At 71.9% G+C, this 56649-nt stretch carries 48 protein-coding genes and 1 pseudogene; 29 read left to right on the top strand and 20 right to left on the bottom strand.

Features of this window, described 5'->3' with window-relative positions; genetic code table 11:
• Positions 1-80 precede the first annotated feature (80 nt).
• Positions 81-1313 carry a phosphodiester glycosidase family protein gene (locus KDK95_RS14565; protein WP_212518683.1) on the top strand — a complete coding sequence of 411 codons (1233 nt, stop codon included), beginning with the start codon at positions 81-83 and terminating at the stop codon, positions 1311-1313.
• A gap of 66 nt (positions 1314-1379) precedes the next feature.
• Positions 1380-2387 carry a GTP 3',8-cyclase MoaA gene (moaA, locus tag KDK95_RS14560; RefSeq protein ID WP_212518682.1) on the top strand — a complete coding sequence of 336 codons (1008 nt, stop codon included), beginning with the start codon at positions 1380-1382 and terminating at the stop codon, positions 2385-2387.
• A gap of 315 nt (positions 2388-2702) precedes the next feature.
• On the opposite strand, the gene KDK95_RS14555 is transcribed toward moaA, so the two are convergent.
• The gene (locus KDK95_RS14555) at positions 2703-3140 is read right to left on the bottom strand and encodes a DUF3099 domain-containing protein (protein WP_212518681.1); all 438 of its coding nucleotides are present in this window, start codon (positions 3138-3140) and stop codon (positions 2703-2705) included.
• Between the two features lie 174 nt (positions 3141-3314).
• Between KDK95_RS14555 and fabG the strand changes: the two genes are divergently transcribed.
• Both fabG and fabI read left to right on the top strand, forming a co-directional pair.
• Positions 3315-4040: a 3-oxoacyl-[acyl-carrier-protein] reductase gene (gene fabG / locus KDK95_RS14550; protein ID WP_212518680.1), complete on the top strand. Its 726-nt coding sequence runs from the start codon at positions 3315-3317 to the stop codon at positions 4038-4040.
• Positions 4041-4046: 6 nt separating this feature from the next.
• Entirely contained in the window at positions 4047-4814 is a 768-nt protein-coding gene (gene fabI, locus KDK95_RS14545) for an enoyl-ACP reductase FabI (protein WP_212518679.1), read from the top strand.
• 85 nt (positions 4815-4899) lie between these two features.
• Here fabI and KDK95_RS36955 read toward each other — a convergent pair whose 3' ends face one another.
• On the bottom strand, positions 4900-8127 hold the full coding sequence (locus KDK95_RS36955) for a S41 family peptidase (protein WP_372463324.1): 3228 nt from the start codon (positions 8125-8127) through the stop codon (positions 4900-4902).
• The gene (locus tag KDK95_RS37700) at positions 8120-11344 is read right to left on the bottom strand and encodes a S41 family peptidase (protein WP_212518677.1); all 3225 of its coding nucleotides are present in this window, start codon (positions 11342-11344) and stop codon (positions 8120-8122) included. Before KDK95_RS37700 ends, KDK95_RS36955 begins: the two co-directional genes overlap by 8 nt.
• Before the next feature lie 118 nt (positions 11345-11462).
• On the opposite strand from KDK95_RS37700, the gene KDK95_RS14530 reads away from it, so the two are divergent.
• The gene (locus KDK95_RS14530) at positions 11463-13895 is read left to right on the top strand and encodes a Tex family protein (protein ID WP_212518676.1); all 2433 of its coding nucleotides are present in this window, start codon (positions 11463-11465) and stop codon (positions 13893-13895) included.
• 76 nt (positions 13896-13971) lie between these two features.
• Here KDK95_RS14530 and KDK95_RS14525 read toward each other — a convergent pair whose 3' ends face one another.
• The 3 genes from KDK95_RS14525 to KDK95_RS14515 are packed head-to-tail and all read right to left on the bottom strand — an operon-like array spanning position 13972 to position 15398.
• Positions 13972-14493 (bottom strand): Clp protease N-terminal domain-containing protein, encoded by a 522-nt coding sequence (locus KDK95_RS14525; RefSeq protein ID WP_212518675.1) that lies wholly within the window; start codon positions 14491-14493, stop codon positions 13972-13974.
• A gap of 1 nt (position 14494) precedes the next feature.
• Positions 14495-14740 carry a helix-turn-helix domain-containing protein gene (locus KDK95_RS14520; RefSeq protein WP_212518674.1) on the bottom strand — a complete coding sequence of 82 codons (246 nt, stop codon included), beginning with the start codon at positions 14738-14740 and terminating at the stop codon, positions 14495-14497.
• Positions 14741-14771: 31 nt separating this feature from the next.
• Complete coding sequence (locus KDK95_RS14515) at positions 14772-15398, bottom strand: P-loop nucleotide/nucleoside kinase family protein (protein ID WP_249161266.1); 627 nt, start codon at positions 15396-15398, stop codon at positions 14772-14774.
• A 184-nt stretch (positions 15399-15582) separates the two neighbouring features.
• On the opposite strand from KDK95_RS14515, the gene KDK95_RS14510 reads away from it, so the two are divergent.
• From KDK95_RS14510 to KDK95_RS14495, 4 genes are all read left to right on the top strand, one after another.
• Positions 15583-15933 (top strand): hypothetical protein, encoded by a 351-nt coding sequence (locus KDK95_RS14510; protein ID WP_212518672.1) that lies wholly within the window; start codon positions 15583-15585, stop codon positions 15931-15933.
• Positions 15930-16199 (top strand): WXG100-like domain-containing protein, encoded by a 270-nt coding sequence (locus KDK95_RS14505; RefSeq protein ID WP_212518671.1) that lies wholly within the window; start codon positions 15930-15932, stop codon positions 16197-16199. Before KDK95_RS14510 ends, KDK95_RS14505 begins: the two co-directional genes overlap by 4 nt.
• Positions 16200-16310: 111 nt before the next feature.
• Positions 16311-16826 (top strand): mycothiol transferase, encoded by a 516-nt coding sequence (locus KDK95_RS14500; protein ID WP_212518670.1) that lies wholly within the window; start codon positions 16311-16313, stop codon positions 16824-16826.
• 49 nt (positions 16827-16875) lie between these two features.
• Positions 16876-17829, top strand: a complete 954-nt coding sequence (locus KDK95_RS14495; RefSeq protein WP_212518669.1) for an isopenicillin N synthase family dioxygenase — start codon at positions 16876-16878, stop codon at positions 17827-17829.
• Positions 17830-17952: 123 nt separating this feature from the next.
• Here the strand turns inward: KDK95_RS14495 and KDK95_RS14490 are convergent, their stop codons facing one another.
• Positions 17953-19839, bottom strand: a complete 1887-nt coding sequence (locus KDK95_RS14490) for a glycoside hydrolase family 6 protein (RefSeq protein WP_249161250.1) — start codon at positions 19837-19839, stop codon at positions 17953-17955.
• Positions 19840-20139: 300 nt separating this feature from the next.
• Between KDK95_RS14490 and KDK95_RS14480 the strand changes: the two genes are divergently transcribed.
• A complete protein-coding gene (locus KDK95_RS14480) occupies positions 20140-21711 on the top strand; it encodes a cellulose binding domain-containing protein (RefSeq protein WP_249161248.1) in 1572 nt (523 codons plus the stop codon).
• 50 nt (positions 21712-21761) lie between these two features.
• The gene (locus KDK95_RS14475) at positions 21762-22019 is read left to right on the top strand and encodes a hypothetical protein (RefSeq protein ID WP_212518668.1); all 258 of its coding nucleotides are present in this window, start codon (positions 21762-21764) and stop codon (positions 22017-22019) included.
• A 272-nt stretch (positions 22020-22291) separates the two neighbouring features.
• Here the strand turns inward: KDK95_RS14475 and KDK95_RS14470 are convergent, their stop codons facing one another.
• Both KDK95_RS14470 and KDK95_RS14465 read right to left on the bottom strand, forming a co-directional pair.
• Entirely contained in the window at positions 22292-23317 is a 1026-nt protein-coding gene (locus KDK95_RS14470; RefSeq protein WP_212518667.1) for a LacI family DNA-binding transcriptional regulator, read from the bottom strand.
• Positions 23318-23423: 106 nt separating this feature from the next.
• Positions 23424-24680, bottom strand: a complete 1257-nt coding sequence (locus KDK95_RS14465) for a PP2C family protein-serine/threonine phosphatase (RefSeq protein WP_212518666.1) — start codon at positions 24678-24680, stop codon at positions 23424-23426.
• 145 nt (positions 24681-24825) lie between these two features.
• On the opposite strand from KDK95_RS14465, the gene KDK95_RS14460 reads away from it, so the two are divergent.
• On the top strand, positions 24826-25392 hold the full coding sequence (locus KDK95_RS14460; RefSeq protein WP_212518665.1) for a dihydrofolate reductase family protein: 567 nt from the start codon (positions 24826-24828) through the stop codon (positions 25390-25392).
• 31 nt (positions 25393-25423) lie between these two features.
• Here the strand turns inward: KDK95_RS14460 and KDK95_RS14455 are convergent, their stop codons facing one another.
• Together KDK95_RS14455 and KDK95_RS14450 are read right to left on the bottom strand one after the other, a co-directional pair.
• Positions 25424-28630 (bottom strand): hypothetical protein, encoded by a 3207-nt coding sequence (locus KDK95_RS14455; RefSeq protein ID WP_212518664.1) that lies wholly within the window; start codon positions 28628-28630, stop codon positions 25424-25426.
• A gap of 4 nt (positions 28631-28634) precedes the next feature.
• Positions 28635-30614, bottom strand: coding sequence for a hypothetical protein (locus KDK95_RS14450; protein WP_212518663.1), 1980 nt, complete (start codon positions 30612-30614; stop codon positions 28635-28637).
• A 192-nt stretch (positions 30615-30806) separates the two neighbouring features.
• On the opposite strand from KDK95_RS14450, the gene KDK95_RS14445 reads away from it, so the two are divergent.
• Positions 30807-33452 (top strand): penicillin-binding transpeptidase domain-containing protein, encoded by a 2646-nt coding sequence (locus KDK95_RS14445; protein ID WP_212518662.1) that lies wholly within the window; start codon positions 30807-30809, stop codon positions 33450-33452.
• A gap of 89 nt (positions 33453-33541) precedes the next feature.
• On the opposite strand, the gene KDK95_RS14440 is transcribed toward KDK95_RS14445, so the two are convergent.
• Positions 33542-34396 carry a fumarylacetoacetate hydrolase family protein gene (locus KDK95_RS14440; RefSeq protein WP_212518661.1) on the bottom strand — a complete coding sequence of 285 codons (855 nt, stop codon included), beginning with the start codon at positions 34394-34396 and terminating at the stop codon, positions 33542-33544.
• A gap of 106 nt (positions 34397-34502) precedes the next feature.
• Here KDK95_RS14440 and KDK95_RS14435 point away from each other — a divergent pair, with 106 nt between their 5' ends.
• Entirely contained in the window at positions 34503-35306 is an 804-nt protein-coding gene (locus KDK95_RS14435) for a TrmH family RNA methyltransferase (protein WP_212518660.1), read from the top strand.
• Positions 35307-35429: 123 nt separating this feature from the next.
• On the top strand, positions 35430-36338 hold the full coding sequence (locus KDK95_RS14430; protein WP_212518659.1) for a DUF4436 family protein: 909 nt from the start codon (positions 35430-35432) through the stop codon (positions 36336-36338).
• On the opposite strand, the gene KDK95_RS14425 is transcribed toward KDK95_RS14430, so the two are convergent.
• Complete coding sequence (locus KDK95_RS14425) at positions 36304-36885, bottom strand: TetR/AcrR family transcriptional regulator (RefSeq protein ID WP_212518658.1); 582 nt, start codon at positions 36883-36885, stop codon at positions 36304-36306. The two genes, KDK95_RS14430 and KDK95_RS14425, sit on opposite strands and share 35 nt — an antisense overlap.
• 165 nt (positions 36886-37050) lie before the next feature.
• Between KDK95_RS14425 and KDK95_RS14420 the strand changes: the two genes are divergently transcribed.
• Positions 37051-37980, top strand: coding sequence for an NADP-dependent oxidoreductase (locus KDK95_RS14420; protein ID WP_372463325.1), 930 nt, complete (start codon positions 37051-37053; stop codon positions 37978-37980).
• Between the two features lie 140 nt (positions 37981-38120).
• Here KDK95_RS14420 and KDK95_RS14415 read toward each other — a convergent pair whose 3' ends face one another.
• The 3 genes from KDK95_RS14415 to KDK95_RS14405 all read right to left on the bottom strand — a co-directional run bounded on the left by KDK95_RS14415 (position 38121) and on the right by KDK95_RS14405 (position 41048).
• Complete coding sequence (locus tag KDK95_RS14415) at positions 38121-38858, bottom strand: type 1 glutamine amidotransferase (protein ID WP_212518656.1); 738 nt, start codon at positions 38856-38858, stop codon at positions 38121-38123.
• Between the two features lie 5 nt (positions 38859-38863).
• The gene (locus tag KDK95_RS14410; RefSeq protein ID WP_212518655.1) at positions 38864-40135 is read right to left on the bottom strand and encodes a Mur ligase family protein; all 1272 of its coding nucleotides are present in this window, start codon (positions 40133-40135) and stop codon (positions 38864-38866) included.
• 133 nt (positions 40136-40268) lie between these two features.
• On the bottom strand, positions 40269-41048 hold the full coding sequence (locus tag KDK95_RS14405) for a hypothetical protein (protein WP_212518654.1): 780 nt from the start codon (positions 41046-41048) through the stop codon (positions 40269-40271).
• Between the two features lie 388 nt (positions 41049-41436).
• On the opposite strand from KDK95_RS14405, the gene KDK95_RS14400 reads away from it, so the two are divergent.
• Complete coding sequence (locus tag KDK95_RS14400) at positions 41437-43983, top strand: DEAD/DEAH box helicase (RefSeq protein ID WP_212518653.1); 2547 nt, start codon at positions 41437-41439, stop codon at positions 43981-43983.
• Positions 43984-44027: 44 nt separating this feature from the next.
• Here KDK95_RS14400 and KDK95_RS14395 read toward each other — a convergent pair whose 3' ends face one another.
• On the bottom strand, positions 44028-44630 hold the full coding sequence (locus tag KDK95_RS14395) for a Uma2 family endonuclease (RefSeq protein WP_212518652.1): 603 nt from the start codon (positions 44628-44630) through the stop codon (positions 44028-44030).
• A 189-nt stretch (positions 44631-44819) separates the two neighbouring features.
• Here KDK95_RS14395 and KDK95_RS14390 point away from each other — a divergent pair, with 189 nt between their 5' ends.
• The 10 genes and pseudogenes from KDK95_RS14390 to KDK95_RS14345 all read left to right on the top strand — a co-directional run bounded on the left by KDK95_RS14390 (position 44820) and on the right by KDK95_RS14345 (position 52499).
• Positions 44820-45275 (top strand): hypothetical protein, encoded by a 456-nt coding sequence (locus KDK95_RS14390; RefSeq protein WP_212518651.1) that lies wholly within the window; start codon positions 44820-44822, stop codon positions 45273-45275.
• Between the two features lie 154 nt (positions 45276-45429).
• Complete coding sequence (locus KDK95_RS14385) at positions 45430-46068, top strand: ACT domain-containing protein (RefSeq protein WP_212518650.1); 639 nt, start codon at positions 45430-45432, stop codon at positions 46066-46068.
• Between the two features lie 464 nt (positions 46069-46532).
• Positions 46533-47729: an ArsB/NhaD family transporter gene (locus KDK95_RS14380; RefSeq protein ID WP_249161246.1), complete on the top strand. Its 1197-nt coding sequence runs from the start codon at positions 46533-46535 to the stop codon at positions 47727-47729.
• Positions 47730-48197: 468 nt separating this feature from the next.
• Positions 48198-48830, top strand: coding sequence for a riboflavin synthase (locus KDK95_RS14375; RefSeq protein WP_212518648.1), 633 nt, complete (start codon positions 48198-48200; stop codon positions 48828-48830).
• Positions 48827-49501: a nicotinamide riboside transporter PnuC gene (gene pnuC, locus KDK95_RS14370; protein ID WP_212518647.1), complete on the top strand. Its 675-nt coding sequence runs from the start codon at positions 48827-48829 to the stop codon at positions 49499-49501. Before KDK95_RS14375 ends, pnuC begins: the two co-directional genes overlap by 4 nt.
• A pseudogene (gene ribB / locus KDK95_RS14365) lies at positions 49498-50121 on the top strand (3,4-dihydroxy-2-butanone-4-phosphate synthase); the annotation flags it as partial. The gene pnuC and the pseudogene ribB, both read left to right, overlap by 4 nt.
• A gap of 79 nt (positions 50122-50200) precedes the next feature.
• Positions 50201-50695, top strand: coding sequence for a 6,7-dimethyl-8-ribityllumazine synthase (ribH, locus tag KDK95_RS14360; protein ID WP_212518645.1), 495 nt, complete (start codon positions 50201-50203; stop codon positions 50693-50695).
• Positions 50692-50973 carry a phosphoribosyl-ATP diphosphatase gene (locus KDK95_RS14355; RefSeq protein ID WP_212518644.1) on the top strand — a complete coding sequence of 94 codons (282 nt, stop codon included), beginning with the start codon at positions 50692-50694 and terminating at the stop codon, positions 50971-50973. The genes ribH and KDK95_RS14355 overlap by 4 nt, the downstream gene beginning before the upstream one ends.
• A 57-nt stretch (positions 50974-51030) precedes the next feature.
• Positions 51031-51873 carry an ATP phosphoribosyltransferase gene (gene hisG, locus KDK95_RS14350; RefSeq protein WP_212518643.1) on the top strand — a complete coding sequence of 281 codons (843 nt, stop codon included), beginning with the start codon at positions 51031-51033 and terminating at the stop codon, positions 51871-51873.
• Between the two features lie 83 nt (positions 51874-51956).
• Positions 51957-52499 (top strand): PH domain-containing protein, encoded by a 543-nt coding sequence (locus KDK95_RS14345; protein WP_212518642.1) that lies wholly within the window; start codon positions 51957-51959, stop codon positions 52497-52499.
• 6 nt (positions 52500-52505) lie between these two features.
• Here KDK95_RS14345 and KDK95_RS14340 read toward each other — a convergent pair whose 3' ends face one another.
• The 3 genes from KDK95_RS14340 to KDK95_RS14330 form a co-directional block, all read right to left on the bottom strand.
• Positions 52506-53282, bottom strand: coding sequence for a class I SAM-dependent methyltransferase (locus tag KDK95_RS14340; protein WP_212518641.1), 777 nt, complete (start codon positions 53280-53282; stop codon positions 52506-52508).
• Positions 53283-53333: 51 nt separating this feature from the next.
• Positions 53334-53834, bottom strand: a complete 501-nt coding sequence (locus tag KDK95_RS14335) for a hypothetical protein (protein ID WP_212518640.1) — start codon at positions 53832-53834, stop codon at positions 53334-53336.
• 253 nt (positions 53835-54087) lie between these two features.
• The gene (locus tag KDK95_RS14330; protein ID WP_212518639.1) at positions 54088-55089 is read right to left on the bottom strand and encodes a TIGR03557 family F420-dependent LLM class oxidoreductase; all 1002 of its coding nucleotides are present in this window, start codon (positions 55087-55089) and stop codon (positions 54088-54090) included.
• 172 nt (positions 55090-55261) lie between these two features.
• On the opposite strand from KDK95_RS14330, the gene KDK95_RS14325 reads away from it, so the two are divergent.
• Both KDK95_RS14325 and KDK95_RS14320 read left to right on the top strand, forming a co-directional pair.
• Positions 55262-55921: a VOC family protein gene (locus KDK95_RS14325; protein ID WP_212518638.1), complete on the top strand. Its 660-nt coding sequence runs from the start codon at positions 55262-55264 to the stop codon at positions 55919-55921.
• Between the two features lie 66 nt (positions 55922-55987).
• Complete coding sequence (locus tag KDK95_RS14320; protein WP_212518637.1) at positions 55988-56500, top strand: P-loop nucleotide/nucleoside kinase family protein; 513 nt, start codon at positions 55988-55990, stop codon at positions 56498-56500.
• Positions 56501-56649 lie beyond the last annotated feature (149 nt).

Genomic DNA, 56649 nt, shown 5'->3' with positions numbered 1-56649 from the left:
CGCATAGGACAAGCCGCGCGGGGCGGCCCGTGCCGTCTTCCCGCGGAGCGAGCAGTCGTCGAGCCGGGAGATTCAGCCGCATGGCGGATGGGAAGGGCGTGACCCGCAGCGCGGACCGGGACCTGACGGTTCCGGCCCCGCGCGTGAACCGGCGCAAGGGCAAGAGCCCGCGCAAGGCGCACAAGCCGATGACCCGCGGCCGGAAGATCCGCCGCCGAATATTCAGAGCAGTCGCGCTCGTCCTCGTGCTGGTGCTCGGGTACGTCGGCTACACCATCGAGCCGTACCTGACGTACGCCGGCTCCGACACCGTCGCGGCACGCGTCGCCGAGTGGGGCCGCGACCACCACCTCAGCTGGGCCGTGACCTGGCTGGAGAACGAGACCTACAAGGCGCCGCCGACCGGCGGAAAGCTGAGCAACCAGCAGGTCAAGACGCTGCAGGGGGCCACGATCTCACCCGCCCAGGCGGCCCGCGACGAACTGCCGGCCAACATCCCGCCGCTGGCCTCGGGCACCGTCCAGGACGAGGGCGTCTGGCACCCCGCGGTGAGCGACTCCGCGGGCGTGCCGATCCTCGAGTGGGCGGGCCTGCGCCCCGACGCCGAGCACACCTCCGAGCTCGCCTACGTCGCGTGGATGAACCAGAAGGCCATGACCTTCCAGCTGCACCCGGGCTCGCAGCAGCCGGGCGGCACCTTCTCCACGCCGGACGACATCCCGGCCGGCTCCCGCACGAACCTCATCGCGACCTGGAACGGCGGCTTCAAGGTCAACCCGAACGACTCGCTGAGCGGCTACTACCAGGACGGGAAGACGGTCCGCGCCCTGGTGGACGGCAAGGCCTCCGAGGTGTTCTACAAGGACGGCTCGCTCAAGATCGGCGAGTGGGGCCGGGATCTGACGATGACGCCGCAGGTCGTGAGCGTGCGGCAGAATCTGAGCCTGCTGGTGGACAACGGCCAGGTCCAGGCGGCGGGCAACTCCGGCTCCGGCACGAAGTGGGGCGTGACCGTGAACAACGCGTTCTTCGTGCCGCGCTCGGGCGTCGGGATCACCGCGAAGGGCGACATCGTCTACGTCGGCGGCCAGGACCTGTCCGTGGACACGCTCGCCAAGCTGCTCAAGCAGGCCGGCGCGGTCAACGCGATGGAGCTGGACATCAACGCCGACTGGACGTCGTACATGTATTACACCGTCACGGGTACCAGCGCCGGCGACCCGACGCCGACCAAGCTGTGGGATTTCACGCAGCCGGCGGACCGCTACTACCAGCCGAGCAGCCGAGACTTCGTGGCCGTATACAAGCGCTGAACGCCGAAGACCGGCGTTGGACGCCGGGCACGTGATGCGGCTGCCGGCAGGGACTAGGCTGGAGCCATGCTGGTAGATCGCTTCGGACGCACCGCCACCGACCTGCGCGTCTCGGTGACGGACAAATGCGATCTGCGCTGCACGTACTGCATGCCGGCGGAGGGGCTGCCCTGGCTGCCGCGCGAAGAGGTGCTCACCGACGACGAGATCGTCCGCCTGGTGCGCATCGGCGTCGAGCGCCTCGGCATCCGCGAGGTGCGGCTGACCGGCGGCGAGCCGCTGATCCGGCCGGGCCTGCCCGGCCTGATCGGCCGGCTGGCCGAGCTCGCGCCGCGGCCGCGCCTGTCGCTGACCACCAACGGCGTCTCCCTCGCCCGGCTCGCCGAGCCGCTGAAGGCGGCGGGCCTTGACCGGGTCAACGTCTCGCTGGACACCCTCGACCCGCAGCTGTTCCGCACCCTGACCCGCCGGGACCGGCACGACCGGGTGATCGCCGGGATCGACGCCGCGCTTTCCGCCGGCGTCGGCCCGGTGAAGATCAACACGGTGCTGATGCGCGGGGTCAACGACCACGAGGCCGCGGATCTGCTGCGCTGGAGCCTGGAACGCGGCTGCGAGCTGCGCTTCATCGAGCAGATGCCGCTGGACGCGCAGCACGGCTGGGACCGGGAGAAGATGGTCACCGCCGACGAGATCCTCGAGCAGCTCTCCGCCGAGTTCGACCTCGTACCCGAGGGCGCCGAGGCGCGCGGGACCGCTCCGGCCGAGACCTGGCTGGTCGCCGGATACCGGACGCCCGACGGGCGGCCCGCGCGGGTGGGCGTGATCGCCTCGGTCACCCGGCCGTTCTGCGGGGACTGCGACCGGGTCCGGCTGACCGCCGACGGCCAGATGCGCACCTGCCTGTTCGCCCGCGACGAGTCCGATCTGCGCACGGCGCTGCGCGGGGGCGCCGCGGACTCGGAGATCGCCGAGCGGTGGCGGGTCGCCTTCCAGGGCAAGAAGGCCGGCGCCGGGATCGGCGAGCCGGACTTCGTCCAGCCGGTCCGGCCGATGTCCGCGATCGGCGGCTGAGCACGCCGGAAAGGCCGCCTCCGGGCGCGCGGAACGGCGCGGATCGCGGTGAGGGCACGGCGGATCGCATTGAGAGCGCGCACAATCGGGGAAAAGGCGAACGGTCGGCACACGGGGGGGATGCCGACCGTTCGCGGCAGGCGCGGCTGTCGACGGCGGCGCCTGCGGGGCAGCGCCTCGACGGGGGAACGAGGCGTGCGTAAGAAGTATGGCACACTCCGGCGGTAGGTGTGAACTCCAGACCAATATGACTTGCGGTGAACTCACTCGCGTCGGCGCCGGTAGCGTTTCCGCAGGCCAGAACGGGTTTTTCGATCACTCTCGGTGCTGCTGACGCTCCGTCAAGTCATCGTCCGGGTCCTCGTCCGCGGCCCATTCGGCGGACGGTTCTTGATCATCCGCCCCTCCCCGCGCGCCCTCGGATCCGGCGATGCCGCGCTCCGGCCCGGGCAGTTCGCCCTGCCGCGGCCCGCCGATCATCAGGTTGGTCGGCGCCGGATCCTGGGTGGGCGCCCCGTTGGCGCGGATCACCGCGACGTACGGGATGATCGTGGCCACCAGGCCCAGGATCACCCGCTCCATGATGGTGAGTCCGGGCACGAAGACCACGACCAGGATCGCCACCACGCGGAAGCCCATCGTGGCGGCGTACTGCTTCTGCCGGCGGGCGACCTCGTCGAGGTGGCTGCCGTCCGCCGTGGTGATCCCGTAGGCGGGCTGGTGGCGTCGGTGGCGCGAGATGGAGAGCCTCACACCCCCAGCCTAGATCCGCGCGAAGATCCCGTTAAGACCGGGGCGGCGGAGGGGATCAACGACCGCCGCGTTTCTTTGTACGGTCCGCTAGGGCAGGTCGCCGCGCCGAGCCGGTACGGTAAGCCCTGGAAACGACAGCAGGGGATCAGGACCGACGTCAGAGAGGGCCCCACCTTGAGCAGGTCAGTACTCGTCACCGGCGGGAACCGGGGCATCGGCCTCGCCATCGCCGCCGCGTTCGCCGAGCAGGGGGACAAGGTCGCGCTGACCTACCGGTCCGGCGAGCCGCCCGAGCTGAAGGCCGCGGGCGAGGGCTCCGTGCTCGCCGTGAAGTGCGACATCACCTCCGCCGAGGACGTCGAGCGGGCGTTCGCCGAGATCGAGGCCGCGCACGGCCCGGTCGAGATCCTGGTGGCGAACGCCGGGATCACCCGCGACACCCTCGTGCTGCGGATGAGCGAGCAGGACTTCACCGACGTCCTCGACACCAACCTGACCGGCTCCTTCCGGGTCGCCAAGCGCGCCGCCAAGGGCATGCTGCGGCTCAAGCGCGGCCGGCTGATCTTCATCTCCTCGGTGGTCGGCCTGTCCGGCTCGCCGGGGCAGGTGAACTACGCCGCGTCCAAGGCCGGCCTGGTCGGCATGGCCCGCTCGCTCGCGCACGAGCTCGGCTCCCGCTCGATCACCGCGAACGTCGTCGCGCCCGGCTTCGTGGACACCGCGATGACCGCCGAGCTCGGCGAGGACCGCAAGAAGCAGATCCTCGACGCCGTGCCGCTGCGCCGCTACGCGCAGCCGGAGGAGATCGCCGGCGTCGTCAAGTTCCTGGCCTCCGCCGAGGCCGCGTACATCACTGGTGCCGTCGTCCCGGTCGACGGCGGTCTCGGAATGGGGCACTGAATCAGCATGGGTATTCTCGACGGCAAGCGCATCCTGATCACCGGCGTGATCACCGACGCGTCCATCGCCTTCTCGGTCGCGCGGCTCGCCCAGGAGGAGGGCGCGGAGGTCGTGCTCACCGGCTTCGGCCGGCTCAGCCTGGTCAACCGGATCGCGGCCAAGCTGCCCAAGCCGGCCCCGGTCATCGAGCTCGACGTCACGAACCCGGAGCACCTGGCCGCCCTCGAGGCGAACGTCCGCGAGCACGTGGACGGTATCGACGGCGTCGTGCACTCGATCGCCTTCGGCCCGCAGGACGCGCTCGGCGGCAACTTCCTCAACACCCCGGCCGAGTCCGCCAAGACCGCGTTCGAGGTCTCGGCCTTCTCCTACAAGTCCCTCGCGATGGCGGCGCTGCCGCTGTTCGGCGAGCGCGGCGGCTCGATCGTCGGCATGGACTTCGACGCGCAGGTGGCGTGGCCCGGCTACGACTGGATGGGCGTCGCCAAGGCCGCCCTGGAGGCGACCAACCGCTACGTGGCCCGCGACCTCGGCGCCAAGGGCATCCGCAGCAACCTGATCTCGGCCGGCCCGGTCAAGACCATGGCCGCGAACTCGATCCCGGGCTTCGACCGGTTCGAGGGCGTCTGGGACGGCCGCGCGCCGCTCGGCTGGGACCTGACCGACGCGGAGCCGGCGGCCCGCGGCGTGATCGCGCTGCTGTCCGACTGGTTCCCGAAGACGACCGGCGAGGTCATCCACGTCGACGGCGGCCTGCACGCCATCGCCGTCTGACGCGCCGAACCCGAGCGCCGAGCGCCCCCGCCACGCAGCAGCGTGGCGGGGGCGTCCGCTTCGCCGGATCAGACCGGCCAGCCGATCAGACCTCCGGGATCTGCGGCGGGGTTACCGCAGGGTGCTGCTCCAGGGCCTCGAGCGCCAGGCGCACCGCCTCGGCCAGCTGCGGATCGTGGCCCGCGGCGTAGTCGTGCGGGGCGTAGGCGACCTCGACGTCCGGGTCCACGCCGTGGTTCTCGACTGCCCATCCGGCGTTGTCGAACCAGAACGCGTACTTCGGCTGGGTGACGCCGGTGCCGTCGACGAGCGAGTACTTGCCGTCGATGCCGACCACGCCGCCCCAGGTGCGCTGGCCGACGACCGGGCCGAGGCCGTAGCGCTTGAAGGCGTTCGTGCCGATATCGCCGTCGGAGCCGGCGAACTCGTCGGTGATCGCCACCATCGGGCCGCGCGGGGCGTCGGTCGGGTACGAGGTCGGCTCGCTGCGGCGGGAGACGTCCCAGCCGATCACCTTGCGGGTCAGCTTCTCGATGACCAGCTGCGAGGTGTGCCCGCCGCCGTTCTCCCGCAGGTCGAAGACGAGGCCCTCGCGGCTCAGCTCGACGTGCAGGTCGCGGTGGTACTCGGCCCAGCCCTGCGACATCATGTCCGGCACCTGGATGTAGCCGAGCCGTCCGCCGGACAGCTCGTGCACCTTCGCGCGGCGGGACCGGATCAGGTCGTAGTAGCGCAGCCCGTACTCGGTGGACAACGGCACGACCACGACCCTCCGGTCCGCCTCGCCCTCCCGACGAAGGGTCAGCTCGACCGGCTGGTCGGCCTTGCCGACGAGCAGCGCCGCCGGACCGGTCGCCGGATCGACCGCCCGGCCGTCGACGGCGACGACCGCGTCCCCCGCCTTCGCCGAGACGCCGGGCGCCTCGAGCGGGGACCGGCCGAGGGAGACGGAGGTCTCGCTCGGCAGGATCCGGGCGATCCGCCAGACGCCGTCCTCGCCCCGGGCCAGATCCGCACCCAGGTACCCCTGCCTGTGGGCCGGGGAGTGGTCGCCTTCCGGGCCGCGGACGTAGGCGTGCGAGGTGTTGAGTTCGGCGCCGACCTCCCACAGCACGTCGCGCAGGTCGTCGGCCGAGCCGGCGCGTAGCGCGAGCGGCAGGTAGCGGGCGTGGACCGCGTCCCAGTCGACGCCGCCCATGTCCGCGCGCCAGAAGTTGTCGCGCAGCAGCCGCCAGTTCTCGCTGTACATCTGCCGCCACTCGGCGACCGGCTCCACGACCACGCGGATGCGGTCCAGATCGACGGTGATCGCGTCCTCGTCGTCCTTGGCGTCGTGGGCCTTGACGGTCAGCTCGCCGTCCTTGCGGTAGGCGATCCGGGTTCCGTTGCCGGAGACCGCGTAGCCGTCCAGAGCCTCGACGATCGTGGTCAGCTTCCGCTTGGCCAGGCTGTAGGACCGCAGCGCGGGTTTGGGGTGCTCCTCCTCCGCGCCGACCAGGCTCTCGCCGAGCACGCCGGTGCGCGGCACGTCCAGCCAGAGCACCGAGTCCTCGGCCGCCGCGAGGGCGCGGTAGTTGCCCGCCTGCACCGGGAACGGCACGACGCGCGCCGCCAGCCCCTCGAGGTCCAGCCGCACCGGCTCGACGGCGTCCCCGGCCGCGTCCTCGCCCTCCTCGCCGCCCTTCTTGCCGTCCCTGCCCTCGGGTTTGGCCGGGCGGCCGTTGAGCTCGGGGGCGAACGGCGAGGGGGTGTCGGCGGCGAGCGTGACCAGGTACGGCCGGACGCCGGGCAGGAATCCGAGGTCGAACAGCTGCGCGTCGTACACCGGGTCGAAGGTGCGGTTGGACAGGAAGGCGAGGTACTTGCCGTCCTTGGTGAACACGGGGGAGTGGTCGTCGAAACGCTTCGGCGTGACGTCCACGATCTCGCGGTCGGCCAGCCGGGCGAGCCGGATGTGCCGGAACTCCTCGGCCGCCGCCCAGCCCTCGGTCCAGGCCAGCAGCGCGGAGTCGGGGGAGAAGCTCAGGCCGGTGACCTCGGCGACCGTGCTCCGGGAGAGCTCGCTCGCGGCACCGGACTCGACGTCGACCGTGAGGACCCGGCCGTCGTCGCCGGCCACGGCCAGGGTCTTGGCGTCCGGCGACGCCGCGAGCTCCAGCACCCGGCCCAGCTCGCCGCTGAGGATGCGCCGCGGTTCGCCGCCGTTCGCCGGGATGATGTCGAGGCCGTCCTCGCCGTCCGAGTCGGAGACGCAGACGACCGTCGAGGTCCCCGGCAGGATCAGCGGGATCCGCGCGCGCACGCCCGGCTGGTCGAGCACCGCGCGGGCCGGCCCCTGCTCGACCGGCAGCCAGTGCGCCGTGCCGCGCACCTCGGCCGTGACGATGCGGCCCGTCTTGCAGAGCGCGAAATCGCCCAGGGCGGACTTCGCCGACACCGGGAACGGCGCTCGCCCCGACCGCACGCCGCCGAGCTGCACGTTCAGCTTGACCGGTTCCGCGTCGAGCGATTCGAGCAGCCACAGGTCGCCCGCGCACTGGTAGACCACGCGCGTCCCGTCGGTCGTCGCGTGCCGGGCGTAGTACGCGCCGTGGTCCGTGTGACGGCGCACGTCGGTGCCGTCCGGCAGTGCGGAGTAGACCGCCGCCGCGCCTTCGTGGTCCGACATGAAGGTGACGCGCCCGGAAACCCACATCGGGTTCACCAGGTGGTTGCCGACCTCGGTCAGGATGCGCTCGTACGTCGTGCCGTCCGGCGAGTACCAGATCTTGCCGCCGGTGCCGCCGCCGTACCGCTTCCACTTGGCCGGCTCGCGGTAGGTCGAGGTGCCGACCAGCACCGCGCCCTCGGGCGAGATCGAGACGTCGGCGGCGGAGCCGTACGGCAGTTCGCGCGCGGGACCGTCCAGCGGAACCGCGAAGGGCCACGTGTGCATGCCCGCGTGGTGCTGGTGCCAGCCGGTGACGAGCACCTCGGTGTCGGAGAGCCAGCCGCGCACGCCGGAGGTCTCGAAGCCGTCGCTGCCCCAGTGCGTCAGCCGCTTGACGGAGCCGCCGTCCACCTCGACCGCGTAGGCCTCGCGCGCGCCCTCCCGCGCCGCGCTCCAGGCCACGTGGGTGCCCGACGGGTTGAGCCGGGGGCTGACCGGCGGGGTCCGGTCGGCGGTCAGCCGCCAGGCCCGGGCGCCGTCCGCCCGCGCCGCCTCCAGCGGGGCGAGCCAGACGTCGTCTTCGGCGACGAATGTCAGGAGGTTGCCGGACAGGTGTGGGAATCGAAGATAAGGGTTGTCTGCCACGGTGCCGACTCTATTCATGTTCGGTGATTTGCGTCGAGAAGGTTTCCGGCCGGAGCGGGGGCGGCGGCGGAGGAGTTGCGGCCGGGGTGCGCGCCAGCGCGTCGAGCGCCAGCCGGACCGCGGTCTCGAGCTGCGGATCGCGGCCCGCGGCCCAGTCCTGCGGGGCGATCGGCACCTCGACGTCGGGCTCGACGCCGCGGTTCTCCAGCGCCCAGCCCTCGTCGTCGGACCAGAACGCGTACTTCGGCTGGGTCGTCCTGGTCCCGTCGACGAGCACGTACCTGCCGTCGATGCCGACCACGCCGCCCCAGGTGCGGGTGCCGACGACCGGCCCGAGCCCGTAGCGCTTGAAGGCGTGGGTCGCGATGTCGCCGTCGGAGCCCGCGAGCTCGTCGGCGAGCGCGACGATCGCGCCGCGCGGCGCCTCGGCCGGGTAGCTGAGCGGCCTGCCGCGGCGGCCCGCGTCCCAGCCGATGATCTTCCGGGTGAGCTTCTCGACGACGAGCTGCGAGGTGTGGCCGCCGCTGTTGGCCCGCAGGTCGAAGACGAGGCCTTCCCGGGCCAGCTCGACGGGCAGGTCGCGGTGGTACTCGGCCCAGCCGGGCGACATCATGTCGGGCACGTGCACGTAGCCGAGCCGTCCGCCGGACAGCCCGTGCACCCGCGCCCGCCTGGCCCGCACCTCGGTCTGGTATCGCAGGGTTCTTTCATGGTGGGCCGCGGTGACCGCCACCCGCCGGTCGGGCTCGCCGTCCCGGCGCAGCGTCAGCTCGACCGGCTTGCCGGCCTTGCCGACCAGCAGCGTGCCCGGGCCGCGCACCGGGTCCACGGCGCGCCCGTCGACGGCGACGATCGCGTCCCCCGGCCGCGCGGCGACGCCCATCGCCGTCAGCGGCGAGCGCCCTTCGGCGACGGAGTTCTCCCCGGGCAGGATGCGGGTGATCCGCCAGAGGCCCTCCTCGTCGCGCTCCAGATCGGCGCCCAGCCAGCCCAGCGCGAGAGCCGGATCGACCTTCCCGGCGGGCGGGTTGACGTACGCGTGCGAGGTGCCGAGCTCCCCGCCGACCTCCCACAGCAGGTCGCGGAGATCGCTGGCCGAACCGAGGCGCCCGACGAGCGGACGGTAGCGCGCGCCGATCGCGGCCCAGTCCACGCCGCCCATGTCCGCGCGCCAGAAGTTGTCGCGCATCAGACGCCAGTTCTCGTCGTACATCTGGTGCCATTCGGCGACGGGCTCCACGGTCACCCGGATCCGGTCCAGATCGACGGTGATCGGCTCGTCCTCGCCTTTCACCGGACGGACCGTAAGTTCGCCCTTCTTCCGCACGGCGATCCGCTTGCCGTCCGCCGATACCGCGTACGAGTCGACCGATTCGACGAGCGTGGACAGCGTGCGCTTGCGGAACTCGAAGCGTACGAGGTCGGGCTTCGGCTTCTCGCCGTCCTCGGGCAGTGCGTGGTGCTCGCCCAAGACGCCGGTGTGCGGCTCATCCAGCCACGACATGCCGCCCTCGACCGCACGCAGCTTCCGGAACGAGCCCGCGTTCACCGGGAACGGCTCGATCCGCTCCTCGATGCCCGCGAAATCGATCACGACCGGCGCGACGTCGTCGCCGCCCTTCGTCTCCCCGGCCTTCGCCGGTCGCCCGTCCAGCTCCGCGGCGAACGGCGACGGCGTGCCCGCGGCCAGCCCGATCAGGTACGGCCGGACGCCGGGCAGGAAGCCGAGGTCGAAGCCGTGCGCGTCGTACGCCGGGTCGTGGACGCGGTTGGAGAGTAAGGCCAGGTACTTGCCGTCCTGCGTGAACGCGGGGGAGAAGTCGTGGAACCGCCGCGGCGTCACGTCCACGATCTCCCGGTCGGCCAGCCGCGCGAGCCGGATGCGCGAACGGTCGTCGCCGGCCCACGTCCAGGGCGCCGCCCACGCCAGATAGGCCGAGTCCGGGGAGAAGACCAGATCGGCCGGCTCGAAGTGCTCGTCGTTCCGGTCGAGCTCCGTCGCGATGCCGGTCTCGACGTCGATGACCGTCAGCCGGCAGTCGTCGCTGGACACGGCCAGGGTCCTGCCGTCCGGCGACGCCGCGAGCTCCAGCACCCGGCCGAGCCCGCCGCTCAGGATCCGGCGCGCGGGCCCGCCGTCCGCCGGGACGAGGTCGATGCCGTCCTCGCCGTCGGAGTCGGACACGCACACGACGGTGTCGGTCCCCGGGAGCACGATAGGTATTCGAGCACGGACACCGGGCTCGGCGAGCACCGCGCGCGCCGGACCGTGCTCGACCGGAAGCCAGTGCGCCGTACCGCGCACCTCGGCCGCGATCACCCGGCCCGTCGTGCTCAGCGCATAGTGTCCGAGCCCTGATGCCGCGGAGACCGGGAACGGGGAGCGGCCGGACCGTACCCCGCCGAGTCGCACGTCGAGCCGCACAGGGTCGGCGTCGAGCGAATCGAGCAGCCACAGCTCGCCCGCGCGCTCGTACACGATCCGTTCGCCGTCGGTGGTGGCGTGGCGCGGGTAGTAGGTGCCGAGGTCGGTGTGCCGGCGCAGGTCCGAGCCGTCCGGCAGCGCGGAGTAGATCGCGCCCGTGCCCTCGTGGTCCGACAGGAAGACGACACGCCCGGACACCCACATGGGGCCCGCGAGGTGATTGCCGACGTCGCGCAGGATCCGCTCGAACTCGGCACCGTCCGCCGAGTACCAGATCTGCCCGCCGCGTCCGCCCCGGTAGCGCTTCCAGTACGCGGGCTCGCGGTTCGCGATCGGACCGAGCAGCACCGCTCCGTCCGGCCCGATCGACAGGTCCGCGGCCGGCCCGTAGGGCAGCCGCCGGGCCGGTCCGTCCAGCGGCACCGCGTACGCCCAGACCCGCTTCGCGGTCCAGTGCTCGGGCCACCCCGTCACCAGCGCCTCGGTGTCGGAGAGCCACCCGCGCACTCCGTCGCCGCCGGGCACCGTGCCCGTCTTACCCCAGTAGGTCAGTCTGCTGATCGGACCGCCGTCGACGGCGACCGCGTACGCCTCGGGCGCGCCGCCGCGCTGCGAGTTCCACGCGACGTGCGTGCCGGACGGATTCAGCCGCGGATTGCTGACCTGCACCCGGTCGGTGGTGAGCCGCCAGGCGCGCGCGCCCTCGCGCACGGCTTCGTCGATCCGCGCGAGCCAGACGTCGTTCTCGGCGACGAACGTCAGGAGGTTGTGGGCCAGATGCGGGAAACGTAGGTATGAAGAATCAGCCACGGTCGTGACATTACGCAGCCCGCCCGTTCTGAGCCGTCGTTCTCGCCGCGAGCCGATAGGCTTCGAACCGGCCCCCGGGACGGCGGCCGCAGCAGGAGAGACGTTGGAACGAGGAGAGATGTCGGCACCCCAGAGCGCGACCCAGGTCAGCACCGCCACGGCCATCAACCTGCGGATCGCGGAGGAGCTTCAGGCGGCCCCCGGCCAGGTGCGCGCCGCGGTCGACCTGCTCGACGACGGCGCGACGGTGCCGTTCATCGCCCGGTACCGCAAGGAGGTCACCGGAGGTCTGGACGACACGCAGCTGCGCACGCTGGAGGAGCGGCTGCGCTACCTGCGCGAGCTCGAGGAGCGGCGGGCCGCGATCCTGGAGTCGATCGAGTCGCAGGGCAAGCTGACCGACGAGCTGAAGGGGCAGATCCTCGCCGCCGACGCGAAGGCGCGGCTCGAGGACATCTACCTGCCGTACAAGCCGAAGCGGCGCACCAAGGCGCAGATCGCGCGCGAGGCGGGCCTCGAGCCGCTGGCCGACGCGCTGCTCGCCGACCCGAACCTGGACCCGCAGCGGGAGGCCGCCGGGTACGTCGACGCCGACAAGGGCGTCGCGGACGCCGCCGCCGCGCTCGAGGGCGTCCGGGCGATCCTGGTCGAGCGCTTCGGCGAGGACGCCGACCTCGTCGGCGAGCTGCGCGAGCGCATGTGGGAGCGCGGCCGGATGGTCTCGAAGGTGCGCGAGGGCAAGCAGGAGGCGGGCGCGAAGTTCGCCGACTACTTCGACTTCGCCGAGCCGCTCACCAAGATCCCCTCGCACCGCGCCCTGGCGATGTTCCGCGGCGAGAAGGAGGAGGTGCTCGACCTCGTCTTCGACCCGGAGCCGGAGGACGCCGAGCCCGGCGCCCCGGCCGTGAGGTCCGGCTACGAGGTGCGCATCGCCCAGCGCTTCGGCCTCGAGGACCTCGGCCGCCCGGCCGACCGCTGGCTGCTGGACACCGCCCGCTGGGCCTGGCGTACCAGGATCCTGATCCGGCTCGGGGTGGACCTGCGGATGCGGCTGTGGCAGAACGCCGAGGACGAGGCGGTCCGCGTGTTCGCCGCCAACCTGCGCGACCTGCTGCTCGCCGCCCCGGCCGGCACCCGCGCGACCCTCGGCCTCGACCCGGGGCTGCGCACCGGCGTGAAGGTCGCCGTCGTGGACGCCACCGGCAAGGTCGTGGCCACGCACACGATCTACCCGCACGCGCCCGCGCGCCGCTGGGACGAGTCGATCGCGATCCTCGCCAAGCTCGCGCAGCAGCACAGCGTCGACCTCGTCGCCATCGGCAACGGCACCGCCTCCCGCGAGACCGACAAGCTCGCCGCCGAGCTGATCGCCAAGCACCCCGAGCTGAAGCTCACCAAGGTGATGGTCAGCGAGGCCGGTGCCTCGGTCTACTCCGCCTCCGCGTACGCCGCGGCGGAACTGCCGGACCTCGACGTCTCGATCCGCGGCGCCGTCTCCATCGCCCGCCGCCTGCAGGACCCGCTCGCCGAGCTCGTGAAGATCGACCCGAAGTCCATCGGCGTCGGCCAGTACCAGCACGACCTCGCCGAGGGCAAGCTCTCCCGCTCGCTCGACGCGGTGGTCGAGGACTGTGTGAACGGCGTCGGGGTGGACGTGAACACGGCCAGCGTGCCGCTGCTCACCCGCGTGTCCGGCATCGGCGAGTCCCTCGCCAAGGCGATCGTCGCCCACCGCGACGGCAACGGCCCCTTCCGCACCCGCGAGTCGCTCAAGCAGGTCCCGCGCCTGGGCCCGAAGGCCTTCGAGCAGTGCGCGGGCTTCCTGCGCATCCCCGGCGGCGACGACCCGCTGGACAGCTCCTCGGTGCACCCGGAGGCCTACCCCGTCGTCCGCCGCATCGTCACGTCGGCGGGCACTGACATCAGGGACCTGATCGGCAACGCGAAGGCGCTGCGCGCCCTGAAGCCGCAGGAGTTCGTCGACGACACCTTCGGCCTGCCGACCGTCACCGACATCCTGAAGGAGCTCGAGAAGCCCGGCCGCGACCCGCGCCCCGAGTTCAAGACGGCCACCTTCAAGGAGGGCGTGCACGAGCTCAAGCACCTCGAGCCCGGCATGATCCTGGAGGGCGTCGTCACCAACGTGGCCGCCTTCGGCGCCTTCGTCGACGTCGGCGTCCACCAGGACGGCCTGGTCCACGTCTCGGCCCTGTCCCGCAACTTCGTCAGCGACCCGCGCGAGGTCGTCAAGCCCGGCGACGTCGTCCGCGTCAAGGTCCTCGACGTCGACGTCCCCCGCAAGCGCATCGCGCTCACCCTCCGCCTCGACGACGAGGCGGGCGCCGCCCGCGGCGCCCGCGACGGCGGCAACCGCAACGCCGGCGGCAGCCGCGACGGCGGCCAGCGGCCCCCGCGCCAGCAGCGCGGCGGCAACGGCGGCGGCAACGGCGGCGGCGGCGGTGACCGCAACCGCGGCCGCGACGGCGGCGGCTCCGGCGGCGGCGACACGGCCCTGGCCGACGCCCTGCGCCGCGCCGGCCTGGTGAAGTAGCGGTACGCGGTACGACAAGACGTGTGTGGGACGGTGAACTCCACCGTCCCACACACGCTCTTCATTCAGCCCACGATCAGCGCACGGACTCCCGCAGCCGCACCACATCCACACCCGAGGCGGTCAGTACGCTGACGCCCGTCTCGTCCCCGTCGAGCACTCCCAGCAGCAGATGCTCCGTATCGATGTGCTCTCGGCCCGCCGCCCTTGCCTCCTCCAGCGACGCCTTCACCGCCTGCTTGGCGGCAAGCGAGAAGGGCGGGCGCGGGTAGTTGAACGCGCCCGGTCCGAAGGAGGCGTCGGCGCGGCGCCGGATCTCGTCGAGGTCGATGCCGAGTGAGGACAGCGCGTCCCTCGCGTCGCGGGCGGTGGTCGCCTGGGAGTGGCTCGCCACCTCCGCGCGCAGCCGGGTGAGTTCGAGGCCCTGGGCGCGAAGCGCCTCGCTCGCGGCGCCTGCCGTTTGGGCGAGGCCGAGCAGGAGGTGCTCGGTGCCGATGCTGTCGTGGCCGAGCGAGGCGGCCGCGTCCCTGGACGCGACGATCGCTCGCTTGGCGAGCTCGGTGAAGCGGTCGTAGACGGTCGTCACCTCGGTGGTCATGTCAGTTCTCCAAGCCTGTGGCCTTGCGGCGGGCAGCGTGCTTCTCGTGCACGGACTGGCGGCTGACCTGCAGCGCGGTCGCGATGTTCTGCCAGGACCAGCCCTGCGCGCGGGCGTTGTCCACGTGCAGCCGCTCCAGCTCCTCCAGCAGGCGACGCAACTCCAGCACCGCTCGCAGCCCGACCGCAGGGTCCTTGTCGGTCACCTGTGCCGCCAGCGCGGCCGCAGGCGTCTCCGCAGCGTTCATGGCGTCAAGGTAACCTGACGGTAGGAGATCGTCAAGAAGTCCTGACAGTCGCGAAGGCGGCGATCGCCTCGATCCCGGGTACGTAGCCGTTTGTGGTGTCTACCGCGATCACGGGCACATCCAGCGCAAGGCGTGTGAAGCCGGGTCCGAGCAGGCGGTACGCCTGGTGCTCGTCGTGCGCACGGCGCGTCGGCTCGCTTGCTGCGCGGCGCCTGATTCGGTCGCGGGCCACCGCCTCGTCGACGACGCACTGCACGATGCGCACGTCGGTGAACTCCATCAGCGGCGCTAGGCCTGGTCGCCAGACATGGTCCTGAAACGCGGCCTCGGCGACGGTCGTCACGCCCGCGTCCAGCAGCAGGCGCACTACGCCGAAGAAGGTCGGCAGCGTGCGCAGATTCAGATCGTCGCCCGCATTGCCGTCGGCCCCGGTCGCAGTCTCAGTCGCAGTAGCAGGCGCACTCGCACTTGCGGTCGGAGCAGTGGTCGGAGCAGTGGCAGGAGCAACTGCGGTAGATGTCAGGACCATGCCTTCCTTGATCTCGTCGCGGCAGATCGCCGGGCAGCCGATGTGCCGGGCCAGATGGTGCGCGAGGGTGGTCTTGCCGGAGCCGGGCGGCCCGCTCACCACGATCAGGGTCGGTCTTGGGGTCTCCATGATCTGCAACGTAACAGGGGACCTCCACGGGCACCGGCATAGGCGGCGCGCCTACTGAGGCGACCACTGGCGTCGTCACTGATCCGATCTGCGCCGACACGCCCGGGGCCGGTGACTTCGCCGCGTGATCACCCTCCCGGTCGCATAGCGTCACTGCGCTACCCGACCGGGAGGAGAGAGAACCATGACACACAGCGGATTCCAAGTCGCGCCGGCCGACTTCGCGGCGGCCGCGCCCCGCTTCGAGCACGCGGCCGACGACCTGTCCGCCGCCGTCGTTCGGACGGTGGACGTACTCGAGGGCCACGGCTCGTTCTGGGGACAGGATGAGGAGTTCGAGCACGAATACCGCGCGGACTGGAGTGCGGCGGTCGACCTCGCGACGGCGTGTGAGAAGGGGCTGCGCGCGGTGAGCGACCAGCTCGCGAACACATCGGTCTTGTACGTCCAGGCCGACGATGCGAGCGCGCAGAGCTTCGGCACACTGCACGACCGCCTTGCCGCGATCCTCGACCCGAACGGTGTGCGCCGATGAGCGCCGCGGAACGCGCGTACGCCTCGGCCGACGCGTGGCGGGCATTGGCGGAGGCCGCGAAGGACGCATGGGCCGGCACGGCGTCCACCGCGGACTCCCTCATCGCGAACAACAGCGGTGCGGCGATCGATGCGTTCGAGGAGCGTTGGCGCGAGGTGTCGTCGACGGCTTCGCCGCGCTCGCTGCCGCTGCTCGTCGACCGGTGCGTGAAGCTGGCGGAGACCTGCGAGAAGTACGCCGTACGCCTGGGCACGCCCGCGTGCTGAGTGCTGAGTGCTGAGTACTTAGTGCTCAGTGCCGAGTGCGGCGTAGAGCGGCTTTGTGGGTCGGCTTCGATAGCGTGGGGACCTGACGGACTACAGCAAGGGAGTGTGCTGATGACCACTGGAGCCGACCTTCTCGTGGACGCGTTCGGCCGTGTCCAGGAGGCCGTTCACGCGGCGGTGTCCGGCCTGACGGTCGAGGCGCTCAACGCGCGCCTCGACGCGGACGCGAACTCGATCGCCTGGCTGGTCTGGCATCTGACCCGCGTTCAGGACGACCACATCGCCGAGGTCGCCGATGTCGATCAGGTCTACCTGCGCGACGGCTTCGCCGAGCGGTTCTCGCTCCCGCTCGACCAGCGCGCGATCGGCTACGGCCACACCAGCGACGAGGTCGCCGCCGTCCGCGTCGAGGACCCGCAGCTGCTGCTCGACTACTACGACGCGGTGCACCGGCAGACCGTGAACTACGTCAAGGGCCTGACGGACACGGACTTCGACCGGATCGTGGACCGCTCCTGGGATCCGGCGGTGACCCTGGCCGTGCGCCTGGTCAGCGTCGTGAACGACACGATGATGCACGTGGGCCAGGCCCAGTTCGTCCGCGGCGTCCTCGACCGTCGGTCGTGATCGAAAACTCCTTGTTCTGGATGTCATCCCGTTGCCCTACCATGACGGGATGATTCCGCTCATTGATCTGAACCGGTGGCGCGACGGCGACCGGGCGGGCGTGGCCGCCGAGTGGGACGCGGCGCTCCAGGAGTCCGGCTTCCTGCTGGTCTCCGGGCACGGCGTGGGTGCCGGGCTGCGCGAGGCGGTGCGGGCGGCGGCGAAGCGGTTCTTCGCGCTGCCCGAGCAGGAGAAGGCGCCGTACGCGGCGCCGGTGAGCGGGCGCGGGTGGATCCCGATCGGCAAGGAGGCGAACGCCTTCTACGGCGTCGAGGCCGACGCGTCGCGGCCCGACCTCAAGGAGAGCTACACGCTCGGCCGCGACCACCGCACCGGGAACGCGGCGCTGGACGAGGCCTGGTTCACACCGAACGTCTGGCCCGCCGAGGTGCCCGAGCTGGCCACGCTGTGCGCCGAGTACGCGGACGCCGTCCGCGCGCTCAACGAGGAGCTGCTGCGGATCAGCGCGGTCTCGCTCGGACTGGAGGAGGACTGGTTCGTCGAGCGGAGCCGGAACTCGCCGCACACGTTCAACATCAACCGGTACCCGCCGCTGGCCGAGACCGGTGAGCCGCGCGAGGGGCAGTTCCGGGTCGGTCCGCACACGGACTGGGGGATGCTCACGATCCTCGACCGGCAGGTCGGCTACGGCGGGCTGCAGATCCTGGCGCGCTACGGCGAGTGGATCGACGCTCCCTACGTGCAGGACGCGTTCACCATCAACATCGGCGACCTGCTGGAGCGGTGGACCGGCCACCGCTGGCGCTCCACGCGGCACCGCGTTCTCCCGCCGCCGAGCGAGTCCCCGGCCGAGGAGCTGATCTCGCTGATCATGTTCATGGAGGCGGACTTCGACCTCGAGATCACCCCGCTGCCCGAGCCGATCAGCCGCCGCCGGGACTTCCCGCCGGTCCTCGCCGCGGACTTCTTCCTCGAGCGCTCCAACGCCGCGACGGTGGGCTGACCCGGTCGGCGACCGCGGAGGCGGTGCGGCCCTCGGGAATCAGGAGGGCCGCACCGCACGCGTCGGTCAGTTGGTCCTTGTCGCGCCGGCCGGTACTCAGAGCGCCGGCCGACCGGCAGATTCTTACAGCGCCGGGTAGGCGTTCGAGACGAGCATCTGGAACTCGTACGCGTACCACTGGCCCGCCGGGACGTCGTATCCCGGGATCGAACCCGTCGAGTACGTGCCGCCGTTGCCGTCGGTGTTGGTGCCGCTCGGGTCGCAGTGCGGATCGCCGTGGGTGTGCGTGCTGGTGGGGTAGTCGCCGTCCGACTCGCCGGGCGGCTTGATCCACACATATGCCTCGATCGGGCTGCTGGTGCCGAAGGGCTCGTCCGTCGGGCGCGCGCCGATGCCCGCGTTGTTCTGGTTGCACCAGTCGCCGCGGAACGGACGCTCGTCGATCTTGTTCGCGGCCACGTACGTGTCCGCGGTGGTCGGCGAGCTGTTGAGCGCGGTCGGCCGGCCCGGGCCGCCCCAGCCGTCGCGCGAGGTGTCGATCAGGAACTTGTCGCTCGCCGGGAACCCGGCCGCGACGAGCGTGTTGTACATGTCCGTGTCGTACGTCAGCTCGTCGAAGGTCGGGTTGTACTGGTAGAACGTCGCCGAGTCGACCGGCTGGCCGCCGACCGAGAGGGTCGGGTTGGTCAGGAACGGCTCCTGGACCGGCGTGTAGTTCGCCGTGTCGCTGATGAAGCCGTCGATGCTCGCGTAGCCGGCGGTCGTGCCGAGCACGACCTTCTGGTACACGGCCGGGGTGGCGCTCATGTTGCTCGGCCAGCCGAGCCACGCCGAGTGCGCGATGTCCAGGTAGTTGTACACGTTCGGGATCGCGTGCAGCTTGTTCAGCGCGTACGTGATACCCGACTCGTAGTACGGGGTGGCCGTGGCGCAGGCGGTCTTGCTCTGGTTGGTGACCGCGTTCGGGAGCGAGTCCGGCTCGATGATCGCGACGATCCGCAGGTTCTCGTACGCGGTGTTGTTCAGGATCGAGGCGATCGGGTCGATGTACTGCGACTCGTACTCGGTCAGTCCGGCTGCCGTCGCCGGGATCTCGCCGTTGGAGGCGAGGGCGGCGCAGTCGCGGCCTGGCAGGTCGTAGATGACCAGTTCGACGACCTTCGGGTTGGCGGCCGTCGCGGTGGCGGCGGCGTCGTTCAGCTCCGTCGTCAGGCTGGTGTGCGTGCTGTCGCCGGCGATCCGGCTGATCTGGTCCAGCCAGATCGCGGTCTGGTACTGCGCGACGGAGGCCTCGGCGGCGTTGTTGCCGTCCGCGGCGGCCTGCGCGTTCACCTCGGCGACGTAGTCAGGGTTCAGATACCGCGTGGCGCCGGTGAACGGGTCGGCGACGTGCGCCGGGTAGCCGCCCGTGCCGCCGGTGCCGGTGCCGGTGCCGGTCGCGGTGGCCGTCGGCGAGGCGCTGGTGGTGGTCGCCGTGGCCGAGGCCGAGGCGGTGGCCGTAGCGGAGGCCGAGGCGGTGGTGGGCGACGCGCTCGCGCTGCCCGTCGAACTCGACCCGCCGCAGGCGACGCCGTTGACGGCGAAGCCGGTGGGGATCGCGTCGCTGGTGGTCCAGGTGCCCTGGAAGCCGAAGTTCGTGCTCGATCCGGCCGCGATGTCGGCGTTGTAGGACGCCGCGACGGCGGTGACGTTCTCGCCGGACTGGGTCACCGTCGCGCTCCAGGCGTTGGTGACCTTCTGGTCGCCCGGGAACGTGAACGTGAGCGTCCAGCCGTTGATCGCCGAGCTGCCCGTGTTGCTGATCACCAGGTTCGCGACGAAACCGCCGGACCACTCGCTCTGGTTGGTGTAGCTCACCGAGCAGCCGAGGGACGCGGCCGAGGCCGAGTTCAGCAGCGCCGGCGTGAGCGTCGTCGCTGCGGCCAGGCTCACGGACGCGGAGATCGCGAGCCAGATCCGCCGCCGCGCCCGCGTTCGGGGCGGGGGAGCGGACGTAGGGGTGGGTTGCATGGAAACAGCCTTCTTCCTTAGGCGGTAGGAAGTGTGGGTGGTGCGTCGCCGCGCATTGCTGCACGCAACTCAGTAGGTAGGAAATCCGGTGGGTGTGTGTCCAGCGGGTAACGTCCGGTGCCCACCGACTCCTGCGCTCGGGGGCAGGTCAAAGCCCTGCGGCCGCCTCTCATGAAATGAAAGTAAGTGGCGGGCGGACACGTCTGCCTGCATCAGAGGGTTGCTCCGCCCCCGTTTCCTTCTCCTCACGGGGAGCCCCGCCTAGGTTGACCCGCACCCGCACACCTCAGGAGGATTCCCTTGATCTCCCCACCACCCCGCGTGCTCGCGGTCGCCGGAGCGCTCGCGCTCGCGTCGGCCGCGACGCTCGTCCCGGCGATGACGCTGAGCTCCGCCTCGGCCGCGTCGCTGGGCTGCTCGGTCGCGTACTCGACGCAGAGCCAGTGGTCCGGCGGTTTCGTCGCGAACCTGGTGATCAGCAACACGGGCAGCTCGGCGATCAACGGCTGGACGCTCACGTTCACGTTCCCGGGCGACCAGAAGGTCACCAACGCCTGGAGCGCGACGGTGACCCAGTCCGGCGAGAACGTCACCGCCGTCGCGGCGTCCTACAACGCCGACATCGCGGCCGGATCGAGCACGAACTTCGGCTTCCAGGGCACCTGGACCACCAGCGACGCGATCCCCACCGGCTTCGCCGTCAACGGCGTCGCCTGCGGCGCGAGCTCGTCCGGCAGCGCCAGCGCCTCACCGACCGCCACCGCGACGGCCACCGCCTCGGCCTCCGCGACGGCGACCACCACCAGCGCCTCACCCACCGCCACGGCGACCGGCACCGGCACCACCTCCTCCGTCGCGCCGCAATTGCACGTCTCGGGCAACAAGCTGGTGGACGCGAGCGGCAACACGTTCATCCCGCACGGCGTGGACCGCTCCGGCACCGAGTACGAGTGCGTACAGGGCTACGGCATCTTCGACGGCCCGAGCGACCAGGCGTCGATCACGGCCATGAAGAGCTGGGGCCCGGTCAACGCCGTGCGCGTGCCGCTGAACGAGGCCTGCTGGAACGGCGAGTCGTACGTGAACTCGGCCTACTCCGGCGCGACCTACCAGCAGGCGATCGTGAACTACGTCAACCTGCTGAACGCCAACGGGATCGTCGCGATCCTCGACCTGCACTGGACCGACGGCACGTACACCGGCAACTCCTCGGGCTGCTCGTCCGCCGAGGCGACCTGCCAGAAGCCGATGCCCGACGCGGCCGGGGCCATCCCGTTCTGGACGTCGGTCGCGCAGACGTTCAAGGGCAACGACGCGGTGATCTTCGACCTCTTCAACGAGCCCTACGCCTCGCGTGCCACCGGCGACACCACCACCGGCTGGAGCTGCTGGCTCAACGGCGGGACCTGCAACGGCATCGGCTACCAGGTCGCGGGCATGCAGTCGATGGTCAACGCCGTCCGCTCCACCGGCGCGAGCAACGTGCTGATGCTCGGCGGCGAGGAGTACTCGAACGACCTGACCGACTGGCTGGCGTACGAGCCCACCGACCCCGACGGCAACCTCGCGGCCTCGTGGCACTCGTACAACTTCAACACCTGCAGCAACTCGTCCTGCTGGACCTCCCAGGTCGCTCCGGTGATCGCGAAGGTGCCGGTCGTCCCGGGCGAGATCGGCGAGAACGACTGCGCCGGCTCGTACGTCGACTCGCTGACCAGCTGGCTGGAGAGCGAGAACACCGGGTTCCTCGCCTGGACCTGGGACGACTGGTCCGGCGGCTGCTCCAGCGGCCCGACCCTGATCACCGACTACACCGGCACCCCGACGAACTACGGCGCCGCGTACAAGGCGATCTTGGGGGCGCTGGGCTAGTCTGAAGGCCGGGGGATGATGCAGGTTTATCACCAGGGATTGATTCAAAGATGAAGAATCCGTTCAGGCATCACCAGGCGCACGGCGGGACGCTCGACGCCCCGGACGTGCCGGACACCCCGGCCGAACTGCTTGGGGAGGAGCACTGGCACCACATGCGGCAGGACGTCGATCCCGACTGCGTGCGCGACCCCGGCTCCGACCTGGAGGCCTCCTGGGAGCTCGAGGGCGCGGCGGCCGAGGAGGAGTTCCTCGAATCCGGGCGGGCCCCCGACCCGGACCGCAGGCAGCCCCCGCCCACCCGCTAGGCCGATCGGGCCCGGAAGCACTCACCCGAGCGCTTCCGGGCCCGACCCGTCCACGGGTCCGGCGGGTTTCCTGTCGGCTGCGCGGTCCATCGGTCCGGCGGGTTTCCTCTCGGCCTCGCCGTTTACGGATCCGGCGGGTTCCCGGCCCTGTCGGCTTGGGCCATCCGCCCGGTCCGGCGGTTCCCCTCGGCTTGGGCCGTCCGCCCGGTCCGGCGGGTTTCCCCTCTGCTTCGCGGTCCACGGGTCCGGCGGGTTCGCCTTCGCCTGCGCCGTCAGCCGGATGCGCGGACGATCAGCTCGGTCGCGAACACCGCGTGCCGGGGCTCCTGCTCCTTCGCCCGCTCCTCGCCGATCAGGTCGAGCAGTTCGTCCACCGCGCGTGCGCCGATCTCCTCGACCGGCTGGCGGACCGTGGTCAGCGGCGGGCTGGTGTGCCGCGCGAGCGGCGCGTCGTCGAAGCCGATGACGGCCACGTCGCCGGGCACCCGCCGGCCGGTGCGCCGCAACGCCCGCAGCACGCCGGTGGCCATCAGATCCGAGGTCGCGAACACGGCGTCGACGTCCGGGCGGCGGTCGAGCAGCCGGTAGACGGCGTGCTCGGCGGACGCGGCGGAGAAGTCGCCGTACGCCACCAGGTCGCCCCGGTCCGGGCCGTCGTCCGCCAGGGCCTTGCGATACCCGCGCAGCCGGTCGAGACCGACGGCCATGTCCGGCGGCCCCGCGATCGTCGCCACCGTCCGGCGTCCGGCCGAGAGCGCGTGCCGGACCGCCGCCTCCGCGCCGCCGATGTTGTCCGCGTCCACGTACGAGGCGGCGTCCGCGTCGCGCACGGGCCTGCCGACGTACACGACCGGCACGCCGAGCCCGCGCACGTCCACCGGCATCTGGCCGTGCAGGCTGACGAAGACGGCGCCGTCCACGTGGCCCTCGCGCAGGTAGCGCGCGCACCGCCGGCACTCGCCGGGCGAGTGCACGCTGAGCAGCACGAGCTGCACGTCCGTCGTGGCCAGCGCGCCGCCGACCCCGCGCATCAGCCGGGCGAAGAAGGGGTCGGTGAACATCCGCAGGCTGTCCTCGAAAACGACCAGCGCGATCGACCCGGCCTTGCGTCCCCCGGTGCGCGCCGCCCGGTTCCTGACGTATCCCAGTTCACTGATAGCGCGCTCCACCTGGCGCCGGGTTTCCGGCTTGACCTGGGCGGACCCGGTCAGCACCCGGGAGGCGGTGGCGGGGGAGACCCCGGCGAGCATGGCGACGTCCTCGAGCCGCGCGCGGGCAGGCGGGTGGGCAGCGGGCACTATGGCCTCCTTGGTTCCCTGCTTCCCCCTCGCCGGGTGGGTCCGGCTCGTAACAGGAATGTGGCACACCGGTCACACCCTGGCAAGAGTCCGGACACGGTACGTGTCAGAGCGGGTCGGGCGCAGGCCGGTTCGCCCCCGACGTGCGCGCCGCCGCGGGGAGCGCGGGGACGCGGCCGGGCAGCGGCAGGGCGGCGGCCTCGCGCCGCGCGGACGGGGCGTGCAGGATCGCCCGGCCCGGATCGCGGCGCAGCAGCAGCACCGCGCGATCGTCGCCGCCCTCGGGCGCCACCGACTTCACGAGGCGCTTGCCGGCCGTCGCCGAGAGCACCCACTCCTCCTCCAGCAGCCGCTGGGCCGCGGTGAGCAGCCGGTGCGTGCCGTCCTCCAGGCTCTGCCCGGGCCGCTCGATCAGGCCGTCCGTGAACAGCAGCAGCGCGTCGCCCGCCGCCAGTTCGCCCTCCGTCGGCAGGTACTGCTCGCCCGCCAGCAGCCCGAGCGCCGGGCCGCTGCCCGCGCTCAGCATCTCCCACCGCCGCTCCCCCTGCCGCCAGCGCGCGGCCGGGTGGTGGCCGGCGTTGTACACCTCGAACCGGCCCGTCTCCGGGTCCAGGCTCGCGTGGATCGCGGTGGCGAAGTTCTCCTCCCAGCCGCGCATCATCACGTAGTCGTTCGCGGCCTCCAGGAACCCGTCGGACGGCACGGCGTCGAGCAGCGCGCACAGCGCGCCCGACAGCTGCAGCGCACGTCCCGCCGCCCGGCTGCCCTTGCCAGAGACGTCGACCAGCGCCACGTGCACGCCCGGGAACTGCGGCGCGCACGAGATCAGGAAGTCGCCGGAGAAGCGCGCCCCGCCCGCCGGGACCAGCGCGTGCGTCGAGCTCCACCCGGGCAGCCCCTCGGCCGGCGCCGCCTCCGGCTGAAGCCGGTCCCGCAACTCCAGCAGCAGCGTCTCCGCCCGATGCCCGCGCAGCCCGAGCCGGATCCTCATCCGCGACGTGAACAGCACGGTCAGCGCCAGCAGCACGACCACGATCGCCGTTCCCACGGTGACGCCGCCGGGCTTGCGCACCGCCGCGTCCACGCCGAGCGCGGCGAGCACCGTCGCGAAGAGCGTCAGCTGCCGGCTCCGGCTCAGCAGAACGCCGCCGATCAGCACCGGGAACACCAGCGACGAGGGCGGATCCCACCGCGGCGCGGCGATCGATCCCCAGGTCAGCGCGGCCACTATCAGCACGAGCAGGCCCAGCACGGGCCGTCCGGCCCGCGCGTCCCCGTCGAGCAGCCGGTCGGTGAACCGGCCGAGCCGGCTCGCCGACCACCGCGCGACCAGGCGAGTGGTAACTCTCGGCATCCGTGGCATCACGCTAAGTATATGAATGGAAGATCGCTTCCCGCGATCCCCGCGGCCCCCGGCACGCGGGCCGGCGCCGGAAATCCCCCGGAGCGAGTAACCCGGCGGTAGGGTCGGCGCGACGCGCTACCGACAAGGGCACGGAGGTCAGATCATGCGGAAGCTGATTGCGACGGTTTTCAATTACTCGATCGACGGACTGCTCGCCGACGAGAACACCGAATTCTGGAATTTCTGTTTCAGCCTGCCTGAGAACAATCAGCCGGACGCCCCGTCGCAACTCGAATTCGTCCGGAACGCCGATGTGCACGTCATGGGCCGCGCTTCCTACGAAGCCATCAGCGAGGCCATGACGACGATCTCACCCGACCACCCGTTCGCGGACATCCTGACCGCCGGGCAGAAGGTCGTCTTCTCCCGGACGCTGAAGCGCGCCGACTGGGCCAACACCACCATCGCCGCTGGTGACACGGCGGAAGAGGTCGAGAAGATCAGGCAGGGCGGCGACGGCTACGTGATCGTGTGGGGAGGCGTCAGCATCTTTCGCTCCTTCCTGCAGTCCGACCTGATCGACGAACTCCATGTGAGCCTGTTCCCGTACGTCGCGGGCGAGGGCACCCGCCTGTTCGACGGCATTCCAAGGTCATATCAGCTCGAACTCATTTCATGCACGCCCTCGAACGGCGGAATCGTCGAGCTCAAATACCGAAGGAATCGCTAATCCGCCGGACCGGCCACGAACCCAGGGCCGCCTACGCCTCTGCGGCGACCGCCGCCTCCAGCTCGTGGACCGGATCAGGGGTCTGAGCACCCGCGCCCGCGCTCATGCCGCCGGTGAGCGCCTGCGCCTTCCCCGTCGCCCGCCGGGCCACGTCCTCGAACCCGGCCGCCGTCGCCAGGTCGGCGAGGGCGGCCCAGCGGGCGGCCGCACCCGCGGTGTCGCCGGAGCCGCGCTGGACGGCGACGAGCCACCCGGTGGCGGCCTCCAGGTCGGCGAGCAGCGGGCGGCGGCGGGGGTCGGCCGGATCGGCGGCGTGGATCAGCCGGGCGAGGGTGTCGGCCCCCTCCGCGGCCACGCGGAACGCCTCGGGAAGCAGTTCGGTGAGGATCTGCTCGTCGGCGGGCTCCGGGTCGAACAGCAGCTCGACGCGCAAGATCTTGGCGCGGGCCTGCCGGGCGACCATCGCGGGGTCGGCGACCGGCGCCGCCCGCTCGGGGACGGGCTCGCCGCGCGCGACGGCGTGCTGCGCGGAGCGCTCCTCCCGCTCGGCCAGGAGGGCGAGCTCCTTCTCGATGGCCGCACCGATGACGCCGACGGCTTCGTTGAGCATCGTCATGGCGGACTTCGGCGTCGTGGGGGCCAGCGACTCGGCCGAGTGCAGCAGCGAGGCGAAGTGCGGCTCCCAGGCGCCGAGCGTGTCCGCGAGGTAGATCGCCTGGCTGTAATCGTCGAAGGCCTGCTGGCTGTCGCCGAGGAACTGGAAGGCGCGGCCGATGTCGTGCCAGATCCACGCCACCGTGACGCGGTTCCACTCCGGCAGCTTCGCGAGCAGGTCCCCGATGAGCGCGTCGGCCTCGTCGCAGCGCTCGAGCAGGCGCAGGCAGACGAACTTGCCCGCCACGGCCCGGCGCAGCACCCGGCGCGCGTCGCGGCTGGACCAGCCGTCCACGCCGGTCGCCGCGCCGCCGGCCTCTCCGGCCCCGCCCGGCCCGTCGCCGGCGAGCTCGCGGATCACGGGTTCGTAGACGGCCAGGGCCACGTCGTAGCGCCCGGCGCGCACGTGCACGTCGCCGATCAGCGCACGCGCGGCGGCGGCGCCCTCATCGTCGTCGGCGGCCAGCATCCCGGCGGCCTCTCGGGCCGCGGCGAGCAGCTCCTCGTCGCGATCGGTGTCGGCGCCCAACTGCTCGCGGATCGCCTGCGCCTGGAGCAGCCGGAACCTGCCGACGTTCTTGGCGTTGAGGCCCGCGTTCAGCCGGATCGCCTCGACCGCGGCGAGTTCGGCGTCCTCGAACAGGTCCGCGTCCAGCAGGTTCTCGCCGCGCCGCGCCTCGCGCTCGGCCTGCTCGAAGAACATCAGCGCGTCGCGGTACGCGTCCCGGGACTTGGCGTACCAGAAGTCGACCTTCTGCGTCGCCGAGCGCACGAACTCGTGCTCCAGGCCGTAGCGCGCGTACAGGCGGCTCATCTGCTGCCGGTAGAAGCCCCACGCGTCGAGCAGCGTCGCCCACGGCGCGTGCGCCACGCACTTGTCGAGGTAGAGCTCGTTGGCCGCGCTGAACTTCGCGTTCGTCTCGGTGTTGTCCATGATCTGGTTCGGGTCCGCGCCGAACGCCATGATCTCGGTCGTCGAGTTCAGCCGGAAGTCCTCGACGAGGATCCGCAGCAGCTCGCCGTCCTCCATCCGGCCCGCCGCGTGCTCCGCCCGGGCGTGCGCGACCACGGCGTCCCGCTCGGCGAACGCGGCCGCCCGGTCCCCGGTCAGGAACGCGCACATGGACGCCAGCACGCGGCTGTACATGCCCTGGGCCGGCCGCCCGGCCTGCTCCCACAGCTCGGCGGCGCGCAGCCACATCGTCCGGGCTGACGCGTAATCCCCGTCCCTGACCAGCACGTTCGCGCGGTATCCGGCCAGCCGGGCCTGGTCGGCCGGCGAGCGCGGCGTGCCGAGCGCGGCGACGCTGGCCCACGCACCCTCCGAGTGCGGGTGGTCCAGGAAGTCGAGCACCCGCGCCTCGGCGAGCAGCGCGTCCTGCGCCGACCAGCCCTTGGGCAGGTCCTCGAGGTTCGGCGGCGCGGCCCACGGCGCGGGCACCGGAGGCAGCACGGAGTCCCAGAACGGGTCGTTCTCCTCCTCTTCCGGCAGGTCGATCTTGTCCAGGATGCTCTCCCGGAACGGCTCGAGCTGCTCCTCCAGCTCCTTGCGCGCCTCCGGGCTCGCGGCCGCGGCGACGTACGCGCCGAGCCCGGCGTCCAGCCGGTCGCGCAGCCGGGCGACGGTGGTCTCGCCGCGGTCGGCCAGCGTGACCGGCAGCAGGCCGTGCCCGCGCGCCACGAGCAGGTGCAGGAACTGCAGGACACGGCCCTGATACCAGAACACGTCGTCGTCCATCGGCGCGTCGAGCACCTCGACGTGGTCGTGGATGATGCGCAGCATCGCCACGACGTCCCGCGCCTTCTCCGCGTAGATCATGTGCAGGTCCAGGCAGCGCCACTGCTTCGTGTCGCGGCGGACGAGCGGGTAGCCGAGGCGGTGGTTGAGCCGCGCTTGCGCGTACCGGCCGAGCCGCGTGGCCAGGTGCGTCAGCTCCGCGTGCGCCTCGGCCCGGTGGTCCTCGGCGCAGCGCTGGTCGGCCAGGTCCAGGACCGAGCGCCACAGCTCGGCCGCGCGTTCGAGGTCCTGGCCGCCGGTCTGGTACCACTGGGCCGCGATCATCGGCCCGTTCGCGTCGCAGCGGGCGCCGTAGTCGCCGGGCTCCTCGACCAGCAGCTCGACCTGCTCGGTCGCCAGGTCGTTCTCGCCGCGCCGCCGGTGGTAGAAGAAGCGGGACCGGTAGACGGCGCGCAGGCTGTAGCCGTACTTCCGGTAGAACGCCTCCATCACGTTGAACCGGACCAGCACCTCGCGGTCCGGCACGTCCGGGTCCGCGGCCAGTGCGCTGAGCGTCGGGCCGAAGGTCGTGCGCAGGTTGAAGCGCACGTACGGGTCGATGTCGTCCTCGTCCGCGAGGAACCGCTCCCACGCCTTGTCGAAGAACTCGATCATGCGGGGCTGGTCGCCGGTCTCCATGTAGTCGTCGGAGATCCAGACCAGCACCTTGACGTGGAACGACGGGTCGCCGGCGGTCTCCGCGGCCGCGAGCAGGGCGTGGTGGCCGGCGATCCGCTCGGGCCCGTAGGGCAGCTCGTCGAGCTCGTCGAAGCGCTCCTTGAGCACCTCGAGCCGCGTCGTCGACATCACCTCACGCCCTCCCGTCGCCCGGTTCGAACCCGTCGATCCGGACCGTCAGATCCTTGACGATCTCGGCGAAGCCCTCGCCGCCCGCCGCCTCCAGCTCCCGCGCCAGCGCCCGCAGCCGCTCGACGGCCGAGCGCGGCGAGCCCGAGCGGGCCGCCTCCAGCTCGCCGAGCAGCAGCGCCGCGTCGGCCAGCCGCCGGTGGAGCCCGAACGGCCGCGAGCCGTCCTGAGCGAACCGGAGCTCCATGCCCTGGCGCAGCCCGGCGTACGCGGCGGCCGCGTCCTGCAACGCGTGCCGCTGCCGGTCGCGGGTGAGCTCGGCGCGCTGCAGGTGCGTCTCGGCCAGCTCGATCCGCAGCTCGCCGCGGTTCGGCTCAGGCTCGTCGTTCAGCCGCAGGACCAGCGCCGAGCCGGCCAGGTCCATCAGCTCGACCGCCCGCCGCCGGTCGCCGCCCTCGATCAGCCAGGCCGCCGAGCGCAGGCAGCGCACCCGGGTGCGCAGCCGGTCCGGATCACCCTCGGCCAGGTCGGCGGCCCGCAGGAACGCCTCGTACGCCGGCTGCTCCTGATCGCAGTCCCGCAGCGTGTAGGCGGTGTTGACGGTGACCTCGAAGCGGCCTTCGCCGTCCTCCCACGCCGCGATCCGGCGGCCGAGCCGGTCGAGCACGGCGAGGCCCTCCGCCTCCTCGCCGGACTGCAGCAGCGCACGCGCGTACTGGAGCGAGTGGTTGGCCAGCTCGCGGCCCTGGCTGTGCGGATGCCAGTACTCGTCGTCATCGAGCTCTGCGAACGAGCGCTGGTAGAGGGCGACCGCGCCGCTGCGCCGCCCGACGTACGCCAGCGCGTCGGCGCCCTGCAGGCGGGCCATCGCCGCCTCGGCGTTCCGGTCCTCCGCCGCGTACATGCTCGCCGACTCGAGGGCGGGCAGGATCGCCTCCGCCTCCCGGCCGTCCAGCTCCCACAGCGCGTTCGCCAAGGTCAGCGCCGCCGCGCCGCGCAGCCGGGTGTCCACGCAGTCCATCACCGCGGCCCGCGCGTACCGCACCGCCGCGGCCTTGTCGCCCTCGGCGCCGACCAGCCGGGAGAGGTTCATCTCCGCGCGCGCCGCGTACCACGGCGCCTTGGCCGCCACCGAGCGGTCGATCACCTGGCGCAGCGCCGGGCCGACCTCCTCCATCTCGCCGGCCTGGTAGAGCATGTCGGTCAGCGCGTACAGGTCCTCCATGCCGGGGACCTCGAGGTGCGCGGCGGCCGGCTCGGCGTACGGAGGCGGCTCGTGCGACGGCTCGCGGATGGTGCTGCGCGTCGCCAGGTCGAACGGGGCCAGCGAGTGCTGCCGCAGCCGGCGCATCCGCAGCCGCGCAGCGTAGTGCGGCTCGCGCCCGGCCTCCAGCTCGGCGCGCCCGATGCGCGCGGCCAGCGAATCCAGCTCGGCGTCCACGAAGCCGCGCAGCACGCCCACGGTCAGCTCCTCGCCGGTCGGCATGTGCGCGCCCGGCGAGGGCGGCATCGGCACCGGCAGCTCCGCGTGCCCGAGCGCGACGAGCCGGGCCAGCAGCACGCTCGCGCCGGTCAGGAACTCGGCCTGCGCGGCGTGGCCCGGCGCGGGCTCGGTGAGCCAGTCGGCGTGCTCGGCGAGCAGTTCGAGGCCGCGGTGCTCGGGGCCGGCCAGCGCGCAGAACTCCAGGTGCTCGCCGATCGCGGCGCGGAACCTGGGCTTGCGGCGCGCGATGCGGTAGCCGTGGCGGTGGTAGTGGATCGCGTCGTCGAGCCGGTCCTGGCGCACGAGCACCATCAGCGCGGAACCGTAGACGCCGTGCGGCTGGTGGTCGCAGACCAGGTCCCCGGCGAGGACCGGCTCCCAGAGCTCCAGCGCCTGCTCGTCGTGCCGCTGCGCCGCCGCCTCCGCGCCCTCGGCGTGCCGGGCGCACGCCGTGCAGCCCGGGTCCCGGCCCATCTGGGCGCCGAGCCAGCTCTCGAACACGCGCCTGTCCCTCCCGCCTCTTCCACCCCTCCGGTAGGCCGCACCGGAGCCACGGCGGACCAAACTACCGCACGCCGGCCCACAGATCGTTTTCCCGTCCAGCGGGCAACTGGACACGATCCCCCGAGCGTCCAATAGAGTCGGATGAGGTACTCGGATCAATCGCGAGACGGACGAGGCGGTACGGGAGAGATGGCGGACGCACCGGTCGACGGCCGGGACCCCGGGACCGGGGAGCAGCCGGAGGCCGCGGCCGAGGAGCAGGCCGAGCGGAAGACGGACGCGGCCGCGGCCGCGTCCGAGCCCGCGACCGCGCGGCGGGAGCCGGAGGGCGGGCCCGAGGGGGCGCGGGGCGAGGACGCCGAGGAGCCGGCGGACGACGCGGAGGAGGTGCAGCCCCCGGCGACGGAGTCGGTCAGGGGATCCTTCGACGCGTTCGCGCCCAAGGCCAAGCCCGTGCCGATCCCGGTCTCCGAGGCCCCCGAGGTCGAGCCCGAGGACGAAGACGGGGACGGGGACGGGGATGACGACGGCGAGCGGCCGGCCGCCGAATCCGACGCGCCGGAGCCCGACGACGATCCCGAGGACGAGGAGGACAGCCTGCGCACCCAGGTCGTCTCGGTCCCCGTCGACGGCGAGGACGGAGACGGCGAGGACGGGGACGGCGGGCCGGACGGGTCCGAGGACTCCGCCGCCGAGGCCCGGGCCGGCTCCCTGGACGAGGACGGCGAGGACGGCCCGGTGCCGCCCGCGCCGCCGGCCACCGAGGTCGAAGAGACGACGCTGATACCGAAGGTCACCGAGCCGCGCGCGGGCGAGACGACCGTCCTGCCGCCGGTCTCGGCCCCGACCCCGGGCATGCGGCACCGTCCGTACACCTCCGCCCCCGCGGGCTACGGCGGCGGCCGCTCGGCGAGCGCGTCCTGGAGCAGCCCGGAGCAGGCGCCGGCCGATCCGACCGTGCCCGGCCAGGCCGACGCCCAGCAGACGCGGGTGCAGCCCGCCGTGTCCGGCGCCGACGCGCAGGAGACGCGGGTCCAGCCGTCCGTGCTGGGCGTGGCCCCGCAGACCGGCACCGCGCGCGGATACCGGCCGCCGGAGTTCCACAAGGTGGACCCCGGCCGCTCCCAGCTGCCGCCGCCGCAGAACTTCAAGCTGGACCGGCGCGAGCTCGAGCAGGACGGCGAGGTCTCCCACCGGAGGCTGGGGCGCCGCGCCCTGATCGCGGGCGGCGGCATCGCGGTCGCCGCGGTCGCCGGGATGACCGCCGCGGGCGTTATCAAGCTGCCCGGCACGACGCCGAAGGTGCCGACCGTCGGCTTCGCCCCGGCCACCGACTCCGGCGCCTCCTCCGCGACGCAGACCGGCACCGCGTTCCTGACGGCGTGGCAGAACGGCGAGCTGGAGACGGCCGCGAACATCACCGACAATCCGACCGAGTCGCTGGCCGCGCTCAAGTGGTACAAGGAGAACCTCGGCGTCGTCGGCCTGGTGCTCAACCCGAACGCGGCCAACAGCGTCGGCTGGATGACCTTCGCGATCACCACCCAGGCCGGTTCGCCGATGGGCCAGTGGCAGTACCAGAGCGGCTTCGCGACCTATTCGAAGCAGATCGACGGCTACACCCGCTGGTTCGTGCAGTGGACGCCGGAGATCCTCTACGCCTCGCTCAAGTCCGGCTACCAGCTGAAGATCAAGAAGACCCCGGCCTCGGTCAAGGGCGTGGCGGACCGCAACGGCACGCTGATCGACACCACGGCGCACCCGAGCCTCGCCAGCCTGGTCAACGTCCTGATCAGCAAGGCGACGGTGACCGGCGCGACCGACGGCCAGCAGATCATCATGGTCAACGCCAAGGGCGAGCAGGTCGCGACGGTCGCCACGCTGACCGACCCGATCAACAACGGCACCGTCGCCAGCACGCTCGACATGAAGGTGCAGTCGGCCGCCGAGTCCGCGGTCACCTTCAAGGCCAGCAGCGCGATGGTGGTCATCCAGCCGTCCACCGGACACATCCTGGCGATCGCGAACAACACGACCAGCCAGTACTACGACAACGCGCTGCTGGCGCGGGTCGCGCCCGGATCGACGTTCAAGATCATCACCTCGACGGCGCTGCTGAACGCGGGCGTGGTCACCACGAGCACGGACGCGCCGTGCCCGACCACGCTGACCATCGAGAGCGTCGTGCTGCACAACTCCGAGGGCGAGGGCGGCGACTACACGTACGCCGAGGACTTCGCACGGTCCTGCAACAACGCGTTCTCGAACTTCTACAGCGACTCCAAGGTGACGCAGAACCTTCTGTCCGACACGGCCAAGAACTACTTCGGCCTGAATCAGAAGTGGGACATCGGCGTCGGCGAGTCCGCGCAGTACATGAACGTGCCGACCAACCTGAGCGGCGCGGGGCTCGCGGAGTCGCTGGTCGGCCAGGCGGACGTGGTCGCCTGCCCGCTGGCGATGTGCTCGGTGGCCGCGACGGTGATGACCGGCACGTTCAAGCAGCCGATCGTCGTGCCGAAGCAGACGCAGATCACCGCCACGGCGCTGCCCTCGCACACGCAGTCCGCGCTCAGGACGATGATGTCCGAGGTCATCTCGGAGAGCTACGGGACGGCGGCGGGCGTCGGCTTCCCGAACAACGGCCACTTCTTCGGCAAGACCGGAACCGCCGAAGTCGGCAGCGGCGCCAACCTGTACAACAACAGCTGGTTCGTCGTGTTCGACGACCAGCACGACATCGCGATGTGCGCGCTGAGCATCAAGGGCGGCTACGGCGCCTCGACGGCCGCGCCGGAGTGCCTGACGGTGTTCAAGAAGCTCGGCTACGCCTAAGCGCTCCACGACACGTCAGGACACGTCAGGACACGTCAGAGGGGCCCGCGACGCCGCGGGCCCCTCTGACGTGTCCTGACGTGACCCGCCTAGGCGGCCGTGAACTCCTGGCGGGCCGCGCCGAGCCCGTCGATCTCCAGCTCGACCACGTCGCCGGCGCGCAGGTACGGCTTGTCCGGCCGGCCCAGCGCGACGCCCGCCGGGGTGCCGGTGTTGATCACGTCGCCCGGCTCCAGCAGCATGTACTGGCTCAGATACCAGACCACGTACCCGACGTCGAAGATCAGGTTCGCGGTGTTGCCGTCCTGGCGCCGCTCGCCGTTGACGGACAGCCGCAGGCCCAGCCCGCCCGGGTCGCCTGCCTCGTCCGGGGTGACCAGCCAGGGCCCGAGCGGGTTGAAGGTCTCGCAGCTCTTGCCGAGGTCCCACTGGTTCGAGTACTCGGTCTGGAACTCGCGCTCGGAGACGTCGTTGCTGATCGCGTACCCGGCCACGTGCCCGAGCACGGCCTGCGGGCTCTCCAGGTAGCGCGCCTCGCGGCCGATCACGATCGCGAGCTCGACCTCGTAGTCCGTCTTCGTCGACCCGCGCGGGATCAGCACCGCGTCGTTCGGCCCCACGACGGTGTACGACGCCTTCAGGAACACGACCGGCCGCTCCGGGATCTTCGCCCCGGTCTCCTCGGCATGGTCGCGGTAGTTCAGGCCGATGCACACGACCTTCCCCGGCCGGGTCACCGGCGCCCCGATCCGCAGCTCCCCGGCGTTCGGGATCTCCGGCAGCGTCCCGGCTTCGAGGGCGGCGCGGACCCGGTCGACGCCGTCCCCGGCCAGGAAGGCCCCGTCCACGTCCGCGGTCAGCTCGGAGATGTCCAGGATCCGGCCGTCGTCAGCGCGGACCGCGGGAATCTCCCGGCCCGGCGCACCCACTCGCAGCAGTTTCATGCCGCGAGCCTAGGGGGGCGGCGGCGCACCGTGCAAGAAATTCATCGGATGTCTTGCGTCTCGGCGGGGCGGCCGGGCAGGTGAGCGGAGCGGATACCCTCGTGGGGTGCCCGAGCTGATCCGCATCACCGACCCCGCCGACCCGCGCCTGGCCGACTACGTCGGACTGACCGACATGGAGCTGCGCAAGCGGACCGAGCCCGAGTCGGGCCTGTTCATCGCCGAGGGGGAGAAGGTGATCCAGCGCGCGGTGGCCGCCGGGCACCCGATGCGATCGATGCTGCTCTCGGACAAGTGGCTCCCGCTGATGACCCCGGTCCTCGAGGAGACCGGCGCTACGGCGTACGTCGGCTCGCCCCGACTGCTGGAGGAGGTGACCGGCTTCCACGTGCACCGCGGCGCGCTGGCCGCGATGCAGCGCAAGCCGCTGCCGGAACCGGCCGCCGTGCTCGACGGCGCGCGGCGCATCGTCGTGCTCGAAGGGGTCAACAACCACACCAACGTCGGCGCGATCTTCCGCGGCGCCGCGGCCCTCGGCATGGACGGCGTGCTGCTGGCCCCCGACTGCGCGGACCCGCTCTACCGCCGGTCCGTGCGCGTCTCGATGGGCACGGTGTTCGCGATCCCGTGGACGAAGCTCGAGCCCTGGCCCCAGGCGCTCGACCTGCTCGCCGAGCACGGCTACCGCCGCATCGCCCTCACCCCCGCACCCGACGCCGTGGACCTGCGCGAGCTGCGTCTCGCGAAGACCGAGAAGGCGGCGCTCTTCCTCGGCTCCGAGGGCGAGGGCCTCAGTCCTCGCGCCTTCGCGGCCTGCGACCTGAAGGTCCGCATCCCGATGGCCGCCGGAGTCGACTCCCTCAACGTCGCCGCCGCGGCCGCCGTCGCCTGCTACGCGCTCGCCGACTGACGCTCCGTTCGATCGACGGCCCGTTCAGCTGACGCTCCGTTCGGCTGGTCGACGCGCGCCGTCGGCTCGTCCGTTCGACGCTCAGCGGGTGCGGGAACGAGCCTGCGCGGCCAGAGTTGATCCATGCGGAGCGGCTCAGGCGAACTGAGGGGCGTCCGGGCCGTCGGCGACCGGCTCTACCGGCGTCGCCGCCTCGTGCTCGGGATCGCCGCCGCGCTGCTCGTGCCGGTGCTGTGCGGCGGTGGAATCCTGATGTACCTCTCCGAGCGCAACGCGAAGAGCGTCGGCGCGGTCGTCGGCGAGCCGTCCCAGCCCAACCGTATCGAGCTGTACGTGACCGCGCAGGGGGTCGACGCAGCCCAGCAGCGGCTTCTGCTGCGCGTCGAGATCATCCCGCACGGCACGCTCGCCGCCGCCGGCCTCGATGCCCCCGCGAAGTACCTGTCGCTGTTCACCAGTTCGGCGACGAAGGCCCAGATCGACTTCCCGGCCGGGCACCCCGCTTCCGCCCAGGACCTCGACGTCAGCATGTACGACGGCACCGTCTCTGACTACCCGTTCGACGGATACGACGCGCAGGTCGCGTTCGCCGCGACGATGGACGGCCAGAGCGTGCCGATCGAGATGACCTTCGGCGAGATCGATCCCGTCTTCCACATCGCCGTCGTCGACAGCAAGTACGAGAACTCGGCCGCCGATCTGACCGTGCACGTCTCCCGCTCGCAGGGCACGCAGCTGTTCGCCGGCTTCCTGATGGTGGTGATGTGGGCGCTGGCGCTGTCCGTCCTCGCCGGGGCCTGGATCCTCGTGACGCGGCGCCGCGGCCTCGACTGGACCGCCCTCGGCTGGATGGCCGCGACGCTCTTCGCCCTGGCCGGGATGCGCAACACCGCCCCCGGCACCCCGCCGATCGGCTGCATCCTCGACTATGCGGCGTTCTTCTGGGCCGAGTTGCTGACCGCGGTCGCCGTGGTGATGGCCTGCGCGCTGGGCGCGGTCATCGAGCGTCGGCGCGAGCCAGGGGAGTGGTGAGTTCGCAGAGATCCGCGGCCGCGGCGCTCAGCAGCTCGTCGATGTCCTGGTCCGGGTCGGCGAACCAGAGCGCTGCGGCGTGCGAGTAGACGGCCATGCCGATCCGCGCGGTCAGCGAGGCGGTGGGCGCGGGCGTACCCCGTTCGCGGAGGGCCGCGGCCAGTGCCTCGGTGAGGAGCACGGTCTTCGCCTGCTGACGCTCGCGCAGCTGCGGGTTGGCGGCGATGATGCGGCGCAGCGGCTCGGAAAGATGCCGGTTGCCGGCGATGAACGGCAGCGTGGACCGGAACGCCCAGAGCAGCGCGGGCAGCGGCGCGAGGTCCCGCGGAGAGTCCGCCACACCCGCCGTCAGCTTGTCGCGTAAAACGCTTTCGCCATCGAAGAGGACCTCCCGCTTGTCGGCGAAGTGCCGGTAGAAGGTGCGCTCGGTGACGCCCGCGCGGGCCGCGATCTCGGCGGTGGTCACCTGGTCGAAGCCGTGCTGCTCGTACAGCTCGAGGGCTGCTTGCTGGAGGCGCAGGCGCGCCGGTCCTCCATCGCGGGGCATCTGACCAGTATAGACGCGTAGCGACAGTATCTGACGCCATAAAGCGACGCCGTAGCGACAGTCTCTGACGCTACGTGCTAGCCTGGCTGCCGTAGCGACAGTCACTGTCGCTAACTCTGCCCCTACCCGTCATCCCTTCAGGAATTCAAGGAGGCCGCCATGGCCATGAACGCGATCCGTTTCCACGACTACGGGGCGCCGGCCGACGTGCTGCGGATGGAGCAGGTCGAGATCCTCGAACCCGCTCCCCGCCGGATCCGGGTGAAGGTGCACGCCTGCGGGCTGAACCCGGCCGACTGGGCCCTGTGCCGCGGGCTGTTCCCGGGCTCGCTGCCGCGCGGCGTCGGGCTGGAGGTCTCCGGCACGGTCGACGCCGTCGGAGAGGGCGTGACCGACGTTGCCGTGGGAGACCCCGTGCTCGGCGCCGCCGACTACGCCGCAGGCCACAGCGCCGGCGCGGCCGACTACGCGATGCTGAACCACTGGGCCCCCATGCCCGCCGATCTCGACCCGATCCAGGCCGCGGCGCTGCCGATGGCGGTCGAGACCGCAACGCGTGGCCTTGCGGGGCTCGGCGTCGAAGCCGGACAGACGCTCCTGGTGCACGGCGCCGGAACGATGATCGGATTCGGCGCGGTCCAGATCGGCCTGCTCCACGGCGCGACGGTGTTCGCGACCGCGGGTGAGACATACGCCGAGCGCCTGCGCGCGCTCGGCGCGACTGTGACGTCGTACGGCGACGGAATGGTCGAGCGGGTGCTCGAGGCGGCCGGCGGACCGGTCGACCGGATCCTCGACACCGCTCCGCCGAGCGGCGTGCTGCCCGATCTCGTCCGGATCGCCGCGGGGGAGGCGCGCCGCGTCTTCACCCTCACCGACTTCGCCTCCGCCGGCCCGCTCGGCGTGCGCAGCGCCTTCGACGCGGACCAGCCGAAGGCGCCGGGCTACGAGGTCCTCGGCGAGTACGCGCAGCTCGCGGCCGCCGGGAAGTTCACCATCCCGATCGCGCGCACCTTCCCGCTCGCGGATTGGCGCACCGCGCTGGAGATCAGCGAAAGCGGGCACGCCAGGGGCAAGCTCGTACTGCTGCCCTGACGTGCCCTCAGCCGTCGGTGGCGGCAGTCACCGCCAGCGGCGGCCCGAGATCAGGTCCCTACCGCGGCCAGCCGTTCGGCGCGCATCCTGACGTGCCCTCAGCCGTCGGCGGCGGCAGCCACCGCCCTGGCGGCCTTAGATCAGGCCCCTACGGCGGCCAGCCGTTCGGCGCGCAGCTTCTCGTGCCAGACGTCGTCGGCCTTCGTGGGGGCCGGGTCGCCGTCGACCCAGCCGAGCAGCAGGTCGGCGAGCGCCGGGTTGCGGGCGAGGACCGGGCCGTGCAGGTACGTGCCGACGATCCGGCCGGCGTGCGCGCCGTCCACGCCCGCCCCGGCGCCGTTTCCGTTCCCGGAGCGCACGGTGGCGAGGGGCTTGGCATCCGCGCCGACCGCCGTCGTGCCCATGTGGTTCTCGAAGCCGGTCAGCCGGGGCAGCGGCCTGCCGCCCACGGTCAGCGCCGGGTCAGGCTGCGAGACGACCTCGCCGACGCAGCGCACCGTGCCGCGGCTCGAGGTGACGTCCAGCAGGCCGAGGCCAGGAAGCGTGCCCTGCTCGTCGTCGTGGAACGAGTGCCCCAGCAGCTGGAAGCCCGCGCACACGGACAGCACCGCGGCGCCGCCCTCCACCGCGCGCTGCAGCCCGTCGTCCTTGCGCAGCCGCTCGGCCGCGAGCCGCTGCGGCCGGTCCTCGCCGCCGCCGATCAGGTAGATGTCGCCCTGCACCGGCAGTGGCTGGTCGCTGCGCACGTTCAGCTGCTCGACCTCGTGCCCGCGCAGCCGCGCCCGATACGACATGATCAGGGCGTTGCCCTGATCGCCGTACGTGGAGAGCAGGTCCGGGTAGATCCAGACGATGCGCAGCGCGCTCTGTCCGGCCATGGTCTTCAGGCCCCGACTTTCTGTCGCAGTTGCTGGAACGCGGTGTAGTTCGCGATGACGTCGATCGCCCCGGCCGGAGCCGCGTCCACCGCCGCCTCCACGTCGTCGAACACCTGGAAGTCCACGCCCGCGACCTGCAGGCGCACCGCCAGGTCGAGCCGCCGCTGGCCGATCACCAGCACCCGGTGCCCGACGAGGCGGGTGTAGTCCACGTCCCACAGCCACGAGGTGTCCGTGCCGTCCGCGGACAGCGCGTTCACCGACAGCAGCACCGGGCCGCTCGGCGCCGCGCCGCGCGGCGAGACCAGGTCGAAGGTCTCCAGCCAGCCGGCCGGGTTCTTCGCCAGCAGCAGCCGCAGCGTCCTGCCGCGGTATGTCACCGTGTCATACCGGCCGGCCACGGCCGTGACGTGCTCCATGCGCTGTATCGCCACATGCGCCTCGACGCCGAACACCGCGGCGGTCGCCGCCGCGCTCACCGCGTTCGCCCGATTGGCACGGCCCGGCAGCTTCAGGCCGGTCAGCCCGACCCGGGCGCCGTCCGGGGCGACCAGCTCGTCGCCGTCCAGCGCCCACTGCGGCCGCGGACGGCGCATGTCGCACGAGCCGCAGCTCCAGTCGTCCGAGTCCAGGTGCAGCACACCGCCGCACTGCGGACAGGACCAGGCGTCGTCCTTCCAGCTCTGCCCGACGGCCACCCACACGACGTCGCGCGCCCGGCCGGCCGCCCACACCACCAGCGGGTCGTCGGCGTTCGCGATCACCGTCGCCGGGGTGTCGGCCAGCCCGTCGCGCCACTTCTGGGCCATCATCCGCGTCTCGGCGGCCCGGTCCAGCTGGTCGCGCGAGAGGTTCAGCAGAGCGATCGCCCGCGGCTTCGTCTGCTCGGCGACACCCGGCAGGTACTTCTCGTCGACCTCGATGACCGCGAACTCGGCGTCCCGGTCGTTGGCCATCGCCGCCGTGATCCCGGCGGGCATGTTGGCCCCCAGCGCGTTCGACGCCACCGGTCCCTTGGCCCGCAGCGCCTCCGCGACCAGCCGCGTCGTGGTGGTCTTGCCGTTCGTCGCCGAGATCAGCACGCACGCGCGCCCGGCCGTGAGCCGCCGCAGCAGCTCGGGATCCAGCTTCAGCGCGATCCGGCCGCCCACCACGGCCCCGGAGCCGCGGCCCGCCGCCCGGGAGACCGCGCCGGTCAGCTTCCCCGCGGCCACCGCCACCTTCGCCCGCGCGGGCAGCGGCGCCCCGGCCAGGGCGGGGCCCGAAGGTTCAGTCATCGTCACTCGTCCACCACACCGTTCGCCGTCCAGGGGTCCACGTGCACGCGGTCACCCTACCGAAGATCGCCGACACTCCCGCGCGACGACGTGGTTTCCACTGTGCAACGCGTCCCGCACATCCACCGGTGTATCAGAACAGCGCCAGGTCCGCGCAGGTGCGGTTGGTGCGGCGGCGCTCCGCCGCCGACTCCTCCGGCACCGCGATGTCCACCGGCTCGTTCAGATCGAACAGGTCCACCGTGACGGCGTGATCGTCCATCGGGTTGTCCGCCGGGGTCCAGTGCGGCAGCTCCAGCCGCAGCCGGGCGATCATCGGCCCGGTCGGCTCGTCGGTCTCGTCGTCCCAGCCAGAGGGCTCGACCAGCGCGCTCACCAGCAGCACCATCGCGCCGTGGTCGCGCAGCTGGCGGGCGAGCCTGGCCACCCGGCCGTCCGGATCGGTGGTCTTCGGCTTGAGCGTCACGGTGACCGGGGTCAGCTTCCGCTCGCCGACCTCCTCCGGCTTGCCCACGCCGAGGTTTCCGGAGGCCGCGCGCACGGCGGCCGCGAGCACGCCGGGGATCGCGTACGCGTGGATCCCGCAGGCGTCGGTCTCCGAGGTGTACTCCCAGCTCTGCTCGGCGTCCTCGGGCGCGTCCTGCAGCACCGGCGACCGGAACGCGGTCGAGCCGCGCCGGACGTACTCGTAGGTCGCCTTGCCGCGGATCACCGTCGCCCGGGACTCGCGCGCCGCGAAGTCCACCGTGCCCTCGACCATCACCGAGCCGGCGGCGTGCCGGCACTTCCACGTCGCCGACGTCGACGCGGCGGTCAGCGACTCCAGCAGATCGGCGATCTCCTCGCCGCTCACCGGCGCGCCCTCGCGCGCGGAGTCGGTCTTGCGTCCGGGCAGCAGCCTTCTCAGCACCATGGCCGCAAAGATTACCGGTCGAGCCTTAATGTATGGAAGACGTCGGCTGCGATCATCATGAGAACTCCGGGGCAGGTGGGAACGGACGTCGCCCGCGATGCGCTCCGCCCCCGATGAGATTTTCCGCGCGCAACTGACCGGTCGGCCGCGGGGTGGTCCGCGCCGTAGTCCGCGTTGCGGTCCGCCTCCGATGAGATTTTCCCCGCGCGCCGACGGGTCGGCCGCGGGGTGGTCCGCGCCGTCGCCCGCGATGCGGTCCGCCTCCGATGAGATTTTCCGCGCGCAGCTAACCGGTCGGCCGCGGGGTGGTCCGCGCCGTCGCCCGCGCCGTGCTCCATCCTGTCCCCGATGACTCCGAGCAGGTCCGCCGTCCTGAGATGATGTCCCGGTGAACCTCTTCGACCACCTGCCGGACACGACCGACCCGGACTCCCTGTACTCCGCGTTCGAGGCCTGGGTCGCCGGCCGCGGCATCGGCCTCTACCCGGCGCAGCAGGAGGCGCTGATCGAGCTGACCAGCGGCGGGAACGTCATCCTGGCCACCCCGACCGGCTCCGGCAAGTCCCTGGTCGCGGCGGGCGCGGTGTTCGCGGCCTTCGCCCGCGGGGAGCGGTCCTTCTACACCGCGCCGATCAAGGCGCTGGTCTCGGAGAAGTTCTTCGACCTCTGCGACGCCTTCGGGTCCGCGCAGGTCGGCATGATGACCGGCGACGCGTCGGTCAACCCGGGCGCGCCCATCATCTGCTGCACCGCCGAGGTGCTGGCCAACATCGCGCTGCGCGACGGCGCCCAGGCCGAGGCCGGGCTCGTGGTCATGGACGAGTTCCACTTCTACGCGGACCCGGACCGCGGCTGGGCCTGGCAGATCCCGCTGCTGGAGCTGCCGCAGAGCCAGTTCCTGCTGATGTCCGCCACCCTCGGCGAGGTCGAGCGCTTCGAGCTGGACCTCAAGCGGCGCACCGGCAAGGACACGGTCACCGTCCGCTCCGCCGAACGCCCGGTCCCGCTGTCGTACTCGTACCGGATGACTCCGCTGCACGAGACCGTCCAGGAGCTGCTGGAAGGCGGCCAGGCGCCGGTCTACATCGTGCACTTCACCCAGGCCGCGGCGATCGAGCGCGCCCAGTCGCTGATGAGCCTGAACGTGTGCTCGCGCGCGGAGAAGGACGCGATCGCCGAGCTGCTCGGCGGCTTCCGGTTCACCACCCGCTTCGGCCGCACGCTCTCGCGCTTCATCCGGCACGGCATCGGCGTGCACCACGCGGGCATGCTGCCCAAGTACCGCCGCCTCGTCGAGCGCCTGGCCCAGGCCGGCCTGCTCAAGGTCATCTGCGGCACCGACACCCTCGGCGTCGGCGTCAACGTGCCGATCCGGACCGTGCTGTTCACCGCCCTGTCCAAATACGACGGCCGCCGCTCCCGCCTGCTGCGCGCCCGCGAGTTCCACCAGATCGCCGGACGGGCCGGCCGGGCCGGCTTCGACACCATCGGCTACGTCGCCGCGCAGGCCCCCGACCACGTCATCGAGAACGAGCGCGCGCTCGCCAAGATCGGCGACGACCCGAAGCGGCGGCGCGGCTACACCCGGAAGAAGCCGCCGGAGGGCTTCGTCAACTGGAGCGACCAGACCTTCGAGAAGCTCATCGACGCCGAGCCCGAGCCGCTCGTCTCCCGCTTCCAGGTCACCCACGCGATGCTGCTGGCCATCATCGCCCGGCCCGGCAACGCCTTCGAGGCGATGCGCAAGCTGCTGACGGACAATCACGAGCCGCGCGCCGCCCAGCGCAAGCACATCCACCGCGCGATCGCCATCTACCGCTCGCTGCTGGACGCGGGCGTCGTCGAGCGCCTGGAGACCCCCGACGAGACCGGACGCACCGTCCGCCTCACCGTCGACCTCCAGCAGGACTTCGCCCTGAACCAGGCACTGTCCACCTTCGCGCTGGCCGCGTTCGACCTACTCGACCCCGAGTCCGCGTCCTACGCGCTCGACCTGCTCTCCATCATCGAGTCGATCCTCGACGACCCGCGCCAGATCCTGATCGCGCAGGAGAAGAAGGCGCGCGGCGAGGCCATCGCCGCGATGAAGGCCGACGGCGTCGAGTACGAGGAGCGGATGGAGCGCGTCGCCGACATCGCGTACCCGAAGCCGCTCGAGGAGATGCTCGAGCACGCCTACGCCACCTACCGCCGCGCCCACCCGTGGATCGGCGACCACCCGGTCAGCCCGAAGTCCGTGGTCCGCGAGATGTACGAGCAGGCGATGACCTTCGCCGACTTCATCGCCGCCTACGACCTGGCCCGCGTCGAGGGCATCGTGCTGCGCTACCTGGCCGACGCCTACCGCACGCTCAGCCACACCATCCCGGAGTCGATCAAGCGCGACGACCTCGTCGACCTGATCGAATGGCTCGGCGAGACGGTCCGGCAGATCGACTCCAGCCTCGTCGACGAGTGGGAGGCCCTGCGCAACCCCGAGGCGCACGCCGCGGCCCAGGCCGCCCTCGACGACGCGCCGCCCCCGGTCACCGGCAACCGCCGCGCCTTCCGGGTGCTCGTCCGCAACGCCCTGTTCCGCCGCGTCGAACTCGCCGCCCGCGACGAGGTCGAAGCCCTCGTCGCCCTCGACGCCGAGGACGCCGAAGGCCTCGAGCACACCGAGGAGTGGACCGGCCCCTGGGAGTTCGACGACTGGGACGAGGCGCTCGGCGACTACTTCGACGAGCACGAGGAACTCGGCACCGGCCCCGACGCCCGCGGCCCCAAGCTCTTCGAGATCGAGGAGGGCCCGACCGTCTGGAAGGCCCGCCAGATCCTCGACGACCCGGCCCACAACCACGACTGGCACCTGCGCGCCGAGGTCGACCTCGCCGCCTCCGACGCCGCCGGCCGCGCCATCCTCCGCGTCCTGGAGTTCGACCGCTTCGACGGCTGAGCCCGCCGAATCCGCCGTGCGGCGCCTGGCCGCACGGCAGTCGGTCAGAACTCTGCGGTGTCGATCGTCACGGGCGGGTCGAGTGGCAGCGTCACCGGCTTGCCGAACGGAATCTCATGCCGCTCCCGGTATTCATCCCCCTCCGGCACCGTGAAGAGCACGCACGTCTGGCGCTGCCTGTCGACGAGGAGGTACATCGGAATTCCGGAACGCGCGTATCCGGCGGCCTTCGCATAGTCGCGCCTGGCCTGTTTCGGTGAGGTCACCTCGACCGCGAGGAGGCATTCGCCACCCGGCAGGGCCCAGTGGGTCTCATTGCGCAGCAGTTCACGGGGCCAGACCGCGAGGTCCGGGATGTAGCAGTCGATCTCGGGTTCTTCGCACGACAGGTTCTCGTAGGCGCCGAACTCATTGGGCAGGCCGGCATCCACCGCGCTTCTGATCAAGCCGGTGATATATGCGTGCGCCGGCGCCGGCGCCGGCGTCGGTGACACGGTGATCTGCCCCTCCACGATCTCGACCCGGTAGCCCTCCGGCGGGTCGATCTCCGCATACACCGCACGCAGCACAGTCGCGTAGTTCCGCGTCGGATGGGGGGCGACCTCATCCTGCTCGCACATCGGAAGCTCTCGCGTCATGACAGACATACTCCCACCTCCCTCCAATGCCGGGAATTACGCGGCCCCGTTCGGGGCCGTCCGGACCAGCCTGACGGCCCGTCGGCTGCCAAGGCGGGTATTTCGGAAAGATCACCCTAACGGGCTAAAATCCGGCGCCTGACAGGTGCCTGACAGCGAAGGGATACGCAGTACGGGTGAATGGGGGAGACTGATCTCATGCTCGTCACGAACCACGTTCTGTCCGGCGCGATCATCGGGGCGACGGCGCGCGGCCCGTGGGCCGCGTTCGCCACGGGGTTCGCCTCGCACCTGGTGCTCGACGCGATTCCGCACTGGGGGCGGTTCGAGAGCCACGAGCACTTCATGCGGGTGGCGGTGGCGGACGGGCTGACCGGCCTGGCCGTCATGGGCGCGGCGACGGCGGCGGCGCGGCCGGCCGACCGGGTCGCGGTGTTCGCGGGAATGGCCGGCGCGGCGTTCCCCGACCTCAACAAGCCGTCGAAGATCTTCTTCGGGCACTCGTTCTTCCCACGCCGGTTCGACGAGTTCCACGGGCGGATACAGGACGAGGCGCCGGACCGGTTCCGCAGCCACGAGCTCGTCGCGGGGGCGCTGTTCGCGGCCGGCTTCGCAGGGCTCGTACTCGCTGGGCGGCGGCGCGGCCGCAGGTGACGCCGTGCGGCGGCGGATTCAGCCGGGTGGCGCAGTGTGACGTGGCTCGCGCACCCCGGTTGTGACCCGGACGCAACGGTGTGGAAACGGCGGGCGGTTTGACTGGATCGTGCCCGGGCACGGACCGCTCGGCGGCGCGCCGGACGGAGAGGACATGAGTATGCTGCTCAGGCTGCGACTGTGGGTGGCGGACCGACCGGGGGCGCTCGGTCAGGTCACCCGGGAACTCGGCGCGTGCGGCGCGGACATCGTGCAGGTCAACGTGCTCAGCCGGGAGCAGGGGCGGGCGCTCGACGAGATCACCGTGTTCATGCCGGAGGAGCACCGGCGCCCCGCGCTGGAGGCTGCGCTGCGCGGCCTCGGCGGCGTCACGCTCGAGGGGATGCGGCCCTCCGGCGAGGTGCCCGGCGCGTTCCCCGACCTCGACCTGCTCGGCCGGATCGCCGCCGACCCGCGCGCCGCGCTGAACCTGCTGGCCGACGCGCTGCCGCGCATCCTCGGCGCCGACTGGGCCCTCGTGCTCTCGCAGGAGCCGGGCGGCGCGGTCGTGGCGCGCAGCTGGGATGCGCCGGCCGAGCCCGTGCTGCCCGACCTGCCGCCGCGCGCGAGCGCCGTGACCTTCGGCTCGGCGCACTACGCGTCGGCGCCGGTCGGCGCCAGCGGCGTGCGCGTGCTGGTCTGCCGGCTCGGCGACCCGAACTTCCACCGCTTCGAGGTGCTGCGGCTCACCAGGCTGGCCGAGGTCACCTCGGCGGTGGCGGGGGCGCGACTGATGCCCAGGGCGCGCGCCTGACCACAGATAACAGGCCCAACCCGAGCGGAGCGGACGCAAGGGGCGGTGAGACCTCGGCGAAGGGGCCCAGGTGAGGGCGGCGAGACCGCGGCGGGGTGAGACCGCGGCGAAGGGGCGGACGCAAGGGGCGGTGAGACCTCGGCGAAGGGGCGGAGCTGAGGGGCGGCGAGACCGCGGCGCAAGGGCAGCGGCGAAAGGCGGGGAAAAATCTCAGCGAAGCATCGGGAGGTGAGGCGCGGGGGCCGTAGCGAAGGGGCCGAGGTGAGGTGCGGCGGCGAATCCCGGCGAAGGGGCGGACGCTTGGCACGGCGAACCCACCGCGCACCCGCGGCGAAGCGCCGGATGACGTGACGGGCGCAAGCGGCACGTAACTCCGGGCATTTCGGACATAGGTTGTGCAATGGTGCCCGCTCTCGCCTGCAGACCTGGACCCCGGTGGACTTTCCCGGATCTTGGGCGGAAGAATGCGCCGGGTGACACGCCTCCGCCCGCATCCGCTGGATCTGCTCGCGCTCGGGTTGCTGGGGGTCGGGATCCTGTGCTGGGCCACGGGGGCGCTGCCTGCCGCGGACGCCGGTGCGATCATCGATCGGATCCGGCCGATCCTGGCGTTTCTGTTCAGCGTCGTGATCCTGGCGGAGCTGACGAGTCAGGCGCAGACGTTCGATGTGCTGGCGACGCGGCTCGCGATCATTTCGCGGGGGCGGTTCGCGGTGCTGTTCCTGCTGTGCGTGCTGCTGGCGGTGCTGGTCACCGTGGGGTTGAACCTCGACACGACGGCGGTGCTGCTCACGCCGATCATGCTGGCGCTCGCGGATCGGGCGGGGGTGGCGCCGCTGCCGCTCGCGGTGACGACGGCGTTCCTGGCGAACACGGCGAGCCTGCTGCTGCCGGTCGGCAATCTGACGAACCTGCTCGCGGCCGACCGGGTCGCGCTGCCGACCGCCGAGTTCGCGGCGCGGATGGCGGCGCCGGAGGCCGTCAGCGTGGCGGCGACGATGATCGTGCTGTGGGTCTTCTTCTGGCGGCGCGGGCGGCGGGGCGGGGCCGCGAGGTTCACCCCGCCGGCGCCGTTCCGGCCCGCCGATCCGGTGCTGTGCACGTTCGCCGGGGTCGCGTGCGCGCTGTTCGTCATCGCGATCGTCGCGGGGGCGCCGCTGGCGCTCGCGTCGGCGGCCGCGGCGGGAGTCACCGTCGTCGCGTTCTTCTTCCGGCGGCGCGAGCAGCTGCGCTGGTCGCTGCTGCCGTGGCGGCTGATCGCGAACGTGGTCGGGATGTTCCTGATCGTCGAGACGCTGAGCGTGCACGGGCTGGACACGCTCGTGGGGCATCTCATCGGCACGGACGGCGGATTCGTCGGGCAGTTGCGGGCCGCGGGTACGGGGCTGGGGCTGGCGAACGCCGTCAACAACCTTCCCGCCTACATCGCCGGCGAGGCCGTCATCCCGCTGGGAAACCACACTCAGCTGCTCGCGCTGCTGATCGGCACCAACGCCGGTCCGCTGATCACGCCGTGGGGCTCGCTGGCCATGCTGCTGTGGTTCGAACGCTGCAACGCCGCGGGACTCGCCGTGCCCAAGCGCGCGGTGCTTATCTCAGGGTCCGTGCTCGCGGTGCTCGCCGTCGGCGGGGCCACGCTGGCGCTCGCCGCCACCTCCTGAGACCGGCGCGGCCGGATCCCCTGCCGCACCGACGCGTCGCCGCGGCCGGATGTGACAGGAACCACCCGGCAATCCGCTGGACACGGGAATGAGATCGCATGGCACACTGTTGCGTAGAGACGACAGCGTGCCCCGGGGTCGGTGAAACTCCGAACCGGCGGTTACAGTCCGCGACCCGGCTGGCTCTGGCGACAGAGCCGAAGGTTGACCCGGTGAAACTCCGGGACCGACGGTGATCGGCGGTCGACTCGCAGCGCGAAGCGCGGCGGGCGGCGGCCGAAAGTCCGGATGGGAGGCGGCACGCGGGACGTCGGCCCGGCCGCGCCCGGTCGAACGTGCCCCGACACGGCAGTCGGGGGCAGCATTCCGCGTTCGGCTCGCAGGTGCCGTGCCGCCGCACGCCCCGTCCTTCCGCCTCCCGCGATCCCTCGGAGCACCAGACCAGGTGTGGATGAGGGAGCAACTGCGGTGTTCACCGGAATCATCGAGGAACTCGGCGAGATCGTCGCCATCGAGAACCTGCCCGACGCCGCGCGCTACACGGTGCGCGGCCCCGTCGTCACCTCGGACGCCGTCCACGGCGCGTCCATCGCCGTCAACGGCGTCTGCCTGACCGTCGTCGACGAGACCGGCGCGGCCAGCCTCAAGGGCGGCGAGTTCACCGCCGACGTGATGGCCGAGTCGCTCAGCCGCTCCAGCCTCGGCGACCTCAAGCCCGGCGACCCGGTCAACCTCGAGCGCCCGATGGTGGCGAACGGCCGCTTCGGCGGGCACATCGTGCAGGGCCACGTCGACGGCACCGGCACCGTTCTGGAGCGCACCCCCGGCGAGCACTGGGAGCTGGTGCGCGTCTCGCTGCCCGCCGGCCTGGCCCGCTACGTCGTGGAGAAGGGCTCGATCACGGTCGACGGCATCAGCCTCACCGTCAGCGACATCACCGACGGCGAGCAGCCGGACTTCACCGTCTCGCTGATCCCGGCGACCCTCGCGCAGACCACCCTCGGGGTCAAGCAGCCGGGCGCCCGGGTCAACCTCGAGGTCGACGTGATCGCCAAGTACACCGAGAAGCTGCTCGGCGCCGCCGCCGGGAGCGCCCGGTGAACGGCCTGTTCGGCTGGGCGAACGCGGTCGCCTTCCAGCTCGGCGGCGAAACCGTGCGCTGGTCCGATCTGCTGGGCAACCTGCTCGGCCTGGCGACCGTCGCCCTCGCGATACGCCGGTCCCTGTGGGCCTGGCCGGTGCAGATCACCGGCGCGATCCTGCTGTTCGGCGCCTCGATGTCGGTGCACCTCGGCGGCAACGCCGCGCGGCAGCTCGTGGTCGTCGCCGCCGCCTCCTACGGCTGGTGGCGCTGGAACCGGCAGCGCGGCGCGGAGCACCCGCAGGGAGTCACGATCCGCTGGGCCCGCGGCGCCGAGCGGCTCGCGCTGCTCGGCTTCCTCGCCGTCGGCACCCTCGGCTTCGCCTGGCTGCTCTCGGCCACCCACTCCTCCTGGGCCCCGCTGCCCGACGCGTACATCTTCGTGGGCTCGCTCGCCGCGACACTGTGCCAGGGGCGCGGCTGGGTCGAGTTCTGGTTCGTCTGGATCGCGGTGGACGTGGTCGGCGTGCCGCTCGCCTTCCACAGCGGGCTGCCGGTCTCCGGCTTCACCTACGCGGTCTACTTCGTGCTGGTCATCGCGGGGCTGCGGCAGTGGATCCGGCTCGCCCGCACCGCCCCGGCGCCCGCCCCGATCGAGTCCGCCCCCGTCGTCGAAGGAGTCCACGCATGAACGCCACGCTGCAGGCCGCCGACACCGGCCTCGACACGATCGAGACCGCGCTGCTGGAGATCGCCGCCGGCCGGCCAGTCGTGGTCGTCGACGACGAGGACCGGGAGAACGAGGGCGACATCATCTTCGCCGCCGAGCACGCCACCCCGGAGCTGCTGGCCTTCACGGTCCGCTACTCCAGCGGCGTGATCTGCGCCCCGATGTACGACGACCGGGCCGACGCGCTGGACCTGCCGCCGATGACCGCGGTCAACCAGGACCGCAAGGGCACCGCGTTCACCGTCACCGTGGACGCGCGCGAGGGCGTGACCACCGGGATCAGCGCGGCCGACCGGGCGCACACCATCCGGCTGCTCTCGGCCCGGGGCACCGGGCCGGACGACCTGACCCGGCCGGGACACGTCTTCCCGCTGCGCGCCCGGCCCGGCGGCGTGATCGAGCGCCCCGGGCACACCGAGGCGGCCGTCGACCTGGCCCGGCTGGCCGGGCTCAACCCGGTGGGCGTCCTGGTCGAGATCGTCAACGACGACGGCACCATGGCGCGGCTCCCCGAACTGCGCGCGTTCGCGCGCGAGCATGGTCTCGCGCTGATCTCGATCGCGGACCTGATCGCATACCGGACGGCGCACCGGGTCTGACCCGGTGAAGCGATAACGTCTGTTTCCAGCAGCTCGACACGGTACGAAGGAGCACTCCGAAGTGGCAGGCAGCGGAGCCCCCGAGCTCGGCATCAACCCGGCGGACCTCAAGCGCTGCGCGCACCTGCGCGTCGCGATCGTGGCCGCCCAGTGGCACACCGAGGTGATGGACGCCCTCGTGACCAACGCCGTCAAGGCGCTGGCCGAGCACGGGATCGACGAGCCCACGCTCGTGCGCGTCCCCGGCTGCTTCGAGCTGCCGGTCGCCGCGCACGCGCTGGCCAAGAACCGCTACGACGCGATCGTCGCGCTGGGCGTGGTCATCCGCGGCGGCACCCCGCACTTCGAGTACGTCTGCCAGGCGGCCACCGACGGCCTGACCAAGGTCGCCGTCGAGTCCGGCATCCCGGTCGGCTTCGGCGTGCTCACCACGGACGACGAGCAGCAGGCGATCGACCGCGCCGGCCTGCCCGGCTCCGCCGAGGACAAGGGCCGCGAGGCCGCGCTCAGCGCCGTCGCCACCGCGCTGACCCTGAAGAACCTGGGGGAGCGGTGAGCGGGGAGCGCGCGCCGAAGACCTTCGAGGCGCTGTTCGAGGAGCTCAAGGCGAAGGCCGCGGCGGGCACGCCGGGCTCGCGGACCGTGGAGCTGGTCCAGGCCGGCGTGCACGCGATCGGCAAGAAGGTCGTCGAGGAGGCCGCCGAGGTGTGGATGGCCGCCGAGCACGAGGGCGACGAGCGCACCGCCGAGGAGATCAGCCAGCTGCTGTACCACCTGCAGGTGCTGATGGTCGCGCGCGGCATCTCGCTCGACGACGTCTACCGGACTCTGTAACGTCGGTATCCAGTGGATTACCGGGAAATCACCATCGAGAAGGACGGAAACAGCCCCATGCTTCGCATCGCCGTGCCCAACAAGGGATCCCTCTCCGAGGCGGCGGGCGAGATGCTCCATGAGGCCGGCTACCGGCAGCGCAAGGACCGCGAGCTGATGGTGATCGACCCGGACGCCGGGGTCGAGCTGTTCTACCTGCGGCCGCGCGACATCGCGGTGTACGTGGGCTCCGGGCGGCTCGACATCGGGATCACCGGACGCGATCTGCTGCTCGACTCGCGTGCCGACGCCGAGGAGATCCTGCCGCTCGGCTTCGGCAAGTCCACCTTCCGCTTCGCCGGGCGGCCGGGCACCGGGTCCACGCTCGAGGACCTCAAGGGCCGCCGGATCGCCACCTCGTACCCGGGCATCGTGCAGTCGCACCTGGACCGGGCCGGCGTGCCGGCCGAGGTGGTCAAGCTGGACGGCGCCGTGGAGATCTCCATCCAGCTCGGCGTGGCCGACGTGATCGCGGACGTGGTCTCGACCGGCACGACGCTGCGGCAGGCGGGCCTGGAGCTGATCGGCTCACCGATCCTCGAGTCCGAGGCCGTGGTGATCAAGCGGCGCGACGCCGATCCCGCCCCGGGCACGGAGCAGTTCCTGCGCCGGCTGCAGGGCGTCCTGGTGGCGCGCAAGTACGTGATGATGGACTACGACATCCGCGCGGAGCGGCTGCAGGAGGCGGTGGACCTGACGCCGGGTCTCGAGTCGCCCACGGTCAGTCCGCTGCATTCGGAGGGCTGGGTCGCGGTGCGCGCGATGGTGCCGCGGGAGCGGACCCAGAGCATCATGGACGACCTCTGGGAGATCGGCGCACGCGCTATCCTCGTGACCGACATCAGGGCGTGCCGCATCTAGGCCGGATCTCGTACGTGGCCTGGAATTCGCGGGTTCTCGGCCGGTTGCTCGGACCCTGCACGGCTACACCGGAGTAGAAGCGGATGGACTCGATGGCGCCGAACGGACACCCGTTCCGCGGGCGGGACGGCGCCGAGTTCGGCGGTGGGGAGCTGGGCGGCCCGGGCGGCGGCCGGAGCGGCGAACTGCCCGCGCTGCCGGTGACCTGGCGGCCGCACCGCACCCGGACGATCATCTACACCGTGGCCGCCGTTCTGGCGGGCAGCATGACGGCGATCGCCGCCACGCTGCCGTCGGACGGCGGCGAGCCGTGGCCGCTGCCGGACCGGATCGCCTTCGCCTGCATCGGTTTCGCGGGCGCCGTCGTGCTGATGGTGCTCGCCCGGCCGAAGGCCGTCGCCGACGCCGAGGGGCTGACCGTCGTCAACATGCTGCGTACCCACCGGCTCGAGTGGGCGCAGATCGTGACCGTGAACCTGCGCTCGGGCGACCCGTGGGTGCTGCTCGACCTCGACGACGGCACGACGCTCTCGGTGATGGGCATCCAGCCGGCCGACGGGCTCAACGCCGCGCGCTCGGCGGTCGCCGAGCTGCGGGCGCTGGTGGACTACTACTCGTACAACTGAGCCGCGCTACGCGGGGGTCGCCTTGATCAGCACGAGGGACCCGTCGAAGGACGGCTGCGTGCGCAGGTGACCGTGCCGCGCGTCCCAGGCCCCTGACTCGATCGCCTCGCTCAGCGCCTCGACGTACCGCGCGGCGCGCTGCTCGTCGACGAGGCTCCAGGCGGAGCAGGCCTTGCGCGCCTCGGGATCGAGGAGCGCTTCCGGGCGGCCGTAGTAGGCCTCGATGAAGCCGTCGGTGCAGTCGAAGGGGATGGGGATCTGCGTCACCTCGACGATGCCGCCGAGCGTCTCGGCGATCTCGCCGATCGTGGGGTACCGTCGCGCCTCGATCTCCATCATCTCCGGCGCGTACTCGGCCAGCCAGTAGTCCCGGACGCGGTCCGGGTCGCCGCCGACGACGACCACCGGGCCGCGGGCGACGCGGCGCATCTCGCGCAGGCCCGCCTTAAGGTCGCTCCACTGGTGCACGCTGTAGGTGGTCATCGCGGCGTCGAAGGCGTCGTCCGGGAACGGGAGCGCCTCGGCGACCGCGTCGATCGCGGGGGAGAGGTGCGCCGGTCGCTGCGCGCGCATCGTGGCGGACGGCTCGACCGCAGTTACCTCAAAGGCCTGCGACTCGTAGGATCCGGTGCCGGCCCCGACGTTCACGAGCGTCTTCGCGCCCGCCAGCGCCTGCTCGATGACCGCCGCGATCCGCGGCTCGGGCCGCCGGTAGCCCGCGTAGCCGGTGCCGATCCTGCCGTAGTCCGCGTCGCCCGCGCTGCCGTCCTGTGTGCGTCCCATCCTCGTACGCTAGCAGGATGATCGAATTGAACACAGGGATCTGATTCGCTCTCAGAGCAGCCCGAGGACCCCGCCCACCACGCCGCCGACCAGTCCGCCGAGGCCCCCGCCGCTCGACGAGGCGGTGGAGCTCGCCGTCGCGGTGCTCGATGACGAGGCCGAGGCGCTCGACTTCGCCGTGCCAGAGCTCTGCGTCGCGGACGTGGTCGGATCGGCGGGCTCGGTCTGCCCGGTGGCCTGCGCGCCCTGGGCCCCCTGCGCCGGGCTGCTCGGGATCGTGCCGGTGGCCGCCGCGTTGACCTGGCCGGTGGTCTCGACGGTGCCGGGATCGGCGCTGCGGACGCTGACCGGGCCGCCGTTCGCGCCGTCGCCGGGGAAGGACCGGTCGGAGACCGTGGCGGCCGGGCTCGGCGAGGGGGAGGGGCTCGCACCGCTCTGCAGCAGGGCGACGACCACGCCGACGACCGCCATCCCGAACAGCCCGGACACCAGCACCTCGACGGTCTTGCGGACCCGTCCCGGCTCGCGCTCGCGACGCCGCCTGCGGCTCATCCCCGCCTCGCTCCCGATTTTCGTATGTTCAGCTCAGCGGGTCGCCGTTCGAATGTACGAATCCGTTCGCGCCCGCGGGTACGAGTCTGGCGCATCGGCGGGCCTCACGGGGCCGTTTTGCCCAAAAATGCATATGCAATTGCGCCACCCTTGCGGGGTACCGCCCGCCAGGGCGGACGCGAAAAGCGGCCCCGCCCCCGCCCCGGACACGCGGGACGGGGGCGGGGAGGTTCGCGGTCTGCGCGGCCGGAGGCTACCGGCTGAGCTTGGGGAGCACCTCGCGGCCGAACGCCTCGATCCACTCGGTCTGGTTGCGCCCGACGTTGTGCAGGTAGATGCGGTCGAAGCCCAGGTCGAGGTAGCGCTGGATCTCGGCGCGGTGCACGTCCGGGTCCGCGCTGATGACCATCCGGCCGTCGAAGTCCTCCGGGCGGACCAGCTTGGCCATCTGCTCGAAGTGGTACGGCGAGCGGATGTCGCCCTTGTCGAACTTCATCCCGCCGTTGGGCCACTCGGTCATCGCGTTGGCCAGCGCCTGCTCGTCGGTCTCGGCCCAGGACAGGTGCAGCTGCAGGATCTTCGGCATGGTCTCCGGGTCCTTGCCCGCCTCGCGGGCGCCCTCGGCGAACTTGCCGAGCACCATCTCGATCTTCGCCGGCGCCGCGCCCGGGGTGATGATGCCGTCGGCGAGCCTGCCGGTGCGCTTGGCGTTGAGCGGGCCCGCGGTGGCGATGTAGATCTCCGGGTCCTGCTCCGGGACGGTCCACAGCCGGCAGGTCTCGAGCTGGAAGTACCTGCCCGCGTGCTTGGTCTCCTTGCCGGTGCGGCCGGAGGCGAACAGCTTCTTGATGATCTCCAGGGCCTCCCACATGCGCGCCGAGCGCTCCGGGCCCTCCGGCCAGTAGCCGCCGACCACGTGCTCGTTCAGCGCCTCGCCCGCGCCGAGGCCGAGCCAGTGCCGGCCCGGGTACATCGCGGCCAGCGTCGCCGAGGCCTGCGCCACGATCGCCGGGTGCATCTTGAAGGACGGGCAGGTCACGCCGGGGCCGAGGTCGCCCTGGGTGCGCGCGCCGATCGCGGTCAGCACGTTCCAGACGAACGGGGCGCTGCCCTGCTGCGGCACCCACGGCTGGAAGTGGTCGGCGGCCATCACGCCGGTGAACCCGGCGGCCTCGGCCGCGGCGCTGTAGCCGGTGACCTCGATGGGCCCGAACTGCTCGAGCATCGCCGCGTAGCCGATGTGGGGTGAGCTCATCACCGTTCTCCTGACATCCCGTTCGTGATCCGTCACGGCAACTCTATGGGCTGTCCGGGTGGGGCGCCCTGGTGGCCCGACCGTACGACTTCCGCGGGCCGAGCGTACGACTTCCGGTGACAGAACCTGTCGATGCGTATCGATTTGTCCCGGGCCGGGTAGGGTCAGAGACATGCGTCTCGACCACATCTCCTACGCCGTCGAACTCGACGCGTTCTCCTCGACCGTCTCCCGGCTCGGCTCGCTGCTCGGCGCCCCGTTCCGGGACGGCGGCGTGCACCCGCGCTTCGGCACCCGCAACGCGGTGCTGCCGCTGCCCGACGGGGCCTACGTCGAGGTCGTCGCCCCGCTCGAGCACCCGGCGACCGATTCGGCGCCGTTCGGGCGGGCGGTCAAGCGGCGGGCCGAGCTCGGCGGCGGCTGGCTCGGCTGGGTGGTCGGGGTCGAGGACCTGGGGCCGTTCGAGAAGCGGCTCGGGCGCGAGGCGGCCCAGGGGCAGCGAAGGCGGCCGGACGGCAAGCTGCTGGAGTGGCACCAGATCGGCGTGCTCGACCTGATCGACGACCCGCAGCTGCCCTACCTGATCTGCTGGGACTGCCCGCCCGAGCTGCACCCCTCGTACGGCGCGGAGCCGCTGCCGGAGATCGACCGGCTGGAGATCTCCGGGGACCGGGACCTGGTGCTCGGCTGGCTCGGCGACCCGGAGCACGATCCGCTGCCGGAGCTGAAGGTCAACTGGCTCGAGCCCGCCGACCTGCGCAACGCCTACGACGAGGCGGGGCTGGTGGCGGTGGACTTCCGCACCGAGAACGGCCCGGTGCGCATCGACTGATCCGCGCGGCGGGCACGGGGCCGCCCGGCCTTCCGCCTTAACCAGGCCTTATGGCAGAGTTCTGGCATGCTGATTGCGATGGCCGGACTGCCCGCCTCGGGCAAGAGCTCGATCGCCGCCGGCCTCGGCGGCTCGCTGTCCGCGGCCCTCGTCTCGGTGGACCCGATCGAGGCGGCGCTGCGCCGCTCCGGGATCGGCCGCGACCAGCCGACCGGGCTCGCCGCCTACCTCGTCGCCGAGGCGGTGGCGGACGGGATCCTCGCCGTGGGCCAGAGCGTGATCGTCGACGCGGTCAACGCGGTCGAGCCGGCCCGCCGGCAGTGGCGCGCGCTCGCCGCCCGGCGCCGGGTGCGCCTGGCCTTCATCGAGGTCGTCTGCTCCTCGCCCCAGCTGCACCGGCGCCGGCTGGAGGAACGCGACCGCGGCATCGAGGGCTTCGAGGACCCGACCTGGGACGACGTCGAACGGGTGCGCGCCGGGTACGAGCCCTGGACCGATCGCCGGCTGGTGCTCGACTCCGTCGCCGGGCTGCCCGAGAACATCAAGCACGCCCTCGAGTTCATCGCCGGGCTGCGCTGACCGAGCCGCCCGCGGCGGCGGGCCGCGCTCAGGACGAGGAGAGCGGGAACGGCTGCGGCGGACCTCCGGTCGGGCAGTCCGCCGGGACCAGAATCGTCAGCCCGCCGAACTCGATCTCCACGTCCGGACCCACCCGCACGACGATCTCC

The sequence above is a fragment of the Actinospica acidithermotolerans genome (assembly GCF_018139625.1).
GTDB classification, from domain to species: Bacteria; Actinomycetota; Actinomycetes; order Streptomycetales; family Catenulisporaceae; genus Actinospica; species Actinospica acidithermotolerans.
Note: the sequence above shows the minus strand (reverse complement) of the source record. Positions and strands in the feature narration are given on the sequence as shown.

Excerpts from the sequence above, each read along its gene's own strand:
- KDK95_RS14565 (WP_212518683.1), top strand. The coding sequence starts at position 81 with ATGGCGGATGGGAAGGGCGTGACCCGCAGCGCGGACCGGGACCTGACG.
- moaA (WP_212518682.1), top strand. The coding sequence starts at position 1,380 with ATGCTGGTAGATCGCTTCGGACGCACCGCCACCGACCTGCGCGTCTCG.
- fabI (WP_212518679.1), top strand. The coding sequence starts at position 4,047 with ATGGGTATTCTCGACGGCAAGCGCATCCTGATCACCGGCGTGATCACC.
- KDK95_RS36955 (WP_372463324.1), bottom strand. The coding sequence starts at position 8,127 with ATGAATAGAGTCGGCACCGTGGCAGACAACCCTTATCTTCGATTCCCA.
- KDK95_RS14530 (WP_212518676.1), top strand. The coding sequence starts at position 11,463 with ATGTCGGCACCCCAGAGCGCGACCCAGGTCAGCACCGCCACGGCCATC.
- KDK95_RS14525 (WP_212518675.1), bottom strand. The coding sequence starts at position 14,493 with ATGACCACCGAGGTGACGACCGTCTACGACCGCTTCACCGAGCTCGCC.
- KDK95_RS14520 (WP_212518674.1), bottom strand. The coding sequence starts at position 14,740 with ATGAACGCTGCGGAGACGCCTGCGGCCGCGCTGGCGGCACAGGTGACC.
- KDK95_RS14515 (WP_249161266.1), bottom strand. The coding sequence starts at position 15,398 with ATGGAGACCCCAAGACCGACCCTGATCGTGGTGAGCGGGCCGCCCGGC.
- KDK95_RS14510 (WP_212518672.1), top strand. The coding sequence starts at position 15,583 with ATGACACACAGCGGATTCCAAGTCGCGCCGGCCGACTTCGCGGCGGCC.
- KDK95_RS14505 (WP_212518671.1), top strand. The coding sequence starts at position 15,930 with ATGAGCGCCGCGGAACGCGCGTACGCCTCGGCCGACGCGTGGCGGGCA.
- KDK95_RS14500 (WP_212518670.1), top strand. The coding sequence starts at position 16,311 with ATGACCACTGGAGCCGACCTTCTCGTGGACGCGTTCGGCCGTGTCCAG.
- KDK95_RS14495 (WP_212518669.1), top strand. The coding sequence starts at position 16,876 with ATGATTCCGCTCATTGATCTGAACCGGTGGCGCGACGGCGACCGGGCG.
- KDK95_RS14490 (WP_249161250.1), bottom strand. The coding sequence starts at position 19,839 with ATGCAACCCACCCCTACGTCCGCTCCCCCGCCCCGAACGCGGGCGCGG.
- KDK95_RS14475 (WP_212518668.1), top strand. The coding sequence starts at position 21,762 with ATGAAGAATCCGTTCAGGCATCACCAGGCGCACGGCGGGACGCTCGAC.
- KDK95_RS14465 (WP_212518666.1), bottom strand. The coding sequence starts at position 24,680 with ATGCCACGGATGCCGAGAGTTACCACTCGCCTGGTCGCGCGGTGGTCG.
- KDK95_RS14460 (WP_212518665.1), top strand. The coding sequence starts at position 24,826 with ATGCGGAAGCTGATTGCGACGGTTTTCAATTACTCGATCGACGGACTG.
- KDK95_RS14455 (WP_212518664.1), bottom strand. The coding sequence starts at position 28,630 with ATGTCGACGACGCGGCTCGAGGTGCTCAAGGAGCGCTTCGACGAGCTC.
- KDK95_RS14445 (WP_212518662.1), top strand. The coding sequence starts at position 30,807 with ATGGCGGACGCACCGGTCGACGGCCGGGACCCCGGGACCGGGGAGCAG.
- KDK95_RS14440 (WP_212518661.1), bottom strand. The coding sequence starts at position 34,396 with ATGAAACTGCTGCGAGTGGGTGCGCCGGGCCGGGAGATTCCCGCGGTC.
- KDK95_RS14430 (WP_212518659.1), top strand. The coding sequence starts at position 35,430 with ATGCGGAGCGGCTCAGGCGAACTGAGGGGCGTCCGGGCCGTCGGCGAC.
- KDK95_RS14425 (WP_212518658.1), bottom strand. The coding sequence starts at position 36,885 with ATGCCCCGCGATGGAGGACCGGCGCGCCTGCGCCTCCAGCAAGCAGCC.
- KDK95_RS14420 (WP_372463325.1), top strand. The coding sequence starts at position 37,051 with ATGAACGCGATCCGTTTCCACGACTACGGGGCGCCGGCCGACGTGCTG.
- KDK95_RS14415 (WP_212518656.1), bottom strand. The coding sequence starts at position 38,858 with ATGGCCGGACAGAGCGCGCTGCGCATCGTCTGGATCTACCCGGACCTG.
- KDK95_RS14410 (WP_212518655.1), bottom strand. The coding sequence starts at position 40,135 with ATGACTGAACCTTCGGGCCCCGCCCTGGCCGGGGCGCCGCTGCCCGCG.
- KDK95_RS14405 (WP_212518654.1), bottom strand. The coding sequence starts at position 41,048 with ATGGTGCTGAGAAGGCTGCTGCCCGGACGCAAGACCGACTCCGCGCGC.
- KDK95_RS14395 (WP_212518652.1), bottom strand. The coding sequence starts at position 44,630 with ATGTCTGTCATGACGCGAGAGCTTCCGATGTGCGAGCAGGATGAGGTC.
- KDK95_RS14390 (WP_212518651.1), top strand. The coding sequence starts at position 44,820 with ATGCTCGTCACGAACCACGTTCTGTCCGGCGCGATCATCGGGGCGACG.
- KDK95_RS14385 (WP_212518650.1), top strand. The coding sequence starts at position 45,430 with ATGAGTATGCTGCTCAGGCTGCGACTGTGGGTGGCGGACCGACCGGGG.
- KDK95_RS14380 (WP_249161246.1), top strand. The coding sequence starts at position 46,533 with ATGCGCCGGGTGACACGCCTCCGCCCGCATCCGCTGGATCTGCTCGCG.
- hisG (WP_212518643.1), top strand. The coding sequence starts at position 51,031 with ATGCTTCGCATCGCCGTGCCCAACAAGGGATCCCTCTCCGAGGCGGCG.
- KDK95_RS14345 (WP_212518642.1), top strand. The coding sequence starts at position 51,957 with ATGGACTCGATGGCGCCGAACGGACACCCGTTCCGCGGGCGGGACGGC.
- KDK95_RS14340 (WP_212518641.1), bottom strand. The coding sequence starts at position 53,282 with ATGGGACGCACACAGGACGGCAGCGCGGGCGACGCGGACTACGGCAGG.
- KDK95_RS14335 (WP_212518640.1), bottom strand. The coding sequence starts at position 53,834 with ATGAGCCGCAGGCGGCGTCGCGAGCGCGAGCCGGGACGGGTCCGCAAG.
- KDK95_RS14330 (WP_212518639.1), bottom strand. The coding sequence starts at position 55,089 with ATGAGCTCACCCCACATCGGCTACGCGGCGATGCTCGAGCAGTTCGGG.
- KDK95_RS14325 (WP_212518638.1), top strand. The coding sequence starts at position 55,262 with ATGCGTCTCGACCACATCTCCTACGCCGTCGAACTCGACGCGTTCTCC.
- KDK95_RS14320 (WP_212518637.1), top strand. The coding sequence starts at position 55,988 with ATGCTGATTGCGATGGCCGGACTGCCCGCCTCGGGCAAGAGCTCGATC.